Origin of the sequence: Rhodococcus sp. SORGH_AS_0301 (genome assembly GCF_030818285.1) — a bacterium.
Lineage (GTDB): Bacteria > Actinomycetota > Actinomycetes > Mycobacteriales > Mycobacteriaceae > Rhodococcoides.
The window spans coordinates 795,001-852,671 of sequence record NZ_JAUTAC010000002.1 but is presented as its reverse complement, the minus strand read 5'-3'; the positions used below and the strand labels follow the sequence as shown (position 1 = coordinate 852,671).

47 protein-coding genes, 2 tRNA genes and 2 rRNA genes (2 of these 51 only partly in view) are annotated in these 57,671 nt (G+C 68.3%); 22 read left to right on the top strand and 29 right to left on the bottom strand.

The window, feature by feature from the left end; translation table 11 throughout:
* Positions 1-377: the 3' portion of an SDR family oxidoreductase gene (locus tag QE397_RS04590; protein WP_027505515.1), read on the top strand. Its footprint begins 466 nt before the window's first position; 377 of the gene's 843 nt are visible here — the last part of the coding sequence; the start codon falls outside the window, past its left edge; it ends in the stop codon at positions 375-377.
* Positions 378-404: 27 nt separating this feature from the next.
* Here QE397_RS04590 and QE397_RS04585 read toward each other — a convergent pair whose 3' ends face one another.
* Positions 405-1,640, bottom strand: coding sequence for a serine/threonine protein kinase (locus tag QE397_RS04585; protein WP_027505514.1), 1,236 nt, complete (start codon positions 1,638-1,640; stop codon positions 405-407).
* A gap of 252 nt (positions 1,641-1,892) precedes the next feature.
* On the opposite strand from QE397_RS04585, the gene QE397_RS04580 reads away from it, so the two are divergent.
* Complete coding sequence (locus QE397_RS04580) at positions 1,893-2,039, top strand: hypothetical protein (RefSeq protein ID WP_155957001.1); 147 nt, start codon at positions 1,893-1,895, stop codon at positions 2,037-2,039.
* 233 nt (positions 2,040-2,272) lie between these two features.
* On the opposite strand, the gene QE397_RS04575 is transcribed toward QE397_RS04580, so the two are convergent.
* A complete protein-coding gene (locus tag QE397_RS04575; RefSeq protein WP_027505513.1) occupies positions 2,273-2,722 on the bottom strand; it encodes a hypothetical protein in 450 nt (149 codons plus the stop codon).
* Between the two features lie 21 nt (positions 2,723-2,743).
* Positions 2,744-3,163: a MarR family winged helix-turn-helix transcriptional regulator gene (locus QE397_RS04570; RefSeq protein ID WP_027505512.1), complete on the bottom strand. Its 420-nt coding sequence runs from the start codon at positions 3,161-3,163 to the stop codon at positions 2,744-2,746.
* A 206-nt stretch (positions 3,164-3,369) separates the two neighbouring features.
* On the opposite strand from QE397_RS04570, the gene QE397_RS04565 reads away from it, so the two are divergent.
* Positions 3,370-3,891 (top strand): hypothetical protein, encoded by a 522-nt coding sequence (locus QE397_RS04565; protein ID WP_037185741.1) that lies wholly within the window; start codon positions 3,370-3,372, stop codon positions 3,889-3,891.
* A gap of 125 nt (positions 3,892-4,016) precedes the next feature.
* Entirely contained in the window at positions 4,017-5,450 is a 1,434-nt protein-coding gene (locus QE397_RS04560; protein WP_307092015.1) for a PepSY domain-containing protein, read from the top strand.
* Positions 5,451-5,604: 154 nt separating this feature from the next.
* Here the strand turns inward: QE397_RS04560 and QE397_RS04555 are convergent, their stop codons facing one another.
* From QE397_RS04555 to QE397_RS04540, 4 genes are all read right to left on the bottom strand, one after another.
* The gene (locus QE397_RS04555) at positions 5,605-7,023 is read right to left on the bottom strand and encodes a HAMP domain-containing sensor histidine kinase (protein WP_307092013.1); all 1,419 of its coding nucleotides are present in this window, start codon (positions 7,021-7,023) and stop codon (positions 5,605-5,607) included.
* A complete protein-coding gene (locus QE397_RS04550) occupies positions 7,023-7,682 on the bottom strand; it encodes a response regulator transcription factor (protein ID WP_027505508.1) in 660 nt (219 codons plus the stop codon). Before QE397_RS04550 ends, QE397_RS04555 begins: the two co-directional genes overlap by 1 nt.
* 43 nt (positions 7,683-7,725) lie before the next feature.
* Entirely contained in the window at positions 7,726-8,259 is a 534-nt protein-coding gene (locus tag QE397_RS04545; protein WP_307092010.1) for a DUF4440 domain-containing protein, read from the bottom strand.
* Between the two features lie 339 nt (positions 8,260-8,598).
* Complete coding sequence (locus QE397_RS04540) at positions 8,599-9,684, bottom strand: LLM class flavin-dependent oxidoreductase (protein ID WP_027505507.1); 1,086 nt, start codon at positions 9,682-9,684, stop codon at positions 8,599-8,601.
* 58 nt (positions 9,685-9,742) lie between these two features.
* Here QE397_RS04540 and QE397_RS04535 point away from each other — a divergent pair, with 58 nt between their 5' ends.
* Entirely contained in the window at positions 9,743-10,381 is a 639-nt protein-coding gene (locus QE397_RS04535) for a CGNR zinc finger domain-containing protein (protein ID WP_307092007.1), read from the top strand.
* Positions 10,382-10,406: 25 nt separating this feature from the next.
* Here QE397_RS04535 and QE397_RS04530 read toward each other — a convergent pair whose 3' ends face one another.
* On the bottom strand, positions 10,407-13,025 hold the full coding sequence (locus QE397_RS04530) for an excinuclease ABC subunit UvrA (RefSeq protein ID WP_307092005.1): 2,619 nt from the start codon (positions 13,023-13,025) through the stop codon (positions 10,407-10,409).
* A gap of 196 nt (positions 13,026-13,221) precedes the next feature.
* Here QE397_RS04530 and QE397_RS04525 point away from each other — a divergent pair, with 196 nt between their 5' ends.
* The 3 genes from QE397_RS04525 to QE397_RS04515 all read left to right on the top strand — a co-directional run bounded on the left by QE397_RS04525 (position 13,222) and on the right by QE397_RS04515 (position 14,614).
* Positions 13,222-13,614 (top strand): nuclear transport factor 2 family protein, encoded by a 393-nt coding sequence (locus QE397_RS04525; RefSeq protein WP_307092003.1) that lies wholly within the window; start codon positions 13,222-13,224, stop codon positions 13,612-13,614.
* Positions 13,496-14,098: a PPOX class F420-dependent oxidoreductase gene (locus tag QE397_RS04520; RefSeq protein ID WP_373425207.1), complete on the top strand. Its 603-nt coding sequence runs from the start codon at positions 13,496-13,498 to the stop codon at positions 14,096-14,098. Before QE397_RS04525 ends, QE397_RS04520 begins: the two co-directional genes overlap by 119 nt.
* 66 nt (positions 14,099-14,164) lie before the next feature.
* The gene (locus QE397_RS04515) at positions 14,165-14,614 is read left to right on the top strand and encodes a MarR family winged helix-turn-helix transcriptional regulator (protein WP_027505505.1); all 450 of its coding nucleotides are present in this window, start codon (positions 14,165-14,167) and stop codon (positions 14,612-14,614) included.
* Between the two features lie 913 nt (positions 14,615-15,527).
* Here the strand turns inward: QE397_RS04515 and QE397_RS04510 are convergent.
* Positions 15,528-15,603, bottom strand: a tRNA-Lys gene (locus tag QE397_RS04510).
* A gap of 92 nt (positions 15,604-15,695) precedes the next feature.
* On the bottom strand, positions 15,696-15,917 hold the full coding sequence (locus QE397_RS04505; protein ID WP_027505503.1) for a DUF3618 domain-containing protein: 222 nt from the start codon (positions 15,915-15,917) through the stop codon (positions 15,696-15,698).
* A gap of 112 nt (positions 15,918-16,029) precedes the next feature.
* On the opposite strand from QE397_RS04505, the gene bcp reads away from it, so the two are divergent.
* Complete coding sequence (bcp, locus tag QE397_RS04500) at positions 16,030-16,503, top strand: thioredoxin-dependent thiol peroxidase (RefSeq protein ID WP_307091999.1); 474 nt, start codon at positions 16,030-16,032, stop codon at positions 16,501-16,503.
* Here bcp and QE397_RS04495 read toward each other — a convergent pair.
* Both QE397_RS04495 and QE397_RS04490 read right to left on the bottom strand, forming a co-directional pair.
* Positions 16,481-17,872 (bottom strand): dipeptidase, encoded by a 1,392-nt coding sequence (locus QE397_RS04495; RefSeq protein WP_056448912.1) that lies wholly within the window; start codon positions 17,870-17,872, stop codon positions 16,481-16,483. The two genes, bcp and QE397_RS04495, sit on opposite strands and share 23 nt — an antisense overlap.
* Positions 17,873-17,903: 31 nt before the next feature.
* On the bottom strand, positions 17,904-19,244 hold the full coding sequence (locus tag QE397_RS04490; RefSeq protein ID WP_307091997.1) for a hypothetical protein: 1,341 nt from the start codon (positions 19,242-19,244) through the stop codon (positions 17,904-17,906).
* A gap of 207 nt (positions 19,245-19,451) precedes the next feature.
* Between QE397_RS04490 and QE397_RS04485 the strand changes: the two genes are divergently transcribed.
* Positions 19,452-20,204 carry a TetR/AcrR family transcriptional regulator gene (locus tag QE397_RS04485; protein ID WP_373425206.1) on the top strand — a complete coding sequence of 251 codons (753 nt, stop codon included), beginning with the start codon at positions 19,452-19,454 and terminating at the stop codon, positions 20,202-20,204.
* A 39-nt stretch (positions 20,205-20,243) separates the two neighbouring features.
* Here the strand turns inward: QE397_RS04485 and QE397_RS04480 are convergent, their stop codons facing one another.
* The gene (locus QE397_RS04480; protein ID WP_027505498.1) at positions 20,244-20,636 is read right to left on the bottom strand and encodes a holo-ACP synthase; all 393 of its coding nucleotides are present in this window, start codon (positions 20,634-20,636) and stop codon (positions 20,244-20,246) included.
* A complete protein-coding gene (locus tag QE397_RS04475; RefSeq protein WP_307091996.1) occupies positions 20,633-29,833 on the bottom strand; it encodes a polyketide synthase in 9,201 nt (3,066 codons plus the stop codon). Before QE397_RS04475 ends, QE397_RS04480 begins: the two co-directional genes overlap by 4 nt.
* Positions 29,834-30,284: 451 nt before the next feature.
* Here QE397_RS04475 and QE397_RS04470 point away from each other — a divergent pair, with 451 nt between their 5' ends.
* The 4 genes from QE397_RS04470 to QE397_RS04455 all read left to right on the top strand — a co-directional run bounded on the left by QE397_RS04470 (position 30,285) and on the right by QE397_RS04455 (position 31,923).
* A complete protein-coding gene (locus QE397_RS04470; protein WP_307091994.1) occupies positions 30,285-30,968 on the top strand; it encodes a hypothetical protein in 684 nt (227 codons plus the stop codon).
* Positions 30,969-30,980: 12 nt separating this feature from the next.
* Positions 30,981-31,065, top strand: a tRNA-Leu gene (locus QE397_RS04465).
* A gap of 70 nt (positions 31,066-31,135) precedes the next feature.
* On the top strand, positions 31,136-31,549 hold the full coding sequence (locus QE397_RS04460; protein WP_027505496.1) for a hypothetical protein: 414 nt from the start codon (positions 31,136-31,138) through the stop codon (positions 31,547-31,549).
* Positions 31,550-31,608: 59 nt separating this feature from the next.
* Positions 31,609-31,923 (top strand): DUF3817 domain-containing protein, encoded by a 315-nt coding sequence (locus QE397_RS04455; RefSeq protein ID WP_373425275.1) that lies wholly within the window; start codon positions 31,609-31,611, stop codon positions 31,921-31,923.
* Here QE397_RS04455 and rdgB read toward each other — a convergent pair.
* The 7 genes from rdgB to clpS all read right to left on the bottom strand — a co-directional run bounded on the left by rdgB (position 31,913) and on the right by clpS (position 36,900).
* Positions 31,913-32,524 (bottom strand): RdgB/HAM1 family non-canonical purine NTP pyrophosphatase, encoded by a 612-nt coding sequence (gene rdgB / locus QE397_RS04450; RefSeq protein ID WP_307091992.1) that lies wholly within the window; start codon positions 32,522-32,524, stop codon positions 31,913-31,915. The genes QE397_RS04455 and rdgB overlap by 11 nt on opposite strands.
* Positions 32,517-33,269, bottom strand: coding sequence for a ribonuclease PH (gene rph / locus QE397_RS04445; protein WP_027505493.1), 753 nt, complete (start codon positions 33,267-33,269; stop codon positions 32,517-32,519). Before rph ends, rdgB begins: the two co-directional genes overlap by 8 nt.
* Before the next feature lie 72 nt (positions 33,270-33,341).
* Positions 33,342-34,100: a cyclic nucleotide-degrading phosphodiesterase gene (locus QE397_RS04440; RefSeq protein ID WP_037185729.1), complete on the bottom strand. Its 759-nt coding sequence runs from the start codon at positions 34,098-34,100 to the stop codon at positions 33,342-33,344.
* A 91-nt stretch (positions 34,101-34,191) separates the two neighbouring features.
* Positions 34,192-34,836 carry a rhomboid family intramembrane serine protease gene (locus QE397_RS04435; RefSeq protein ID WP_056448929.1) on the bottom strand — a complete coding sequence of 215 codons (645 nt, stop codon included), beginning with the start codon at positions 34,834-34,836 and terminating at the stop codon, positions 34,192-34,194.
* A 67-nt stretch (positions 34,837-34,903) separates the two neighbouring features.
* On the bottom strand, positions 34,904-35,962 hold the full coding sequence (locus QE397_RS04430; protein WP_307091987.1) for a P1 family peptidase: 1,059 nt from the start codon (positions 35,960-35,962) through the stop codon (positions 34,904-34,906).
* Entirely contained in the window at positions 35,962-36,546 is a 585-nt protein-coding gene (locus tag QE397_RS04425; RefSeq protein WP_056448931.1) for a DUF2017 domain-containing protein, read from the bottom strand. The genes QE397_RS04430 and QE397_RS04425 overlap by 1 nt, the downstream gene beginning before the upstream one ends.
* Before the next feature lie 42 nt (positions 36,547-36,588).
* Positions 36,589-36,900 carry an ATP-dependent Clp protease adapter ClpS gene (gene clpS / locus QE397_RS04420; protein WP_027505488.1) on the bottom strand — a complete coding sequence of 104 codons (312 nt, stop codon included), beginning with the start codon at positions 36,898-36,900 and terminating at the stop codon, positions 36,589-36,591.
* A 60-nt stretch (positions 36,901-36,960) separates the two neighbouring features.
* Here clpS and QE397_RS04415 point away from each other — a divergent pair, with 60 nt between their 5' ends.
* Genes QE397_RS04415 through QE397_RS04405 form a run of 3 tightly spaced genes read left to right on the top strand, consistent with a single transcriptional unit; the run spans position 36,961 to position 40,907 of the window.
* Positions 36,961-38,250: a nicotinate phosphoribosyltransferase gene (locus tag QE397_RS04415; protein ID WP_285185968.1), complete on the top strand. Its 1,290-nt coding sequence runs from the start codon at positions 36,961-36,963 to the stop codon at positions 38,248-38,250.
* 2 nt (positions 38,251-38,252) lie between these two features.
* Entirely contained in the window at positions 38,253-38,807 is a 555-nt protein-coding gene (locus QE397_RS04410) for an isochorismatase family protein (protein ID WP_027505486.1), read from the top strand.
* A gap of 42 nt (positions 38,808-38,849) precedes the next feature.
* Complete coding sequence (locus tag QE397_RS04405) at positions 38,850-40,907, top strand: ATP-dependent DNA helicase (protein WP_307091981.1); 2,058 nt, start codon at positions 38,850-38,852, stop codon at positions 40,905-40,907.
* Between the two features lie 12 nt (positions 40,908-40,919).
* On the opposite strand, the gene glgP is transcribed toward QE397_RS04405, so the two are convergent.
* On the bottom strand, positions 40,920-43,499 hold the full coding sequence (gene glgP / locus QE397_RS04400; protein WP_307091978.1) for an alpha-glucan family phosphorylase: 2,580 nt from the start codon (positions 43,497-43,499) through the stop codon (positions 40,920-40,922).
* Between the two features lie 238 nt (positions 43,500-43,737).
* Between glgP and QE397_RS04395 the strand changes: the two genes are divergently transcribed.
* From QE397_RS04395 to QE397_RS04385, 3 genes are read left to right on the top strand one after another with little or no spacing between them, the layout of a single operon-like run.
* Positions 43,738-45,744: a maltotransferase domain-containing protein gene (locus tag QE397_RS04395; RefSeq protein WP_307091976.1), complete on the top strand. Its 2,007-nt coding sequence runs from the start codon at positions 43,738-43,740 to the stop codon at positions 45,742-45,744.
* Positions 45,741-47,957 (top strand): 1,4-alpha-glucan branching protein GlgB, encoded by a 2,217-nt coding sequence (glgB, locus tag QE397_RS04390; protein WP_307091974.1) that lies wholly within the window; start codon positions 45,741-45,743, stop codon positions 47,955-47,957. The genes QE397_RS04395 and glgB overlap by 4 nt, the downstream gene beginning before the upstream one ends.
* Positions 47,954-49,417, top strand: coding sequence for a metallopeptidase (locus QE397_RS04385; protein WP_307091972.1), 1,464 nt, complete (start codon positions 47,954-47,956; stop codon positions 49,415-49,417). Before glgB ends, QE397_RS04385 begins: the two co-directional genes overlap by 4 nt.
* Here the strand turns inward: QE397_RS04385 and QE397_RS04380 are convergent.
* Together QE397_RS04380 and QE397_RS04375 are read right to left on the bottom strand one after the other, a co-directional pair.
* On the bottom strand, positions 49,414-50,295 hold the full coding sequence (locus tag QE397_RS04380) for a tetratricopeptide repeat protein (RefSeq protein WP_056448951.1): 882 nt from the start codon (positions 50,293-50,295) through the stop codon (positions 49,414-49,416). The genes QE397_RS04385 and QE397_RS04380 overlap by 4 nt on opposite strands.
* A gap of 69 nt (positions 50,296-50,364) precedes the next feature.
* On the bottom strand, positions 50,365-50,757 hold the full coding sequence (locus tag QE397_RS04375) for a DUF3817 domain-containing protein (RefSeq protein ID WP_082544701.1): 393 nt from the start codon (positions 50,755-50,757) through the stop codon (positions 50,365-50,367).
* Between the two features lie 150 nt (positions 50,758-50,907).
* On the opposite strand from QE397_RS04375, the gene mce reads away from it, so the two are divergent.
* Both mce and QE397_RS04365 read left to right on the top strand, forming a co-directional pair.
* Positions 50,908-51,384, top strand: coding sequence for a methylmalonyl-CoA epimerase (gene mce / locus QE397_RS04370; protein WP_027505478.1), 477 nt, complete (start codon positions 50,908-50,910; stop codon positions 51,382-51,384).
* Positions 51,385-51,454: 70 nt separating this feature from the next.
* Positions 51,455-52,423, top strand: coding sequence for a hypothetical protein (locus tag QE397_RS04365; protein ID WP_027505477.1), 969 nt, complete (start codon positions 51,455-51,457; stop codon positions 52,421-52,423).
* Positions 52,424-52,426: 3 nt separating this feature from the next.
* Here the strand turns inward: QE397_RS04365 and QE397_RS04360 are convergent, their stop codons facing one another.
* The 5 genes from QE397_RS04360 to QE397_RS04340 all read right to left on the bottom strand — a co-directional run.
* The gene (locus QE397_RS04360; RefSeq protein ID WP_082544702.1) at positions 52,427-52,747 is read right to left on the bottom strand and encodes an ATP/GTP-binding protein; all 321 of its coding nucleotides are present in this window, start codon (positions 52,745-52,747) and stop codon (positions 52,427-52,429) included.
* A 23-nt stretch (positions 52,748-52,770) separates the two neighbouring features.
* Positions 52,771-53,475 (bottom strand): endonuclease NucS, encoded by a 705-nt coding sequence (gene nucS, locus QE397_RS04355; protein ID WP_027505475.1) that lies wholly within the window; start codon positions 53,473-53,475, stop codon positions 52,771-52,773.
* 31 nt (positions 53,476-53,506) lie between these two features.
* Positions 53,507-55,057 (bottom strand): adenylate/guanylate cyclase domain-containing protein, encoded by a 1,551-nt coding sequence (locus tag QE397_RS04350; protein WP_027505474.1) that lies wholly within the window; start codon positions 55,055-55,057, stop codon positions 53,507-53,509.
* A 128-nt stretch (positions 55,058-55,185) separates the two neighbouring features.
* Positions 55,186-55,302, bottom strand: a 5S ribosomal RNA gene (rrf, locus tag QE397_RS04345).
* A gap of 143 nt (positions 55,303-55,445) precedes the next feature.
* Positions 55,446-57,671: ribosomal RNA gene (locus tag QE397_RS04340) — 23S ribosomal RNA — on the bottom strand; it runs 909 nt beyond the window's last position.

The window sequence follows — 57,671 nt, the reverse complement described above, 5'->3', positions numbered from 1 at the left end:
CGATCCGGGACGACTACGCCGTGTCCTGGAGCTCACACCTCGACATCGCGGACGTCGCCGTTCGTCTGCTCACCGACCACACCGTCACCGGCGTCGTGTCGGTCGGTGCACTGCCAGGCCTCGTCGGTGCCGACGTCGCCGCAGGATTTGCCGCCTACCTCGACCGGCCCGTGACCTTCCGCGCCATCACCCCCGACCACTACGGAGACCTCATCACTCCCCTGTTCGGCGCTGGAGCCGCCGGGCCCGTCGTGGAGTCCTACCACCACCGACACACGATGTCCGGTGAGGTCATCACCCCGGACAGGTCCGCGCAGCACCTGCTCGGCATCACCCCGCGCACCGTGCAGCAATGGCTGACGGACCTGGACGTCTGACGCACTGCGTGCGCGTCCAGCGAAGCTTCAGCCGATGATCGAGCTGCTGACGACGCCGGTACGCATCCGCTGCGGATGGTCGCCGACCACGGCGCTGCCCACTTCCAGACCGGTGTCGAACGAGATGGACGAGACCTTGTCACTTCCCGCCCACGACACGAAGCAGTACTGACCGTCGGCACTGCGCGTGGACCAGTAGGGCTTCTCACCGGACGTCACCAGCGGCCCCGCCGTCAGGGTGTCCCGCGAGACCACGGTGGCGTAGTCCGACATCGTTCCCGCGACGCACATCTTGGTGCCGGCGGTGTTCATCGCGATGCCGTGATGGGCCGAGTCGAGCAAGTACGACTCGCGCGGAAGTGCCGCCGCCGCAGGAGTGACGGGGAGATCGGCCACCCGGGTCACCCGGTCCTGCTGCAGGTCGTACTCCACGATCCCGTGGAAGAAAGAGACCTGCAGGTAGAGGAAACGTTCGTCCGGCGAGAGCGTCATCGGGCGGACGGACGAACTCATGTCGGGGTGCCCGGCCTCGGCCAGTTTGCGCCCGATGTCTATCTGGCGCGTGACGGCCCCGGTGGTCCTGTCGTAGAAGGCGATCCAGCGCGGGAACTTGGTCACGCCGAGAGCGGGCGCGTCGAGGGGTGACTCGACGCGGCCGATGCTCGCGTTGATGATGTAGCGGCCGTCTTTCGTGTACACGTTCTCGTGCGGGGAGGTGCCGGTGGGGAATCTGCCGATCTCGCGGCCGTTCGCCGTATCCAGGATGTGCACCGTGTTGGCCGTCGACGCCGAGACAGCGACCTGGGTGCCGTCGTCCGAGATCGCCATGTGATCGGCGCGCTGGCCGTCGACGGCGAACCGCCAATCGATCGCACCGGTTGCGATGTCGAGGGAGACGACATCGGCGAAGCTGGGCCGCGAGACGATCAGCTTCCTGCCGTCCTTCGATGTGTACATGTCGTCGGCGTACTGGTCGTGCCCTTCGCCCACCAGCTGCCGGATTCCGAAGTAGAACGCGGCACGCACTGGATTCCGGTAGACCTCCGCGAGGCGCTGTTCCTTGTCCGGCACGACGTTCAACCGACCCAGTCTGGTCAGGTTGCCGTCGGGGGTGAGGTAGTCCGCGGTCCCGTCCCAGTTGTTGGCCACGAACAGCACGTCGGTCAGGTCGGGTGCAGCAGCGGCCGGCGTCGCGACCGCGACGGTGCCCATCGCCGTGAGTGCCGCGGTGGCGATGGCGAAAAGTGTGGTGCGAACGGTCATGTGCGGCCCCCGAGAATGTCGTCGAGGTGCCCCGTGCCCCCCGGCGCGTTCAGGGTATCCACCGAGGTTCTCACGGCCACGCGAACTTCGCGGAATACGTGCCAGCAGACAAGCTCAGCGTAATTCTTGAGGTGGAGTACCGACTTCTCGGCGAAGCCGCGGGACACTGTTCGAAGCTTCGACATACAGACATTTCGGTGTCGGCCTCACGGGCATCTGCACGGCACCGCACCACTCGACGAAGGGGGAGCGATGACACGCGACGAGAAGGCCGGCGGGCACATCGTCGCCACCGGCACACCCGACGACGTCGCCGCCGACCCCTCGAGCATCACCGGCCACTATCTCCACGACCACCTACGAGCAGGACTGGTCGCTGGAGACAACTCTCGCGGGTGAATCGCGGCTCTACCGCAACGCTCACGTGTCGCGCGGCGCAGCGTTGTGGCGCCGACGCTCACGTGCAACATTGCGGTACGTCAAAGGTCCGCTGAGGACGGGAATCAGAGCCTGCACTCGTGTACGCAGCGAGAACCCTCTGCCGTCGAACGTCACCACATTGACGAGAAGTACTACGACGGTGACTGTTTCGATCACCGAGAGTATCGACAACGCACGCAGCAGCCCGGGAGTTACGCGGTCTCACCGGGCCGTACGACCATCAACACCACGACGACGACCCACACCAGGTTGAAAACACCGGTCGACATCCCGATTCGGCGCAGACGCGCACCCGTGTCCGGTGAGGTCAGCGCCTCTCGCTGCAGCGGAGCGATCCGGAAGGCCAGCAAGCCACCGGCTACTGCAGTGAGAGCCATCGCCGCAATCACCCACGTATCGGTCGTTCTTCCCTGGACGAGCGCCAGCGTCAGACCCGTGACGGGCACGGCCAGCGCGAGCGTGCCGTACACGCGAGTCACGCGATGCAGCACACGAGCAACGTCGGTACTGCGCTCGCCGGACTCGCGGACGGACGGGATCGACACCGGGGCGTACCGGGGGAACAGGCTCGTCACCACCGCCACGGGTCCCACGAACACAATGCCCACCACGACGTGAGCGGACAGCATGAGGTCTTCCACACCTTCAATATAGCTGAAGGTCTACCGATCGCGGGCGGCCCATCGCTCCGCATGCACGCGCAGCGCATCGGCCAGATCGGGCGCAGCCGCGGAGAATTTCTCGTCCACCGTTCTCATCACGTCGGAGGCACGAGCCAGTAGCTTCTCGCCGTCACTCGAAATACTGAGGTGCGCTGCAGATCCCGAATGCGCCGTGTGATCATCGACCAATCCGGACGAGATGAAACCGGCGACCGTGACGTGCACACTTTGCACCGTGATGGACGATCGACGGGCGAGTTCACTGAACGAGATGCCGGGCGCGGATCCGATGTGAGCGAGCATCCCGTACTTGCGAGCAGTCAACCCCATGGCCTTGAGCGCCTCGTTCAGCGTGGATTCCCACGCCTTGGCCATTGCCAGCAGTGCCGTCGTGGGGCTCAGGGGAACTCGGTCGACCATGTGGTCACACTATCGGCCGTGACTCGTCGCCTGTACCGAGACGACGGTGCGGATCAGCGGTGCGACAGGGGTTGCACCGCGAGCAGTGCGAGCGCGTGGAAATTGGCGTCCGGCCGGCAGCACCGCGGTCCGCAGACGCAGAACAGGAGTGCCGATCCGACCGCGAGAACTACTACGTTGCGTAGCAGCCGGGTAGGGTGTCGGCGATGAGCACCCCGGCGACCAGTGCGCCTCTGCGCGGCGTCGTCGTCGGCGCTCTGTCCGTGCTCGTCGTCGCCGCCGCTCATGATCTCGGTGGAGCGGCACTGCCCTCTCAGTCCGCCGCGGTCGCGCTGCTCGCGGTCTGCGCCGGCGTCGGGTGGATGGTCTCGACAGTGCCGGCCGGCAGGAGCCGCCTCGTCGTCGCCCTCGTCGCAGCGCAGGTGCTCGGACACCTCACCCTGACCGTCGTGGACGGCCATCACCACGGTCCGCTCCTCGACCCCCGCATGGCCGCAGCCCACCTCGGCGCCGTCGGTATCGGCGCCGTCGCCGTCCACGGCGCCGAACGCGGCATCATCGCCGCCGCACGAGCGATGCGCCGCATCCTCCCGATCGTCCGTGCCGTGGCGGCCGTCGACACCGACACGGTCCGCCCAGCCCGACCCGTCATCCGTGTCGACGCACCCGCGCGTCTGCTCGACCTCTCCGGGCGCGGCACCCGCGGCCCACCCGCCCGACTCCGGTAACCCTTCCTCGACAGCCGCCCGACGCAGCACGCCGTCGGGTGATGCATCCTGCCTCGCCGACCGCCGATCTCGTGTGTCGAGACTCGGCGCTCTCGCGCGCGCCACCACCGGAATCGAGCACAACCATGTCCACACCCGAGAAGACCGAGCCCACCGCGGCTTCCCCAGCGCCGCCCACGTCAGCGTGGCGACCACTGATCCTGCGCCTGCACTTCTACGCCGGCATCTTCATCGCACCGTTCATCCTCGTCGCCGCGGTGACCGGCGGCCTCTACGCGATCGCACCCACACTCGAGAGCGTCGTGTACCGCGACCTGCTCCACACCGACAGCACCGGACCTGCACTACCGGTGTCCGACCAGATCGTCGCAGCACAGCAGGAGCGACCCGATCTCACCGTCGCTGCCGTTCGACCTGCCACCGAGCCGGGCGCCACCACCCGCGTCATGTTCACCGATCCGAGCCTCGGCGAGTCCGAGCGCGCGGCCGTGTTCATCGATCCCGCCACCGCCGCCCCCGTCGGGCGCTCGACGGTCTACGGCTCGTCCGGCTCGCTTCCGCTGCGCACCTGGCTCAGCGAGCTGCACCGCACCCTGCACCTCGGCGACACCGGCCGCCTTTACAGCGAACTCGCCGCGTCCTGGCTCGGCGTCGTCGCGCTGGGCGGGGTATTCCTCTGGGTGGAGCGCTACCGACGCCAGCGCAGTCGGAACTCCGACAATGCACGCCTGTTCACCGTCGACCGCACCGCCCGCGGTCGACGGCGCACGCTCGGCCTGCACGGGGCGAGCGGAGCGTGGATCGTCGTCGGGCTGGTATTCCTGTCCGCGACCGGATTGACGTGGTCGAACCACGCCGGATCCAACATCGACGACCTACGATCCGCGTTGAGCTGGACAACCCCCGCCGTCGACACCGATCTCACCGGTCACGCCGGCCATTCCGACGACCAGCACGCAGGCCACACCGGACACGGCACGTCCGATGCCGCGACGACAGCCGAGCCGGTGGATGTCCGGCAGATCGACGGTGTCCTCGCCGTCGCTCGTGCGAACGACGTCACCGGCTCCGTCGAAGCATCGATCCCCACCTCGAGCGACACCGCATTCAGGGTGGTGCAACTGCGTGATCAGTGGGTGTTCTCCACCGACTCGATCGCCGTCGACGGGGCATCCGAGAGAGTCGTCGACGTGCAGCGCTTCTCCGACTGGCCCCTCGCCGCCAAACTCACCACCTGGGGCATCAGCCTGCACATGGGGGTGCTGTTCGGGCTCGTCAGCCAACTCGCCCTGCTGGCGTTGGCGGCCGTCCTGGTGACCATGATCGTCGCCGGGTATCGAATGTGGTTCCAGCGCAGACCTGTTCGTAGTGGCGCATCCCCGGTGGGCCGGCCGCCGCAGCGGGGAGCCCTCTGGCGCATCCCGCCCGTCGCTGCGGTCGGACTCGTCGTCGCCACCGTGGCCGTGGGGTGGTTCGTGCCGCTCCTGGGTCTGTCCCTGCTCGCCTTCCTCGCCGTCGACCTCGTCGCCGGCTTCCGCTCGCGTAGTGCACGCGTGTGAGAAGCGCGATGGAGTTTCGACGCAACCTCGATCTCCGTCACCTTCGAGGAGGCAGGTGATGTGACCGTCGACGCACCATTCGACATCAGCGAACCCGGCCGACTCGGCGATACCGAGCGCCCGCTACCTCCCACGGTGGCAGCGTCGGCCCGGGTCACGACGTGCTGCCGCTCGAACCGGACGGTCGCGGACGAGTGCGGAGCGGGGTCGATGTCGGTAGCGTGATCACCACGATCAGTCCCCCGTCCGGGTTCGGTTCGAGCGAAAGACTCCCCCTGTTCTCGCGGGCGAGCAGATCGACGATGGACAATCCGAGGCCGGATCCACCCGGGCGTCGGGTCCAGAAACGGTCGAGCGCACGGCGCCGGTCCTCCGCCGAGAGTCCCGGCCCTCTATCGGTGATCGTCAGGCGCAAGGACTCACCCCCGACCGCGGCGTCGACGACGATGTCGGTGCCCGGTGGGGCGACGTCGACCGCGTTGGCCAGAACATTGTCCAGGAATTGTTCGAGGTGACCGTCGCCGAGGACCGCCCGAGTACCGGCGGGAACGCACGAGACCAGTTCCACGCCATGCGCACTCGCCGCAGCGGACCAGGTGGCGAGGCGCTCGTCGACGACGGCCTGAACGTCGACCGTTGTCGGACGGTCGATCGGCTTCTGGGCGCGCGCAAGGGTCAACAGGTCATGCACCAGTCGCGTCATCCTCACGGTGTCCGCGATCGACCGGTCCACGGCCGCCCGTGCGTCGGGGTCGCTCACCTCGTCCTGGAGGTTGTCGAGACTCAATCGCAGAGCGGTCAACGGTGTGCGGAGTTGGTGCGACGCGTCGGCCACGAACTGCCTCTTCGCGTCGATCAGGTCGCTGATGCGCCGAGCGGCATCGTTCATGGATTCGGCGACCCGACGTGTCTCTTCCGGCCCTGCGTCCAACGGATCCGTGCGGGCGGCGAAGTCCCCGCGTGACAGGGACCGAGCCATACCGTCGAGAAGCCGCAACGGACGCGTCATCGACCGGGCGAGCCACCACGCCGCGGCCGCCGCGATACCCAGCGTCGCCAACGCCACGATCAGCTGGAACCCGAACAGCTCCTTGATCTGCGCGGTGACGGGAGCGGACGGATACGTCAGACGCACCGCTCCGACCGTCGTACCGTTCGGATCGTTCGACGGCACGGTGACCTGCAGACCGGGCTCACCGAGCACGGAATCGTCCGTACGCGTCACGGTTTCCCGCCCCTGCAGCGCCGCGCCGATGTCGACTCCGAGAGGGTTCGACACCGGACGTCCCAGTGCGGGACGCCCGTCCGCGGAGAGCAACTCCACCCGGCCACCCGTCTGCTCCTCGAGGTTGCTGCGCAGGGTGAGCAGCGCCAGGTCCGCTCCCGCCGCCGAGTCGGGGTCGGCAGCATCGGCGGTCGCGAGCAGGACCGCGACGGTACGCGCTTCACGCAGTCCCACCTCCGCCTGGTTGCCGCGCAGGGCGTTCACCAGTCCGATGCCCTCGGGAACGGTGAACAGCGCCAACGCGAGTGCCACCAGTGCGAGATACGACGCGACGAGACGGCGGACCATCAGACCTCCAGGCGGAAACCGACGCCGCGCACGGTCGTCAGAGCGAGCGCGTCGCCGAACTTCTGCCGGAGCGCAGCGACGTGGACGTCCAGCGTTCTCGTGGGGCCGAACCAGTGCTCGTCCCACACCGCCTCCATCAGCTGTTCGCGGGTGAACACCGCGCCCGGCGACTCGGCGAGGTGAGCGAGGAGGTCGAACTCCTTCGGCGCCAGCAGAACCTCGACGCCGTCCACACTCACTCGGCGGGCAGCACGGTCGAGCAGGATCAGCCCGAGCGACTGGGGCGCCGCCACCGACGTCGCGGAGTCGGACCCGGTGCGCCGCATCACCGCTCGAATACGGGCGATGATCTCGCGCACCCCGAACGGCTTGCTGACGTAGTCGTCCGCACCCACCTCGAGACCGGCCACGGTGTCGATCTCGTCGTCTCGTGCGGTGATGACCACGATGGGTACCGCCGAGTTCCGCCGCATTTCACGACACACGTCCAAGCCGTCCATGTCGGGTAGCCCGAGGTCGAGCAGAACCACGTCGGGCAGCGGAGCCGCGAGTGCGTCCGCCCCCGTCGTCACCTGCTGCACCTCGTAGCCGTATCGCCGCAGACCCGCGGTCAGAGGGTCGGAGATCGACGGGTCGTCTTCGACCAGGAGTACACGCACGGGTCATGGTCCCATCCCGGCGGTGTGCGCCGTGTCAGGTGGTTCAGGCCGGCAGCTTCGAGGAGTGGTGGTCGACGATCACGACGTCCCCGTCATCCTCGAGCTCGAAGACGAAGGTGAAGCGCGCCGGCACCTTGTCCCCGGACTCGCCCATGGTGAACGTGTAGAGGCCCGACAGCGACCCCGACGTGGGACTGAGCAGCTGCGGCACGGACTCGTCGATCTCGCCGGTCGGCTTCTTGGTGACGAAGTCGGTGAAATAGGCCAGTCGCTCGTCGGAGCTGTTGTACACCCCTGCCCACAACGTCGGAAGAAGTACCGCGTCCTCTCGGTAGAGAGCGTTGATCGCCTGGGGGTCGCCCTGCGCGACGGTATCGAGCCAGGTATCGAACTGGTCCTCGATGCGGTCGAGGGTGAGTTCGCCGACCGCGTCGGCGGAGGCGTTGGTGCCTGCGGCGGTGTCGGTGTCGGCTGCGGCGGGCGTGGATGCCTGCCCGGTGCCGCATGCCGCCAGAACGATGGCGGCTGAGGCGACGGCAGCGACGGAGGTGGCGCGGACGACGGTCTTGGTGCGCATGGTCTTACCTCTCGATCTGTTGTCACCGAACCACTTTCGGTGACAGATCAAGCATCGCGATGCGATTGCCAGCGCAGCGTCAGGGAAGTGTCAGCGGACGGACAACTTTCCACCCGGAGTGGTGTGGGCTGTGCACTCGATCCGATGCTGTGTGACCGCCCCCACCTCACACGTGTTGCGCCGGGTGGTCGCGACCGTCCATGCTCTCCCCCGGCGCCCGACCGGATCCATCACCGGGTGAACTCACCACCGTCAGTACCATCTCGAGTACCTCGACTGCCGAGACCACCTCACCGCCGCCGGTGCCTGACGGGGTCGAGGTCGGGCCGCCGCGTCAGATCACCGAGCGGCCGCGGCGAGGGTCGACTCGGCCATGTCGTAGTGGTCGGCGATCAGTTCGACGGTGCGGGACATGGCGCTGCGCGAATGTCCCTGAACGGCGAGCATGACCTCGTCGACACCGGTTCTACTCTGTAGCTGTTCGAGGGTGTCGACGACGGTGTCGACGGTGCCGTGCACGTACTGCTGCCGGTAGTGGTCGAGAACGTTCCGCTCCTGAGCGGTCGCAGGGTAGGCCTCGGCTTCGGCCGGTGGGATCAGTGCGAACGGTTTGCGTTGGAGCATGCGGAGCATGGCCATGGCAGCGGATGTGGTCTGGCGGCTCGCTTCTTCCGCATCGTCGTGGGCGACGACTCCGACGCTGACGAGGCTGTACGGCTCGTCCAGGACGTCGGACGGTCGGAAAGTGCTCCTGTACAACGACATGGCACCGTCGACGTCTGCGTCCCCGAACTGCAACGCGAACGCGTACGGACGGCCCAGTCGGCCCGCCAACTGGGCGGAGTACGGGGAGGAGCCGAGGATCCACACCTGTGGCGCTGTGGCCGGTCGAGGAACCCTGTTCTGATCCGCCTGCCACGGGCCCGGGACGGCGTGCACGTTCGCATAACGATGGCCGCGGGGGAAGTCGTCGCCCAGAAATCCGATCACTTCGGCAACCCGAGAGGGGAAGTCGTCGCCGTTCGTGGTCCGCCGCAGCGCTTCCGCCGTCGCCGGATCGGTACCCGGTGCGCGCCCGAGTCCCAGATCGACTCGTCCCGGCGCGAGGGTGTCCAGCATCCCGAACTGTTCGGCGATCACCAGTGGTGAGTGGTTGGGCAGCATGACCCCGCCTGCCCCCAGGCGGATGCGTTCGGTTTCGCCGGTCAGTCTGGACAGCATCATTTGCGGCGAGGAGGCGGTCGCGCCGGGCATGGCGTGGTGCTCGGACATCCAGAACCGCTGATACCCGCTCCGTTCCGACGTCTTCGCCAGCTCGATGATCTCTGCGTAGGCCTGCTGAGCCGTCTGGCCGACCCCGGTGAGGGCGTTGTCGAGGACCGAGAGGGTGAACGGCGCGGTGCCGGAGTGTGGTGCGACGGTCATGGTCATGCTCATTTCTCACGTCTGAAATCGGATTGTGCCATGAGGTCCAGGCTACCGCATGCTCACGGTAAATAATTTCCGTTACCATGAGCATGTGCCTTCACCTGCGCTGCCGCCAGCCCCCGGTACCGATGATCACGCGAGTCTCGCGCTGGTCGACACTGTGGTCGTTCTTCCGGGAGGTCACCGGGTCGACGACCTCGGTGACCCCGGCGCTGCCACGGGGTGGCTCATCGAGCGGGGACTGGTGTCCGACGATGTGATGTTGCTCGAGCACTGCCAAGGCAAGTTGACGAGCCTGCGCCAGGATCTGCGAACACTGTTCGACCGGTTCGTGGAAGGCGAGGATCCAGACCCGAGCGCTCTCGACCGCATCAACGCGGCGATCACGACAGTGCCCGCCGCACCGTTGCTGCACCATGTGCCCGGTCGAGGCCTACAGCGTGTTCAGCAGCACCCGGTCACTAAGCTCGTCGAGTACGCGATGGCTCATATCGCAGAGGACGCAGCCGAACTCGTCACCGGCCCTCTTGCAGGATCGATCGCCCGGTGCGAGGCACTGCCGTGCGACCGCCTGATGATCCGCACCCACGCCCGTCGGCGGTGGTGCTCCGTTCGGTGCGGGGACCGAGTGAGAGCGGCCCGGTCTTATTCACGAGGTAGGCAGTCGGAGGATGCGGAAGCCGAAAGAACTTGAGAGCCCGTTAGTTTCGACGAATGTGTCACCGGTCCCGACCGCGGGGGCCGTTGTTCGCTACTCCGGCTCGTAGGTGCTCGTGGAGATAGCGGCCTGTGATGCTGGAGGGGTCGGCGGCGACGTCGTCGGGTGTGCCGGTGGCGACGATGCGTCCGCCGGCGTCACCGCCGCCGGGGCCCATGTCGATGATGTGGTCGGCGTTGGCGATCATGTCGAGGTCGTGTTCGATGACGACGATGGTGGCGCCGTTGTGGTTGAGGCGGTCGATGACGGTGAGCAGTGTGCGGACGTCGAGTGGGTGCAGTCCGACGCTGGGTTCGTCGAAAACGAAGAGGGTGTCGGCTTGGTCGCGACGTAGTTCGGTTGCCAGTTTGAGGCGCTGCGCCTCGCCGCCGGAGAGAGCGGGTGTGGCTTCGCCGAGGGTGAGGTAGCCCAATCCGAGGTCGACGAGGGTCTGCAGGCGGGTGTGGACGCGCCGGAGGTCGGTGGTGAGCTCGAGCGCCTCGGTCACCGTGCAGGAGAGCAGGTCCGGGAGCGAGATGTCCGGTGGACCGGAGGCATTCTGGACAGGTCGGCGGATCTCGTGGGCGGCCGGGGAGTAACGCGTGCCGGAGCAGTCGGGGCAGTCGATGTCGACGTCCGGCAGGAACTGCACATCGAGTGAGATCTGGCCGGTTCCCTCGCACCGGGGGCAGCGCAGGGACCCTGTGTTGTACGAGAAGTCGGCGGCCGTGAGACCGCGCTCTGCGGCTGCCGGTGTCGATGCGAAGGCGCGGCGCAGGTCGTCGAGGATCCCGCTGTACGTGGCGACGGTGGAGCGCACGTTGATTCCGATGGGGGTGGCGTCGACCACGTTGACGCGCGTGATGCCCGGTGCGTCGAATGCTGTGACGTGTGCGGGTGGACGTCCGCCGGCGCCGCGAGCGATCAGTGCGGGCACCAGGCTGTCGAGAACCATCGTCGTCTTGCCGGACCCGGAGACGCCGGTCACCGCGGTGATACGCCCCGACGGGATGTCGACTGCGAGAGCGTGAACGGTGTGCAGGGGACGGGTGGTCAGGTGAATCCGTCCGCGGGCGAACATCTGATCGGACGGTGCGCGATCGCGCACGACGATGCCTTCGCGACCGACGAGGAAGCCGCCGAGCAGGGAGGCCGGATCGTCCCCCAGGTCGGCGGGAGTGCCGGTCGCCACCACGTGTCCGCCGTCTCTGCCCGCGCCGGGCCCCATCTCGACGATCCAGTCGGCGTCGCGTAGGACCTGGACGTCGTGGTCGACACACACCACGGAGTTCCCGTCCCGCAGGAGGTCTCGCATGATGTCGAGGAGGGCGTCGACGTTGGACGGGTGGAGTCCGATGGACGGTTCGTCCAACACGTAGAGCACTCCGGTGGTTCTGTTTCGCACCGCGCGCGCGAGTTGGACGCGTTGCCGTTCGCCCGTGGAGAGGGTGGCACTGCCGCGGTCGAGTGTCAGATAGCCCAGGCCGAGCCCGACGAGCCGCAGGGCCATCTCGAGGAGTGTGTCGACGAGGTTGCGCGCCATCTGCGTCATGTCCGCGGGCAGGGACGTCTCGATGGTGGTGACCCAGCCGGTGAGGTCGTCGAGAGTCTTGGCGGTGGCCTGGCCGAGATCGATGCCGCCGATGTGCGATCGGAGGGCCGAGTCGCTGAGACGGACGCCGTGGCAACTGGGGCAGGTGTGGGTGCTGATGTAACGGTCGACCCGGCTCAGCCCCTTCTCGCTCGTCGCCTTGTTCAGCGCTTCCTCCACCGCGCGTACGGCGTTGCGGTAGGTGAAGTCCATCTCGAACAGCTTGCCGTTCTGGGTGGGGACGGTGATGTGCCGCTTCTCCGCCGGGCCGTGCATGACGACGTCGCGTTCCTCGGCGCGCAGTTCTTCATATGGCACATCGGTGCGTACACCCATCTCGGCGACGACGCGAGGCATCACCGTGAGACCGAACATCGACCAGGGAGCCACCGCACCGGCGTCGATGCTCAGGCTCGGATCGGGCACCAACAAACTCTGGTCCACCTCGCGCACAACGCCGTTGCCCGAACACCGAGGGCAGGCGCCGTCGGAGTTGAAGGCGAGCGACTCGGCGCCCGGAGGGCGGAAGGTGGTTCCGCAGACCGGGCACGTCAGGTCGTGGTCGAGGGCGACCTCGACCGTGGGGTCGAGTCGGTGACCGTTCGGACAACAATGGGAACCCAAACGCGAGAACATCAATCGCAGGACATTGAGTAGCTCGGTCGACGTGCCGAAGGTGCTGCGCACGCCGGGCACGCCGGGTCTCTGGCGCAGGGCCAGTGCGGCCGGCACGTGCTCGACACTGTCGACGTCGGCGCGAGCGGACTGCGACATGCGGCGGCGGGTGTAGGTCGAGAGTGCCTCGATGTAGCGGCGCGAGCCCTCCGCGTACAGAACCCCCATTGCCAACGACGACTTTCCCGACCCCGACACCCCCGCGACCGCGACAAGCGTGTGCAGGGGTATCGACGCATCGATGTCGGCGAGATTGTGAACCTTCGCGCCGCGCACCTCGATCGCTGCCGGCTGCTCGTGCGCCGCGGCGGGCTGCCGCCAAGCGAGCACTCCGCCGCTCTCGCGCACGGTGGTGGGGGTCTCGTCGTGCGTCATCGGTTCTCCTCGATCGGGTGATGCAGTGCGGTGGCGCGCCCGGACGGCTCCATGAAGAACGAATCGCGATTGGGCCTCCGACGTGATTCAAGAATATACGTACTTGGAAGTTGCTTCCATGGAATACATATGCCACGGTTGTTCCACGGCCCCGACACGAGGGCTGTCCCGACACACGAACGAAGGACACTCACTCATGAGCACCACCACCGACCTCGCCCGTACCTACTTCACCGCCGTCCAGACCGGCGACATGACCACGCTCGGCGAGTTGCTGGCCGAGGACATCGTCTGGCACCAGCCGGGCTCGCACCGATTCTCCGGCGACCACACCGGCCGTGATGCCGTCTTCGCGCTCCTCGGGGCGATGATGGAGACCAGCGCCGGCACGTTCGCCATCGACGCCGTCAACTCGTACATGGACAACGGCGACCTGGTTGCCGCGTCGATCCACTTCTCCGGCCGCCGCGGTGAGCAGAGCATGGCCATGGACGGGGTGGACCTCCTGCGCGTGGCCGACGGCAAGATCGTCGAGATGTGGTTGTTCTCCGCCGACGCCGCCGCCGAGGACGCATTCTGGGGTCGCTGACCACCTCACCGGGGCACAACACCCAGCCCCCTTCGTGCGACGACAGGATCACCACCATGCCCATCATGACCGAGGACCAGTGGCGCGCGTTCGTCTCGGCTGGAACGCGCACCGGGAAACTGGCCACCGTCCGAGCAGACGGCAGACCCATGCCGCACCGCTGTGGTTCCTCCTCGACGATAAGGATCTGGTTTTCCAGACCGAGACGACCTCGGTGAAGGGCCGCAACCTCGCCCGCGACCCACGGTTCGCGCTCGTCGTCGACGACGACCGACCGCCGTATTCGTTCGTCATGTTCCAGGGCACCGCCTGCATCGACCACGACCCGACCGAAGCTCGACGCTGGGCCGGCAGGCTGGGCGCCCGGTACATGGGCGACGATCGCGTCGACGAGTACTCCGAGCGCAACGGCGGACCCGGCATCGTCACCGTGCACGGACGCATCGACAAGGTCAGCGCCTTCGACGGTGTAGCCGCCGACTGACCTGATCCACCTCGGGTGCGCTCGCACATCGCGAGCGCACCCGCCCACAATCAACACGGAACGGCCATGACGAACGACAACACCGCCCTTTTCGACAACCTCGTCCGGTACGAGATCGACCTGTGGATCGCGATCGACAAGGCACTGCAGGGCGAGTGCGACCTGCACCTGACCTGGTTCGAGATCCTGCGCTTGCTCGATGCCCATGACGGTGGTGTCCGGGTGCAGGACATCGCCGCCGAGTTTGCCATCACTGTCGGGGGAACCAGCAAGGTCGTCGACCGCATCGAAGCGGCGGGCTACTGCGCCCGCCGAGCGAACCCGGACGACCGCCGGTCCTCACTCGTCGCACTGACACCGGCCGGCCGCGAGATTCTCGCGGCAGGAACTGTCGTGTTCGACCGCGAACTCGACCGGCGCATCGGCGCGGTTCTCGACGACGACACCATTCGCGCAGTGGGCTCCGCTCTCGAGATGCTGCGGGCTGCAGGCAGATCGGCCGACAGTAGCCGGTGACCGCACGTCGATCTGTCACGTCCTCCGGATGCTCGGACCCGATCACAGCAAATTCGTGCGGCGAACGTAGATCGCGAGCTGGCCACAGTCCTGCAGGTCGAGTTCGCCGAGCGGCTCGAACACGTGGGTCCTGACTCTGGGCCGGGTCGATCGTGGGTGCGGTGCCGGGCGAGGAGGCGACGGGTCGCCGGAGCGGGAACGACCTGGGATCCGGTGTGCACCGCTCGCGACAAGGAGAAACTCGGTCTCCGCGTCCTCGAGGACGAGCCAGTCGGCGCGGCTCGATGCCGGACCAGGCTGCTTCCTCGATGTCGAAGTCGTCAGCACCAGCGCCGCGGGTCCGTCCGCCTCGAGGTTGCGGCGCAGGTCGGAGGTCGCGGCGACGCGGTCGACCCACGGCATCGCACGTCCATCACCACCACGTCAGGGGTGTGCTCACGGGCCATGGCCGTCACGGCGTCGCCCTGCAACTGAGCAGAGCAATGCCCGACGACCGGTGACCGCGCGCGGCAGCGACCAGTTTCGGGCGAGCCAGACCAGGTAACCCACCATCACGTCACCGCGCTCGGAACTTCGCGCCCGGGTGCGGCACACGAGTGGGGAGCTCGGTGGTGAACGCCAAAGGGTAATGGTCGCTGGCGGCACGACTACCGGCCGCCCCATGTCAGATGGCGGGCGACAGCCCTCAGCGCGGCCCGTGGTGGACGTCCGTTGCTACATGACTCTTGATTACCGTCCATTGGACCCAGTACAGACCAGATGGCGACGCCCTGACCAGCGGTAATGCACCGTCAGTCTCTGCCCGGAGAGCCCGAACACGCGAGTTTCGAGTTGAAAGTCATGAATAAGTAGTGAGTGACACCGAAACCAGAAGAACCCCTGATCAGCATAACCACTGATCAGGGGCCCTTTTTGGTGCGCCCACAGGGACTCGAACCCCGGACCCAGTGATTAAGAGTCACTTGCTCTACCAACTGAGCTATAGGCGCATGGTCGGAGCGGCTCGCGCTCCTCGGTGCGTGAAAGACATTAACACCTGGCGCGCATGGAGTGAAATCGAGTCACTGACCTGCGCAGATGCTCAGCTGACGATCTTGCGGATCACCAGGATGGCGACGACGGCGCCGACGCCGATGAGCGAGAACTTCACGGCGGGCTCGTTGAGGGTGCCCACGACGCTGCGCTTGGTGTTCTCGACCAGCCGCTTCGGGTTGGCGCGCACGCTGAGCTCGTCCAGGGTCGACGCGAGCTGGTCGCGTGCGGCCTCGATGTCGCGCTCGATGTTGTCGGTGTTGCGTGCCACGAAAGCCCTCCCGGCTGGACGAAGATGCAGAACTTCTGCGGTCGCCTCAAAGCCTAGAGCACGACGCCCGGCGCGCCTGCCCGGCTCGGACGAGTCGGCTAAGTTTGGCATCGTGACCACGACCTCGAGACTGTCCGCAGGCGACGCTGCTCCCGCCCTGTCCCTCCCCGACGCCGACGGCAACACCGTGTCGCTGGCGGACTACGCCGGCCGACGCGTGGTCGTCTACTTCTACCCCGCCGCGGCGACGCCGGGGTGCACGAAGCAGGCGTGCGACTTCCGCGACAGCCTGGCGCAGCTCAACGATGCGGGCCTCGAGGTGATCGGGGTGTCGCCGGACAAGCCCGCCAAGCTGGCGAAGTTCCGCGACGACGAGGGCCTCACGTTCCCGCTGCTCTCCGATCCGGAGAAGTCGACCTTGCAGGCGTGGGGCGCGTTCGGCGAGAAGTCGATGTACGGCAAGACCATCACGGGCGTCATCCGCTCGACGTTCGTCATCGACGCCGACGGCAAGGTCGAGGTGGCTCAGTACAACGTGAAGGCCACCGGCCACGTCGCCAAGCTCATCCGCGATCTGAAGCTCTGAGCCGCCACTGCTCGGGCAGGCGGCTCAGGAACGCTGCTTCGGCCACCGCGATGGTCTCGATCTCGCTGGGGTCGACGCTCTCGTTCGGTGCGTGAATGGTCGACAGCGGCTCCTCGACGCCCATGAGGACGATCTCCGCGTCCGGAACCGCGCGCTGCAGCGCGGTGCACAGCGGAATGGAACCGCCCTGCCCGGCGAACTGCACGGGCTCGCCGTAGGCGTCGCTCAGCGCGGTCATCAGCGTGCCGTACGCGGGGCCGTCCGTACGGGCGGCGAAGGGTGATCCGACGGCATCCGGCGTGACCGTCACCCGCGCGGACCACGGCGCCGCATTCGTCAGGTGAGTGACGAGCAGATCACGCGTCTTCTCGGCGTCCATGCCGGGCGGTACGCGCAGTCCGATGCGCGCGGACGCGCGAGGCACCACGGCGGCGGCGCTTCCCACCACGGGTGGGCAGTCGATGCCCATGACGGTGACGGACGGCCGGGCCCAGAGATGGTCGGCGATAGACCCGCTCCCGGTGAGCTCCACACCGTCCAGCACGCCCGCATCCGTCCGGAAACGCTCGACCGGATACTCGGCACCGCCCCACACGCCGGAACCGTCGACCCCGTCGATGGTGGTGTCGCCGTTGACGTCGTGCAGCGTGGCGAGCATCGCCACGAGGGCCACCAGTGCGTCGGGCGCAGGACCGCCGTACATGCCGGAATGCACTGCGCCGCGGAGTGTCTCGACGTCGACCCGCACGATCGCCATGCCGCGCAGCGACGTCGTCAGCGTCGGCGTTCCGACGGCGATGTTGCCCGTGTCGCCGATGACGATCACATCGGCCGCGAACAGTTCGGGACGATCGTGCACCAGGTCCTCGAGGCCACCGGTCCCGGTCTCCTCCGAGCCCTCGCACACCACCACGATGCCCACCTCCGAGTCGGAGCCGAGCGCACGGAGCGCCGCGAGGTGCATCAGCACGTTGCCCTTGCAATCGGCCGAACCGCGGCCGAACCAGCGACCGTCCCGATCGGTCAATTCGAAAGGCGCGCTGTTCCACAGCGACTCGTCGCCCGCAGGCTGGACGTCGTAGTGCGAGTACAGCAGGACCGTCGGAGCACCGTCCGCGGCGCGGCGCCGACCGATGACGGCCGCCGATCCGTCGGACGTCTCGTGCAACTCCGTGTCTTTCACGCCGGCGTCGCGGAACGCGTCCCGCACCCACTCCGCGGCGGAGCGGCACTCGGACGGCGGCGCCTGCTCGGGATCGGCGATGGAGCGAAAGGCGACGAGGTCGGCCAGTTCGGCGCGCACTCGCGGCATGCTCGCACGCACGCGGTCTCGGAGCTCGGACAACTGCGCATCGGTACCAGAGGTCATGGAAAACAGTCTGGCACCTCGACGCGTCGACCTACTGCGGGAACTCCTGGTTGAGCCACTGCCCGGTCTGCTGCCAGTGCTTCGCCCACGCCTCGTCCTGCAGCTGCTGCGGGGACTTGTTCGGATCCTGCTCGGGCACCGGGACGGTGAACTGCGGAGCGGGTACCGCACTGGGAGAGGACGACTGCTGCTGTGGCGGCGTGGTGGTCCACGGCGTGGGCGCCGGCGCAGCGGCGGTCGGCGACCAGGGTGCTGCCGACGGCGCGGTCCAGTCGGAGGCCGCGGCGTCTGCTGCGGCGCCCTCTGTCGGAACCGGCGCTGCCGGAGCAGCGGGGGCCGGCGACGCGGCCGGAGCAGCGGGAACCACCGGTGCCGCGGCTGCGGGAGCATCTGCCACCGGGGACGCGGAGCCACCGTTCGGGGCCTGCTGCTCAGCGGCGGTGTTCTGGGGCACGCTGTCCGATCCACCGGACATCACGGCAGCGGTACCGATGCCCGCCGCGACCAGCGCTGCTGCTGCAGCAGCGCCGGCGAACCCGACGAAACGGCGCGAGCGGCGACCGGTGGGAGCGACGGACGCGGCCGTCACCACCGGGATGGCCTCGGTCCGAGCATCGTCGATCGGATCGACGACAGCAGGCGCCACGACGGCGGGGAACACCTCGGTGTCGGTGTCGGACGACGTCGTGGGAGGAACGGCCTTGTCGACGGGCGTGACCTCGTCGGCGGACGCGACTCGGGGGCGAGCAGCCGCGGCGGCGGCACCTGCCACACCGGCACGTGCCGCTGCGGACTTCGAGATCGGCGACGCGGACGCGGCCGACTTCACGACGCCGGACTTCCCCGCACCGGTCGCGGACCGGCGTACCGGCTTGGCCGGGACGGGACGCGTCGGGCGCAGAGGTGGGCGGGCTGCCGCTGCGGCGGCGGCGACAGCGGAGGGTGTGGTCCGCTGCCAGGGCGCGACATCGTCGGCAGGAGGAGTGACGTCGTCGTCGAGTGTCGCGCCGTCGGCGGGCGTGTCCGCGACGACCGGGGTGGGAGAGTCGAAGACGGGAACACCGAACGCGAGTTCGAGGATGGGCGGAGCCACGTCGATGTCAGCGGCAGCGCCCGAGGTCACGACGGACATGACACAGGCGTCGGCGACGTCCACCAGGTCCCACAGCATTGGCACCGTCAGCCCGATCTGCTCGGGCGAGAAGTCCTCGAGGTCGATCGACTCGGCGACGCCGAGGTCCGACCCGTCGATGGGAGACAGCAGGGACGCCGTCACCGTGGACCCGTCCAGGTGATACAGCAGAACGGCGGAGACCACGGTGGTGTCACCACGGGTCTCGGGTGCGCTGCTGTTGCGGGGGGTGTCGTTCATGATGTGCCTCCTCTTCTCGAAGACGAACCGGAAGCCGACACAGCCGTCGTGACTCCCCCGAGACCGGCCTGAACGATCGACTACATGCTCCGTCAGTGAACGATGCGTCTTGTAACAGTCTCTAAACATACCGTAAGTTCATATTGAATGCGGCCGAACGGTAGCTCACTGTTCGAGAACGGTGGGTCGACCGATACTGTTGGTGACGTGGAGTCGACCGACGGAGCACCGGGGCGCAGCACCCCGATCACCGAGGAGACGGCGCACGATCAGGGCCTTCACGACGAGACCGATGTCCGCGACGGGGCCGACACCAGCGAGAACGCGGACGAGAACGAGCCCGTCGAGCTGCTCCCCCGCCGCCGCCCCACCCAGGAGCGCAGCAAACGGAAGTTCGACGCATTGTTGACGGCGTCGCGCGAACTGTTGACCGACGTGGGGTTCGAGTCGTTCACGTGCGAGGAGGTCGCGGCCCGCGCCGGACTGCCCATCGGCACGCTGTACCAGTTCTTCGCCAACAAGTACGTCATCGTGTGCGAACTGGGTCGCCAGGATCTCGCAGGCGTGCGCCAGGAGTTCGCCGACTTCGACGGCGAGGTTCCGTCACTCGACTGGCTACGCTTCCTCGACGACTTCCTGGACCATCTCTCCAGCCTGTGGACGTCGGATCCGTCCCGACGCGAGGTGTGGTTGGCGATGCAGTCCACCCCGGCCACACGCGCCACCGGCATGATCCACGAGAAGGCGTTCGCCGCCCAGGTGGAGCGGGTGCTCGCACCGCTCACACCCCGCACCCCACGTGCCCGCCGCAACCTCATGGCCGAGGTGCTCGTGCACGTCGTCTACTCCATGCTCAACTTCTCGGTGCAGGACGGTCAGAGTCACGCCGACGCCGTCGCCGAGCTGAAGCGCCTGATGGGCGCCTACCTGTTGGTGGCAGAAAAGGAGAGCCGACGCTGATCGCGTCGGCTCTCCTCTTCTCCGTCATTCGTCTGACGATCACTCCTCGAGGATCGCCACCGCTCCCGCCATGTCGCCGTCGTGGGTCAGCGACAGGTGGATCTTGACCGTCGGCAGGAACTCCGCGGCCATGCCGTGCAGCTTGATCGACGGACGTCCCCACGCGTCGTTGACGACCTCGATCAGCGGGTACGGGTTGTCGCCGATCTGGGGCGCACGAGCGAAACGTGATGCGGCCCAAGCCTTCAGCACCGCTTCCTTCGCGGCCCACCGCGCGGCGTAGTGCCGCGCGGGATCCGCACTGCGCGTGGCGGCGTGGCGGCGCTCGCCGGCAGTGAAGCTGTCGCGGACCATGGTGGTCCCGACCTTCTCCATCTGCTCGGCGAACTCCGAGACCGACACCAGATCCAGACCGACTCCCAGGATGCTCACTCGGCCACCGTACGGTAGACGTCGTCCGCGCCGAGGCGAGAATCTTCGCTCAGCAGCAGATCGATCTCGAGCTCGTGCTTCGCATCGCTCGACGTGCCGTCGTGGCCCAGTCGGCGATCCTCCGGACGCTCGTACAGCGAGGATCCGCCGCACATCGCCTCCATCAGCCGCCGCTTGCCGGCCACCACACGTGCCTGCGCCTTCGCCGTGTACTCCTCGCGCTGCGCGGCCGGAACCGCCTCGAGGAACGCCTGCGGGTGCACCACGGCGATGATGCCGGACACGTGGCCGAAGCCGAGGCTGGTCAGCAGTCCGGCCTTGAACGGCAGCCGCTCCCCGAAGCGCAGCGGTTCGCGTACCCAGACCAGGTTCTCGAACTCGGTCATCGTGTCGTCGACGCAGTCGAGACTGCGGTTCGGCGGCACGACGCCCTCGGCCAGCACCTGGCACAGACCGATCAGCTGGAAGGCAGCGGCGCCGCCCTTGCTGTGTCCGGTCAGCGACTTCTGCGAGACCACGAAGAGGGGGTTGCCCTCCGTGCGGCCCAGTGCTCGGGCCAGACGCGTGTGCATCTCCGCCTCGTTGGGATCGTTCGCGTTGGTCGACGTGTCGTGCTTGGAGACGATCGCGATGTCGTCCGCGGAGACGCCGAGTGCGCTGAGCGACAACGCCATCGCCGAGTCTTGACCGCCGCGGGCAGCGCCGAGGGCGCCGAGACCGGGAGCCGGGATCGACGTGTGCACGCCGTCACCGAAGGACTGCGCCCATCCGACGACACCGAGGACGGGCAGGCCCATCTCCAGAGCGAGGTCACCGCGGGCCAGCAGAATCGTTCCGCCGCCGTGCGACTCGACGAAGCCACCGCGTCGACGGTCGTTGGCTCGGGAGAACCGGCGATCCGAGATGCCCTTGGCGTGCATCGCCGAGGCCTCCGCCGTCGCCGACATGTCGCCGAAGCCGATGATGCCCTCGGTGCTGAGGTCGTCGAACCCGCCGGCCACGACGAACGTCGCCTTGCCGAGCCGGATCTTGTCCACGCCCTCCTCGACCGAGACCGCCGCCGTGGCGCAGGCCGCGACCGGGTGGATCATCGCGCCGTAGGACCCGACGTACGACTGCACCACGTGCGCCGCAACGACGTTCGGCAGCGCTTCCTGCAGGATGTCGTTCGCACGAGCGTCACCCAGAAGGGTGTCGATGTACAGCGAGCGCATCGACTCCATGCCGCCCATACCGGTGCCCTGCGTATTGGCGACCAGCGAGGGGTGCGTCCAGCGCATGAGCTCGGACGGGGTGAAGCCGCTGGTGATGAACGCGTCGACCGTGCAGACGATGTTCCACAGCGCGACCCGGTCGATGGAGCTCGCCATGTCCGGCGAGATGCCCCACTTGGTGGCGTCGAATCCCGTGGGGATCTGACCACCGACCGTGCGCGTCAGCTTCATCTGACGCGGTACGCGGATCTCGGTGCCCGCCTTGCGCGTGACCTGCCAGTCACCCTCCGCGTTCTGGTTCACGACCGTCCGCTCGGGATCGGCACCGACGAAGGCGCGTGCCTCCGCCTCGCTGCCGACGACGAACGTCAGATCGTTGTCCAGGAACACCGAGGTGAGCAGCGGCGCGGTGTTGTTCACCATCGCGCCGTCGTCCTCGTACTGCCGGATACCGCAGCGTTCGACGACCGTGTCGTGGTACCGGTCGGCGATCTCCGCCTCGGGCACCAGATCGCCCGACTCGGCGTCGTACCACCCCGGCTTGGGATCGTTCTCCCAGACCACCAGACCGGTGTTCCACGCGAGTTCGAGAACGCCTGCCGCCGAGAGCTTCTCGTCGACCTCCATCTCGAAGCGGGTGCGTGCGCTGCCGTACGGCCCGAGCTCGCCCGTACCGACGATGACGACCATCTCGGACGGCTCGATGTCCAGAGCGGTCCACGCGGGTGCTGCGGGCTGCTCGTCGAGCCGCGGCGGCGCGGGAAGCGCGTCGACGGTGGCGAGTGCCTCGGCGACGGCGTCGTCCGCGACGGCCTCGTCGGCCGCCTGCTTGGCGAGTGCGGCCAGATCGAGGCCCGCCTCGGCGAGGCCGCCGGTGAGATCGACCTCGAGCGGTGCCTGCGCGGCGGCGGTCCGGGACTCCTCGTCGCAGGTGGCGAGCAGCTGCTCGGCCATCTCCGCCGTGGACCAGGTGCGCACACCGGCCGCCTCGGCAGCGTTGGCCACCGGGTCGTTGTGACCCATGAGGCCGGTGCCGCGAACCCAACCGATACGGGCGTGCACCAACGTGACTCGCTCGGCCCAGGTGCGCTCCGCCTTCCAGCGGTTCACCACGGCGTCGAGCGCTGCCTTGGACTCGCCGTAGGCACCGTCGCCACCGAACAGTCCACGGTTCGGCGAACCGGGAAGTGTCACGTGCAGTCGGGTGTCGACGTCGCGGTCGTGACCGATCTTCGACAGACCACCGATGAGACGCTCGACCGACCAGAGCAGGACGCGCATCTCCATCTCGGCGCGGGCACCGGCGTCGGACAGCTCGCCGGCGACCCGCGGTGCCGCGAAGGGGAACAGCATCGTCGGGGTGACGGCGGGCTTGACCAGCTTCTTCGCGCCACCGGCCGAATCGATCTGGTCGCTGCCGATCCACTCGATCAGGGCATCGACGTCGGCGTACGAGGCCATGTTCGCCGGGACCACCCAGAGGGCTGCTCCCGCAGTGGCATTCGTGCGGTAGAGCTCACGGTAGAACCCGACTCGGCTCTCGTCGAGACGCGAGGTGGTGAGGAACACGGTCGCACCGCCGGCGAGCAGTTCCCCGGTCACCGCAGCGGCGATCGAGTTCTTGCTGGCGCCGGTGACGACCGCGACCTGTCCGGTCCAGCGGGTCGACGCCTCGGTCGACTGCGCCGCAGCCGACGCGATGGCGCCGTAGGTGGCCGCCAGGTCGCCGCGCCCCTGGGCGTCAGCCTTCTGCTGCCACCAGCTCGCCTGGGACGCGACCGCCGTACCGGTTCCGGCGAAAGTGTCGACAGCGAGTGCCTGAGCCTTCTCGTCCCCCAGCCACAGCCGGGCGAGATCCTCACGCGCACTGGCCCAGCGGTCGTCGATCAGCACCGCCTTGCGGGCGTCGAACGACGGAGCGACCAGACGCGGCCAGTCGGTGCCGAGCTCGGTGGACACCAGGTCGACCAGCTCGGCCTCGCTCGCGTCCGCCTCGGGCAGAGTGAGGTTCTCGGCGAATCCGAGCTGTTCGAGGACGAGTCGGGCCGCCGAGGCCAGCACTCCGCTGCGCCCGGTGATGTTCTCGGTGAACTCGCCCAGGGCGGCCGCGTCGACGGTGCCACCGCCGCCGCTGCCCCCACTGGAGGGCATGGACACCTGGATGCCGCGTCGCTGACCGACCGCAGTCACGGCTGCGTCGATGACCGCGTCGACCGCGGCACCGTCGGCGACGGCACCGTCTGCGAGACCACCGAGGTCGCCGCCGCGGATCGATGCGCCGTCCCTGGTGCCGAGAGCGACCTCGGCGGTGACGTGGTGGGCCCACCCGTCACCGAGCTGCCACACCTTGGCGACGCGCTCCGCGATGGAGCCGGGACGACGTCCCGACGGTCCGAACACCTTGCGCAGGTGATCGTTCACCGAGTCGCTGAGCACCGGCCCGAACGGACGGTAGGTACGTGCCAGCTTGTTGACGGTGCCGGCGAGGGCACCCATGTCGGCGTCGGCCGCGCCGTCGATCGCACCGAGCGACAGCTCGGAACCGAGATCGACGAGCAGCTGGTTACGCCGGGACGAGACGCCGTCGCACAGTGCCTCGATGGTGTCGGCGGGGCCGATCTGATCGATGCGGAGCTTGGTCCACAGGGCGATCAGCACGGTCGTGGCGTCCGACGCCGTGAACGCGATGTCGTCGGGACGCGGCCCACCGGCCGGTGCCGCGGGAGCAGCGACCGGGGCGGCGACGGCTGCCGGGGCAGCCGCCGGATCTGCAGCGGGAGTCTCGGACTCGGGCTCGTCCACCATCTCCGGATCGGTGTCCGTGGAGAAGACGACGGCCGCGTCGCGCTCGATGTTGAGCACCTCGACGGGGTGGCCGATGCGACCGGGCAGCTTCAGCGTGTTGGTCGCCAGGTTGGCCACCGTGGGAACGGATCCCAGACCCACCTCGACGAAACGCTCGATGCCCAGTCCGCCGTCCGACTCGTCGGCGAACAGCAGGTCCTGCGTCTCGATCCACCGGACGGGGCTGGCGAACTGCCATGCCAGCAGCTCGGTCAGGATCACGCGGCACAGATCGGCCGGGCGGGCGGCCCAGTCGTCCCACCGACCCAGGACGTCGGCCAGCGGCTCGGACGGCACCAGGTCGGCGATCTCCTGCACGAAGTCACGATCGAGCGTGAACAGACGCGGAACCAGGTTGGGGATGTAGCGGCCGACGAGGATCGACGGGTCGATCGTCTCCGGGAGCAGCTCGAGGAGACGAGCCCGGAAGTCGTCCACACCGCCGCGAAGAACGGTGGAGTGGAACGGGACGTCGATGCCGGGGACCAGGATGAAGGCCCGCTTGCCGCCGAACTCGGCACGGCGACGGTCGATCTCGCGCTCGAGCTCCTCGAGACCCGCGACGGTGCCGGCGATGGCGTACTGGGAGCCGCGCAGGTTGAGGTTGACCACCTGCAGGAACTCGCCGGTGCGCTCACCGATGGACTCGACGAATCCGATGACGTCGTCGTCGGCGAGGCCGACCTGGGACGGACGGATGGCGGCCATGCGGTACTGGCTGCGGCCCTTCGCATCACGCGGGACCAGCTGGTGCATGGCGGAGCCGCGCTGGAAGACCACTTCGAGGACGGCCTCGAGCGGCAGGACCCCGGCGACGGCGGCGAGAGCGTTGTACTCACCGACGGAGTGCCCGGCGAGGAACGAGTCCTCGACGAACGCGCCGGACTCGCGGAGCTCAGCCACCTGGGCGACACCGAGCACGGCCATCGCGGCCTGGGTGAACTGGGTCAGGTGCAGGACGCCGTCAGGATGACGGTGGGTCACTCCCCTGGCCCGCAGTTCGGTCGGGTTGTCCCGCACGACAGCGAGAATCGAGAAGCCGAGGGCAGCGCGGGTGTGCTTGTCCGCTCGCTCCCAGATCTCACGGGCGGCCTTCGAGCGAGCCCGTGCGTCGAGTCCCATGCCGGGCTGCTGGATGCCCTGGCCCGGGAACGCGTAGACCGTCTTCGGTGCGGCGATGCGGCCGGTGGCCATCATGACCATGTCGCCGTCGACCTTGCAGGAGACCTCGACGATCTCGGAACCGGCCTCGTAGCCGACGCGATCCACGCGGACGTCGATCGAGGCGCCGGGACGCACCATGCCGAGGAAGCGCGTGGTCCACGCCGTGAGGCGACGCGGCGGAGTCGTCGCGGCCGGATCGACGGCGGTGACCACCTGCTGCGCGGCAGCCGAGAGCCACATGCCGTGCACGATGGGATCGCCGAGACCGGCGAGACGTGCTGCGGCGTCCGAGGTGTGGATCGGGTTGTGGTCGCCGGAGACCTGAGCGAACGCACCCATGTGACGCGGAGCCGTGATGGTGGTGTCGCGGCGACGGCGGCGCGGGGTCTCGACCAGCGCGTCGGTGACCGACCCGCCGGCGCGCGGCGGATCCGACAGCGTGCCGGTGCCGGTGCGGCCACGGATGGCGAACCGCTCGACGAGGGTGGCGACGACGGGAGCGTCGAGGCCCTCGCCCAGCATGGCGCCGATCTCGACGGAGACCTCGACCACGCGGCCGAGATCGGTGTCGACGACCTCGCCCGACTGCGCCTTCACCACCAGGATGCTGTGGTGGTCCGGCAGCGTGCCCATGAGATCGATGCGGTGGTCGAGGTGCACCAGGTCGAGCATGCCCTCGATGACGGAGCCGGCGTCGGCGGTACGCGCCGAGCCGAGCACGGCGAACACGGCGGGCCAGCACGCTCCGACGAGGACGTCGGGCACGGCCGAGTGGCCGACGCCGTAGTCCGCGGGGAGGCCGGAGCCGGTGACACCCGCATGGTCGGCGACGAGGTCGGGCGACCAGGCGATGTTGAGGCGAGCAGCGCCGCCCTTGACCGTCGGGAGTTCCTGTCCCGCAGCGACTCCGAGCAGTGCGGACATCGACGACTCGGCGTCCGCGTCGGTGACGAGCGGCGCTCCGCCGTCGACCGCCGAGGCGGGGACGGTGATGCGGATGTCGACGCTCTTGCCGGGCGAGAGCGGAACCGAGAGGAGCACCTGGTCCGAGCCGGCGACGGTCAGCGTGGCGCCGGTACGGGCGTGGGTGGCGGCCTCGTCGGACACGACGTCCCACTCGGACAGTGCACCGAGTCGACGAACGGGGTTGGGCGCGAGGCGCGATGCCCAGGTGATGTCCGGAGCGGCGAGCACCATGCCCACGAGACCGCCCGCGATGTCGGGATGACGGCGGGTGGCGACGGCGACGGAGTCCGCGCCGGAGCCGAGCAGGCGATCCGCGGTGGCCTTCTCGAAGCGGTTCAGCAGATCGCCGACCGGCTCGTTCAGCCGGTCGATGCCGGCGACGGCCACGGTGCCTGGGATGACGCAGACCTGGTCTGCCGAGTACCGCGCGTCGTGGGCCTGCCACAGCGAGTCACTGCGCCACCAGCGGCGGACGTCCTTGTCCACGACGGGAACGAAGTTGACCGGCTTGCCGGGGATGCGGCACAGCGAGATGAAGAACGGCACGTCGGCCGGGTGCAGCTCGACCGTCGAGGCGTCGGGGTAGGCCGCGACGAGTGCCCGCAGGGCATCGGCGGGGCGATCGAGGATGTCGTCCTCGGCGAAGAGGGTGGGAACGGGGCCACGGTCGACGGGGTGCAGGCGGGCCTCGGCGCGCTGGAGCATGTCGCGGAAGCGGACGCGCCACGTGACGTCGAGCCACGGAGTGTCGGTGTCGATGTCGTGCCCGACGGCGAGCTCGAGGTAACGCTCGAGCCAGCGCAGGTACGTCATGGACGCGACGTCGCCGAAGTACGGCTTCGCGGTGGCGTCGAGAGCGGCGATGATCTCGTCGCGGCGGGCGGCCACGGCCTCGTCGTCGCCGGCGACCTCGTCGAGCAGACGACCGGTCCGCGAGGCGGCGTTGTCGATCTCGTGGATGTCCGCGCCGAGCTGGCTGCGGCCGGAAGCCATGCCGCCGATCGCGGTGCCGGCACCGACCCAGTCGGGCGTTCCGGGGGTGTCGACGAGGAGCTGCTTGACCTCGGGGGACGTTGTCGCCTCGAGCGTGGCCATCGCGGCGGTGCCGACGAGGATGCCGTCGAGCGGCATGGCCGGGAAGCCGGCGGCCTCCGACCAGCGTCCGGTGAGGTAGTCGGCTGCGCGCTCGGGAGTTCCGATGCCGCCGCCGACGCAGATGACGATGTTGTCGTGCGACCGCAGCTCCGCGTAGGTGGCTACCAGCAGGTCGTCGAGGTCCTCCCACGAATGGTGGCCACCGGCGCGGCCACCTTCGATGTGGACGATGACCGGGTAGTCCGGAACCTCGTTGGCGATACGGATCACCGCGCGGATCTGCGCCACCGTGCCCGGCTTGAAGCAGACGTGGCTGATGCCGACCTCGGTCAGCTCCTCGATGAGCGCGACGGCCTCGTCGAGCTCGGGGATGCCCGCGGTGACGACGACGCCGTCGAACGGCGCACCCGCCGTGCGGGCCTTCTGCACGAGGCGCTTCCCGCCGAGCTGCAGCTTCCACAGGTAGGGGTCGAGGAAGAGCGAGTTGAACTGCACGGACCGGCCGGGCTCGAGGAGCTCCTGCAGCTCGGCGACGTGGCCGGCGAAGATCTCCTCGGTGACCTGTCCGCCACCGGCGAGCTCGGCCCAGTGGCCGGCGTTGGTCGCGGCGGCGACGATCTTCGGGTCGACGGTGGTCGGGGTCATGCCCGCGAGCAGGATCGGCGACCGACCCGTCAGCTTGGTGAAGGACGTCTCGACGGCGGTGTACCCGTTCGGGAGGGTGACCACGGACGGGGCGAAGTCGCTCCACGGGCGGTCCACCTCGGGTGCGGCGCCGGGAGTGAGGAGGTTGCGGTGCCCGGTGCGGGTCGACGCGGCGACGACGCCCACGCCGTGGCCACTGATGTTCGATGCGGTCAGGCGGGTGAGGGCGTCACCGGGACCGAGGTCGAGGATCCACGACGCGCCCGCGGTGACCACGGACTCGGTCGCGGCGACCCAGTCGACGGGATCGACCAGGATGGCCTGCGCGAGTGCGCGGGCACGGGAGACGTCGACGCCACAGCGCTCGGCCCACTGGCCGACGACGTCGACGGCCTCACCCATCTGCGGGTGGTGGAAGCCGACCTCGATGTCGAGGGGTTCGAAGACGGGAGCGAAGATCGCGCCGCCACGTTTCTTGGCGTCACGCTCGCGGGTCTCGGTGGCCGAGATCTCCTCGCAGCGCTGCTGCACGCGGACGAGCTTGGTGTACGGACCGCTGAGGACGACGCGGCGGCGACCGTTGCGGATGGCGACGACGGCGGACGTCGTGGCGTCGTCGCCCGCGACCTCGTCGACGATGGCCTGCAGACGGACGGGGTCGACGGCGGAGACGGCGATCATGGGAGCCCGCTCGCCCGAGCCGATGAGGGCACGGCGGCGGCCGACGAGACCGGCTGCGGCACCGATGAGCTGCGCGACGGCCAGCAGTTCGGCGTCACTGCGTCCGAGATCGGCGACAGCCGCCTCGGCGAGGACACCCTGCGAGTGGCCGATGACGGCGGAGGGCGGAGTGGCGGTCCAGTCCAGTCCCTGCACCGACAGCGCGCGCAGTGCGGCGATCTGGGTGAGGAGGACGCCGGGGACGGAGACGGCCGCGGAGGCGAGGGCTGCGGTGGACGGACCGGCCGACGGATCGTCGGCGAGCTCCTGCTCCAGCATCCAGGCGATGGGATCGAAGCCGAGGGGCCGCACGACCAGGAGCTCCTGCGCCACGGGCGCGAGGATGTCGGCCGCGGTGTTGACGAGATCGGTGATCTGCGGCTCGAGTGCACAGTCCCGGGTCAGCTCGTCGAGGGTGGGCAACCAGGGCGCACCCTGGCCACCGAAGGCGAACGCGTACGGCTCACCCGCGACGAACCGCTCCGCGAGCGACTCCGCCCGATCGGTGGAGCGCTGGCGGTTGGGGGGAGTGCTCTCGTTGATGGTCACGCGTGCGTGTCCTCTCCTACCTCGGATCGCGAGGTGCTGGGTACTTCTGACGCTGGGCTCGTTCGACGTGGCTGGGTTGTTCGACGTTGCTGGGCCACCGGCGACACGAGACTCCGGGAGCCCGAGACGGTGGGCAGTCGTCATCGACGGACCACTCGCATCTCGTGGGCTCAAGGATGACACGGAATCATGAGGAATTCCTCACGTTCTGTTTGACGTCCTAGTGCTACCCGCGGGTACGTCGTGATCGTGGCCAGAAACGGCGGCTCAACTGACCCGAAAGTAGGGTCGATCGCTGCAGACCAGGGCGGTTTCCGCGGGCGAGGAACCTGAGGGATTCCTCGTGTTCATCGTTACCAATTCGTTATACGAGCGGACGGTCGGTTCCTGTCGGACCGTCCGTCTACCTTCCTGATCGCACACGTCGTGCACCGAGACCGGGGGGACTCACATGACCGACACCATCGCAGCGATCATCGACCGTTCGACGCAGACTGCCACCGCTACCGCCGTCGACGCGGTGATTCCACGGGAGACCTGGCCGTTCTGGTTTCCGGGGTGGGCCGGGGACGTCGAGGCCGCTCTCCTCGACGCCGTGTTCTCGTCGAGAGCGACGTATGGCGGTCCCACCACGGGAGTGCGCCGGGTGATCGCCGCGTGGCGGCGCTCGCGATGCGGCGCGGTGGACGATCTCCGCGCTCTCACCACGCTCGATGCCGACGTCGTGGACAACCGGCAGCGGGTTCCGGGGAATCACTCGACCAAGGCCGACGCCGCGCGGGCCGTCGCCGCCGCACTGCTCGCAGTCGGGGTGACCAGGGCGACGGACGTGGACGGGTCCGAGACGCAACACGACGCGTTCGTCTCCGTCGCAGGTGTCGGCGAGCTGTCATGGGAGTGCTTTCTCGGCGCCCTCGGCGTCGCGTCACCGCTGAGCGACGCCGGGGTCGACGACTTCCTGCGCGTGACACTCGCCGTGACCGTCGACGGAGTCGAGGACCGGAACGCCGTCCTGGACGCGGTCGCAGGTGACCTCGACACCGACCGCGCGACGCTGCGGCACGCGGTGTGGCGCTACCAGCGTTCGCTCGTCCGCAGGCCGCGGACCCGCGAGGTGCCGGCCGAGGTCGTCTAGACTCACCTGCACGCGCGAGTGGCGGAATGGCAGACGCGCCACACTTAGGATGTGGTGTCCGACGGACGTGGGGGTTCAAGTCCCCCCTCGCGCACCAGCAGGTGAGTCCCACCACGACCCCTACGACGCGGTGTCGTTGACCGTGCGCGGTCCGGTACCGTCGTGGTGTGGATCAGAGCCGGGACACCACCCCCAGGACGCGCCGCCCAGCACTCATCGTGCTGGTCATCGTCGCCGCCTGCGGATGCCTGGCGCTCGGGTACTGGCAGTGGGAACGATTCGAATCGTCGTCCGGCACGGGTCAGAATCTCGGCTACGCCTTCCAGTGGCCCCTTTTCGCCGCCTTCGTCGTGTTCGCCTACCGACGGTTCGTCCAACTCGAGGACACCGTGGACGAACCGGTGGAGTCCACGGTGATCACCGAGATCCCCACCGATCTCCTCCCGCAGCGCCCGACAGCTCGGACGACCCGCCTGCCCGACGACACTGCCGACGACGAGGAGACTCGTCAACTGCGGGAGTACAACAGCTATCTCGCGGAGTTGGACGCCGGCCGCGAGAACGACAGGAGCACTTCGTGAGCACCGCAGAACCTCGTCCCGCCGCTCGAAGCACCGGGGGTCGGCCGACCGACCGGCGGATCGAGCCCGCGCTTCTGCGCTATCGCGTTCTCGCCTACGCCACCGGCGTATGGCTGCTGGTGCTGACCGCGGAGATGGTGGCCAAGTACGTCTTCGGCGTCGAGAACCTGCCCGGGTGGATCGCGATCGTGCACGGCTGGGTCTACTTCGCGTACCTGATCGTCACGCTCGACCTCGCCGTGAAGGTGCGCTGGCCCGTCGGCCGCACCATCGGCACGCTCCTCGCCGGCACCGTGCCGTTCCTGTCGTTCGTCATCGAGCACCGCCGCACCCAGCAGGTGAAGCGGGACTTCGCCGTCCGACCTACTGCGTGAACGCGGTGATCTCCGGGAGCAACCGGCGCAGCGCGACGCCGCGATGGGACAACGCGTCCTTCTCCGCAGGCGTCATCTCGGCAGCGGACTGCCCGGCACCGTCCGGAACGAAGATCGGGTCGTAACCGAATCCACCGCTTCCGGCACGGGTTCTCGACACACTCCCCCGCCACTCGCCGCGGACCACGTGCTCACGTCCGTCCGGCAGCACCAGCGCGCAGGCGGAGACGAACGCCGCACCGCGCCGCTCGTCCGGCACGTCGGCCAGCTGCGCCAGCACCAGCGCGGTGTTCGCCTCGTCCTGGCCGTGCTGCCCCGACCATCGCGCCGACAGCACTCCGGGCATATCGTTCAGTGCGTCGATCGCGATCCCCGAATCATCTGCCACACAAGGCATCCCGGTCGCGGCAGCGCCGTCCCGAGCCTTGATCAGAGCGTTCTCCTCGAAGGTCGCCCCGGTCTCGGGAGTCTCCGGGTACTCGGCGACCTCGTCGAGCCCCACCAGTTCCACGCCGCCGACCTGCGCGGCATCGAGCACCCGCCGCAGTTCGGCGAGCTTCTTCGCGTTGCGGCTGGCGACGAGGAGCCGTACGTCAGGCACCGGGCAACTCACCGGGGTAAGGGGCCGCGAGAGCCTCCTTCTGGATCGCGAAGATGCGCTCGCAGCCGGCGAGGGCATTGTCGAGCATGGCGTCGAGGGTGGACCGCGGGAAGGTCGCGCCCTCGCCGGTGCCCTGGATCTCGACGAGTGTTCCGGTGTCGGTGGCCACGACGTTCATGTCCACCTCGGCGCGGGAGTCCTCCTCGTACGGCAGGTCCAACCGGACGCGGCCGTCCACCACGCCGACCGACACGGCAGCGATGGCGCAGGAGATGGGCTGCGGATCGGCGAGCTTGCCGTGAGCCGCGAGATAGGTGACTGCATCGGACAGTGCCACGAAGGCACCCGTGATCGCCGCGGTGCGCGTCCCGCCGTCGGCCTGCAGCACGTCGCAGTCGAGGGCGATGGTGTTCTCACCGAGAGCGGCGAGATCGATGCAGGCCCGCAGCGAGCGCCCGATGAGTCGGCTGATCTCGGACGTGCGTCCGCTGACCTTGCCCTTCACCGATTCCCGGCTGTTGCGGGTGTGCGTCGCGCCGGGAAGCATGGCGTACTCGGCGGTGAGCCAGCCAAGCCCGGATCCCTTGCGCCACCGCGGCACCCCCTCCTCCACGCTGGCGGTGCACATCACCCGGGTGTTGCCGAACTCGACCAGCACCGATCCTGCCGGGTGCGAGGTGAAACCGCGGGTGATGGTGATGGTGCGGAGTTCGTCGTCTGCTCTGCCGTCTTCACGTGTGGACACGCCTGCCACCCTAGTCGGGTCGCCGACACGGCCCGGGGACGGACTGCCGCGCCCCGAGGGACGTGCGAGCGGTCAGACCTCGACGACGTAGCCGGGTGAGACGGCATGCACCGGACCACCGAACTCGGCCTTCGCCTCCGCGACGACGTCCTCGCGTGACGTCCACGGCGGGATGTGGGTGAGCAGCAGTTCCGAGACCTCCGCCATGGCCGCCAGCCGGCCGGCCTCGGTACCCGAGAGGTGTACGCCCTGAGGGCGATCCGCGGCGTGTGTCCACGACGCCTCGGCCAGGAGCACGTCGGCCCCGGTCGACAGTTCGACCACCGCGTCGCACATTCCGGTGTCCCCGGTGTAGGCCAGGACGGTTCCACTCTCGGTGGTGATGCGCATGCCGTAGGACTCCGGCGGGTGGTACACGCGTCGCGGCTCGATGGTCAGCGCACCGAACGTCACCACGGAACCGTCTCGGAGGTACCGCAGATCGAGGGTGTCCGACATGTCGTCGATCCGGCCACCGCTCTCCGCGGACGCCACGCCCAGACGGAACGCCATGTCCGACGGCCCGAGGACCACGGCACGGCCCTCCACCGCAGTGGGGCCGTACCGGCGCCAGACCAGCAGTCCGGGGACGTCGAGGCAGTGATCGGCGTGCAGGTGCGACAGCAGCACGTGCACGTCGGCGGGGTTCACGTACTTCTGCAGGGCACCGAGAACACCGGGCCCGAAGTCCATGACGAGCGGAGCGGTGTCGGGCGCCTCGATGAGATATCCCGATGCCGGCGAGTCCGGACCCGAGACACTGCCCGAACAACCCAGAACCGTGAGACGCATGGGTGTCATGCTGCCACGCGCGGTGAGAGGTCCGAGAGAGTTCGGCGACACACCGTGTCGTGAGATGTCCGAAGGGTGCGCACGGCTCCTGTCACCGGTGCAGGGTGGGCGACGGCGGGAGCGTGCGCGCGGCGCGTTGCCGACGTGCGGCACCGGCGAACATCCAGGCCGCCAGTACTCCCGCGAGTGCGCCGAACAGGTGGCCCTGCCACGACACGTCCTCCTGCGTCGGGAGCACCCCCCACAACGCGCTGCCGTAGACGAGCAGCACCAGGACCCCGACGAGCAACTGCCCGAGATCGCGGGCGAAGACGCCGCGCACGATGAGGTAGGACAACCACCCGAACACGATGATCGAGGCGCCGACGTGCAGGGACGCGGTCTCGCCCGTCAGCCAGGTGCCCAGCCCACCCACGATCCACACCACCGCGGTGACGGCCAGACCGCGCGCGATGCCCGAGAGCATCAGCACGAATCCCAACACCAGCAGCGGAACGGTGTTGGCGAACAGGTGGTCCCACCCGTGGTGGAGCAGAGGGGCGAAGGCGACGCCCTGGAGACCGTCGACCGATCGGGGGCCGATGCCGTGCCGGTCGAGGGCGAGACCGGACGCCACGTCCACCGCCTCGATGACGTACAGAACGGCGACGAAGCCACCGATCACCATGGCGGCGCTCGCCCAGCGCGAGCGTCGCGGCTGCGTGGCCGGCTGCGCGCCGGAGGTTCCGAGGGTCATGGCGTTCCCGATCGTGAGGCGAGAGGTGATATCCGGTTTCGACGATACTCGAGAGTGCGGGTCGGGCTCACGCGCCGGAACTCGGGAACACGTCCCGATAGGCGGGAAACCCGGCCACCGCCGTCGCGGCGAGGATCGCCCGCGCGATGGCGCGCTCGACCACCGGGGCGACCGCCGCGCACACTCCGTCGAGCACGGCCAGATGGGGCATCATCATCGGCATGTCCACCTCGGCGGGGCGGGCGGCCGCCCGTCCCGTCGCGACGGCGAAGATCGTGTCGCCGTCCAGCGGCGAGTGGGCCGGTCGGATCGCGCGTGCGAGCCCGTCGTGTGCGGCGACGGCCACCCGCCGGCACTCCGACTCGGTGAGCTGCGCGTCCGTGGCGACGACGCCGATGGTCGTGTTGAGGGAGGTGTCCTTCGGCGCGAGCTCGGCGGCCGCCCGCACGTCGTCCGCACTCGGGGTTCGCAGGCCCACCTCCGGGACGGACGCCGCACTCCACAGGACACCCGTCGCGGGGTCGAAGACCGATCCGACGGGATTGACGACCATCAACGCGCTGACCACCAGACCCGCCGCGGCGCCGGTCTCGATCCGTGTCGACGCGCTGCCGACGCCGCCTTTCAGGAGCCCTGCGCGTGCGCCCGTCCCCGCGCCGACGCATCCGAGCGCGAAGTCGGCGGACGCGGTTGCCGCAGCTGCTCGTCCGAACTCCGCGTCCGGTCGCACGGACCAGTCCCCCATCGGTAGATCGAAGATCACGGCGCCCGGCACGATCGGGACGACACGGTCGTCTCGGCCCATCCGCACGCCGCGCCGATGCTCCTCGAGGTGGCGCATGACTCCGTCCGCCGCCGCGAGACCGTAGGCGGAACCGCCTGTCAGCAGCACCGCGTCGATCTGCTGCACGGCGTGGGACGGATCCAGCAGGTCGGTCTCGCGGGTACCCGGCCCGCCGCCGCGGACATCGACGGCCGCGGTGACCGGCGCGTCCGTCATGACGACGGTGCAGCCGGTCGCGCGTCCGACGCCGTCGTGGTGCTCGTCGGACAGCGTGACCTCGGGATCCAGCACGTGGTGGTGTCCGACGGTCAGTCCGGCGACGTCCGACAGCAGGTCGCGCATCACGGCATGAGTACCTGGACCAGCGAGTCCTGCATCCAGGTGAGCCAGTGGTAGACGTCCAGGTGCGGTGCTCGCGGATCGTCCTCCTCGAGTTGGTCGGGGGTGTCCGCATCGATGCCGAGGGTGGTGCCGAGGGCCAGCCGGACGTCGTTCAGCCCGGTCAGCCAGGAGTCGGCCTGCTCGCGGGTGAGAACGATCTTGCCGCCGCCGTTCGGCAGCGTCGACAGGATGGTCGCGCCTGCGGCGCGCTTGATGTCGATGATGTCCGGCTCGTACAGGCTGCGGAGGGCGCCGTTGAGGTCGGCCTGCTCGGCGAGCGCGTCGGACTCGGCCGTGTCTGCGCCCTCGGGCCGGTGGAAATCGGGAAGCAACCGCGCGAGCGTGGGGTCCTCGGGAGCGGAGGTGTTGCCGGATCGCATGCCGGTGAGCTCGGCCAGGTCGTCGGTCGGCGCCTCGGCGCCCCGTCGCTCCAGCAGCCCCACCACCGACTCGACGAGCGACCGCAGGACGGCCACCTCGCGGCCGTCCATCTCCGACTTGAACTTGACGCCGCCCAGCGCGTTCTTCCGGGTCCACATGCGCACGACGACGGTCCTTCCAGAGTGGGTGAGACGAGTGTTCGAGAGTCAGACGTCGTGCTGCATGGTGGCCCACAGGCCCGCCGCGTGCAGCTTCTGCACGTCGATCTCCATCTTGTCGCGGGGCCCGCTCGAGACGACCGCCTTGCCTTCCGAGTGCACCTGCATCATCAGCTCCGTCGCCTTGTCCTTGCTGTAGCCGAACAGCTTCTGGAAGACGTAGGTGACGTAGTGCATCAGGTTGACCGGGTCGTCCCAGACGATGGTGACCCAGGGTGTATCCGTCGCGGTGTCCTCGGACACCTCCACAGCCTCGTCGGGCGTGGCCTGCGGAAGTGTCGCGGTGAGATCCGAAGCCATGGCGCCCAGGATACGGCGTACATCGGTCGCCCCGTGACACGGTGACCGCTCTAGGGTGCAGTGGTGACCTCCACTGCGCTGTTCACCGATCAGTACGAGCTGACCATGCTGTCGGCCGCCCTCCGCGACGGTTCGGCGCATCGCGCCTGCACCTTCGAGGTGTTCGCCCGGCGGCTTCCCGACGGGCGGCGGTACGGCGTCGTCGCCGGCACGGGCCGCTTCCTCGATGCTCTGCGCGACTTCCGCTTCGGCGAGGACGAACTCGCGTCGTTGTCGTTCCTCGAGGCGGACACTCTCGACTGGCTCCGGAACTACCGGTTCGGCGGAGACATCGACGGTTACCGCGAGGGCGAACTGTTCTTCCCCGGCTCCCCCGTTCTGTCCGTGCGCGGCACCTTCGCCGAGTGCGTGATCCTCGAGACGCTCGCACTGTCGATCTACAACCACGACAGCGCCATCGCCGCCGCGGCCACCCGCATGGTCTCCGCGTCCGACGGCCGGCCGCTCATCGAGATGGGCTCTCGACGCGCCCACGAGGAAGCGGCGGTGGCCTCGTCGCGCGTCGCGTACATCTGCGGTTTCGCGGCCACGTCCAACCTCGAAGCGGTCCGCCGCCACGGCATTCCGGGCGCCGGAACCAGTGCGCACGCCTTCACGCTGCTGCACACGGGCGTCGACGGGCCGGACGAGGCCGCGGCGTTCCGCTCGCAGATCGCCGCCCTCGGTGTGGGCACCACGCTGTTGGTGGACACGTACGACATCACCGCCGGCGTCGCGACGGCCATCGAGGTGGCCGGGCCCGAGCTCGGCGGCGTGCGGATCGACTCGGGCGATCTCGGTGTCCTGGCGCGGCAGGTCCGTCGGCAGCTCGACGACCTCGGCGCCACGCGCACCCGCATCGTCGTCTCGGGCGATCTGGACGAGTACGCCATCGCCTCGCTGCGGGCCGAGCCCGTGGACACCTACGGCGTCGGCACGTCCGTCGTCACGGGATCGGGCGCACCGACCGCCGGCATGGTCTACAAACTGGTCGAGGTCGACGGCATCCCCGTGGCCAAGCGCAGTTCGCACAAGGAGTCGCGCGGTGGACGCAAGCGCGCCGTCCGCCTGGCCCGCAGCACGGGCACCGTCGTCGAGGAGCTGGTGACGAAGGCCGGCGCGCCGTTGCCCGCGACCGATCCGTACACGGTGCGGGAGCTGTCCGTACCCATGGTGCGCGGCGGCGAGATCGTGCACACCGCCACGGTCGAGGACGCACGCACGCTGGTCGCGGAGGGCCTGCGATCACTGCCCTGGGAGGGACTCGGTCTGTCACAGGGAGATCCGGCCGTGCCGACGGTATTCTCCTGACCGTGGCCACCGCACTCGTCGTCGTCGACGTCCAGAACGATTTCTGTGAGGGCGGCTCGCTGGCCGTCGAGGGCGGGGCGCGAGTCGCCGCCGCCGTCAGCACGCTCGTCGCCGGCGCGAGCTACGACGCCGTCGTCGCGACACGTGATCACCACGTCGACCCCGGCGCCCACTTCTCCGAGACCCCGGACTACGTCGACAGCTGGCCGCGGCACTGCGTCGTCGGCACACCCGGCTGCGACTTCCACCCCGATCTCGACCTCACCCCGATCGAGGCAGTCTTCTCGAAGGGCGAGTACGACGCGGCCTACTCCGGTTTCGAGGGTGCCGACGAGTCCGGCACAGGCCTCGCGGAGTGGCTCCGCGCTCGGAACATCGACGCCGTCCACGTCGTCGGCCTGGCCACCGATCACTGCGTCCGCGCCACGGCCCGCGACGCCGCGCGCGCCGGCTTCGAGACGACGGTGCTGCTGGACTACTGCGCCGCAGTGAGCCCCACGACGGTGCCGGCAGTTCTCGCCGAACTCGCCGACGAGGGTGTACACGCCGACCGCTGACCGAGAGCCCGACGCGTCGGCACACCGGCGTAACCTCGCACGGTGCCGCCGAAGTCGAAGTCCGAGTTACCCACCGTTCCGAGTCTGCTCAGCACCGCGGTGACGGCGCTCGGCGGCACCGAGCGCACGGCCCAGCTCACCATGGCCTCGGCCGTCGCGCACAGCATCGACACCGGCGAGCACCTCGCGGTGCAGGCGGGCACCGGCACCGGCAAGTCGCTCGCCTACCTGGTTCCGTCGCTGCGGCACGCCGTGACGTCGGGGAGGACCGTCGTCGTGTCCACGGCGACCATCGCGCTGCAGCGTCAGCTGGTCGACCGCGACCTGCCGCGTCTGTCGAAGGCTCTCACCACGGCCCTCGCGCACGAACCGACATTCGCGATCCTCAAGGGCCGCGGCAACTACCTGTGCCTCAACAAACTGCACGGCGCACCGTCCGACGCCCCGGAGGAGGAGCTGTTCGACGCCTTCGCCGTGTCGCGGCTCGGCCGTGAGGTCAAGCGCATCACCGAGTGGTCCTCGGACACCGAGACCGGTGACCGCGACGAGCTGAACCCGGGCGTGTCCGATCAGGCCTGGCGGCAGATGAGCGTGACCTCCCGCGAGTGTCTGGGGAAGTCGCGCTGCCCCTACGGCGAGGACTGCTTCGCCGAGCTCGCTCGGGTGGACGCGGCGCGCGCCGACGTCGTCGTCACCAATCACGCGATGCTCGCCATCGACGCGATCACCGGCATCTCGGTGCTGCCCGAACACGACGTCGTCGTGGTGGACGAGGCGCACGAGCTCGTGGACCGGGTGACGTCCGCGGCGACGGCGGAGATGTCCGCGACCGCGGTCGGCGCCGCCATGCGTCGCTGCGGGAAGCTCGTGGAGGACGAGATTCTCGACCGACTGGCCGGCGCCGCAGAGGGTTTCGCCGCGTTGCTCGACGAACTCGAGGGCGGACGCTGGGAGGAGTTGCCCCCCGGCGCGTCCCAGACGATCGCGAGCATCCGCGACGCCGCGTGGGCCGTGCGCACGGCCATCGGGCCGGCCAAGCAGGGCGGCGCCGCCGCGGACCCCGACGCGGCGGCCGCGCGGACCGCGGCTCTCGCCGCCATCGACGACGTGCACGACACCGCGGTGCGCATTCTCGAGACGTACGAGGAGAGCGATCCCGCGAAGCGGCGGGACGTGGTGTGGTTGGCCGTCGACGAGTTCCGCGGCGTCGTGAAGCGGGTGGTTCGGGTGGCACCGCTGTCCGTCGGCGGACTGCTCCGGACCCGGCTGTTCGCGGAGTCGACCGTGGTCCTCACCTCCGCGACGCTCACCGTGGGCGGCTCGTTCGACGGTCTCGCCGTCAACTGGGGTCTGCCGGCCGCCAACCCCACCCGCGTCGACGCGGCCCTCGCGACCGGCACCGAGGCACCGTCCAACGCGGACACGTTCCGGTGGAACTCGCTCGACGTCGGATCGCCGTTCGACCACGGCAGGGCCGGCATCCTCTACATCGCCAAGCACCTCACCGCACCGGGGCGCGACGGTACGTCGCCGAGTCAGCTCGACGAGATCGCGGGGCTCGTGCGCGCCGCGGGTGGCCGCACTCTGGGACTGTTCTCGTCGATGCGGGCGGCGAAGGCCGCGGCGGCCGAGATGCGCGAACGGCTGGACACCCCCGTGCTGTGCCAGGGCGACGATGCCACCGGCGCCCTGGTCGAGCGCTTCGCGCAGGACGAGGCCACGTCACTGTTCGGCACGCTCTCCCTGTGGCAGGGCGTCGACGTCCCCGGTCGGTCACTGACCCTCGTGATCGTCGACCGCATCCCGTTCCCGCGACCCGACGATCCGCTGCTGGTGGCGCGGCAGCGCGCCGTCGAGTCGCGCGGAGGCAACGGGTTCCTCGCCGTCGCCGCGAACCACGCGGCGCTACTGCTGGCCCAGGGTGTCGGCCGACTGCTCCGCAGCGTCGACGACAAGGGCGTCGTCGCGGTGCTCGACTCCCGACTGGCCACGGCGCGATACGGCGGCTACCTCCGGGCGTCGCTCCCACCGTTCTGGGAGACGACGGACCCGGAGATCGTGCGCAAGGCGCTGACGCGCCTCACCGCCACCCAGACCTGAACCTGGAGGGACCTACATCGGGGACGGACCCGCGACCCGACCGAGCTCGGCGTCTCCCGCGAGCAGCGGATGGTGCGGCAGGACCCGCACCGTGTATCCGACCGACCCGGAGAGCGGCAGCGTCGTGTCGGCGAGGAACCGCTCGCCGCCCGCGGCCGATCCCTGGTGCAGCATCGGGACCGTCACGACGTCGCCGAGCTGCTCGTCCTGATCGACGTGGCCGAACACGGCCTGCACGGACACGTCCGACGGGCCGAGTCCGCCGAGCCCCACCGTCGCGGACAGGGTGAGTGTCGAACCCAGCACCGGGGTGTCCGGCAGCCCGTCCGCCTCGACGTCGGTCACCGTGACCGCGGGCCACGCCGAATCGACGCGGCGCCGATAGTCGGCCATGGCCTTCGCACCGGCGTAGTCGTCGGAGATCGCCGCCGCACCCGCCCGGGTGGCGGGACCGTAGTACTGCTGCGTGTAGTCGCGAACCATCCTGGACGCCAACACCTTCGGGCCCGTGACCGTGAGGGTGTGCCGCACCATCTCGACCCAGCGCGCCGGCAACCCGTCGTCGCCCCGGTCGTAGAACTTGGGGAGCACCGACTTCTCGAGCAACTCGTACAGCGCCGCGGCCTCGAGATCGTCGCGGCGGTTCTCGTCGACGACGCCGTCGGCGGTGGGGATGGCCCAGCCGTTCTCCCCGTCGTACATCTCGTCCCACCATCCGTCCCGGATGGAGAGGTTCAGTCCACCGTTGAGAGCGGACTTCATGCCCGAGGTGCCGCACGCCTCGAGCGGCCGCAACGGGTTGTTGAGCCAGACGTCGCATCCCCAGTAGAGGTAGCGGGCCATCGACATGTCGTAGTCGGGCAGGAAGACGATACGGTGCCGAACGTCGTGCTGATCGGCGAATCGCACGATCTGCTGGATCAGGGCCTTGCCACCGTCGTCCGCGGGGTGCGACTTGCCGGCCACCACCAGCTGTACCGGGCGGACCGGATCGAGCAGCATGGCGCGCAGGCGCTCCGGTTGCCGCAGCATCAACGTCAGTCGCTTGTAGGTGGGGACACGGCGCGCGAATCCGACCGTGAGCACCGACGGGTCGAACACGTCGTCCGTCCACGCGAGTTCGGCGTCGGTGGACCCGCGCTCGAGGGCCGAGTGGCGCACGCGGCGGCGCACTTCCGCGACCAGATCGGACCGCAGCGCCGAACGCGTCTCCCACAGGTCCGATGCGGAGACCTCGGCCAGCTGCTCCCAGCCCTGCGCCTCCTCCATCGTGCGGGTTCCCACCGTGCGCGCCGCGAGGTCGAGCCACCGCTGCGACGCCCACGTCGGTGCGTGCACGCCGTTGGTGACCGAGCCGATGGGGACGTCGGACGCGTCGAATCCGGGCCAGAGTTCGTCGAACATGCCGCGACTGACGATGCCGTGGAGCTTGGAGACTCCGTTCGCGCGCTGCGCCGACCGCAGCCCCATGTGGGCCATGTTGAACACCGCGGGGTCGCTCTCGCGGCCGAGTTCGAGGATGCGTTCCATCTCGATGCCGGGCAGCAGCGACGACTCCGCCGTGCCGTCGCCGAAGTAGAGGCGCACCAGATCCGCGGGGAAGCGGTCGATACCGGCGGGCACGGGAGTGTGCGTCGTGAAGACGGTGGACGCTCGCACCGCGGCGAGCGCGGAATCGAAGTCCAGCCCGCCCGCGTGCAGTTCACGGATGCGCTCGAGACCGAGGAAGCCGGCGTGGCCCTCGTTCATGTGGAAGACGCTGGGCGCGGGAAGCGAGTGGTACTCGGTGTAGGCGCGCACGGCGCGGACGCCGCCGACCCCGGCCAGGATCTCCTGCTTCACCCGGTGGTCCTGATCGCCGCCGTAGAGGCGATCGGTCACGCCGCGCAGCTCGGGATCGTTGTCGGCGATGTCGGAGTCCAGCAGCAGCAGCGGGATGCGTCCGACCTGGGCGATCCAGATACGCGCGCGCAGCACGCGGTCGCCCGGCATCGCGACGTGGACGAGCACCGGGGAATCGGACTCGTCGGTGAGCAGTCGCAGCGGCAGACCCTGCGGGTCGAGGGACGGATACCGCTCGGCCTGCCAGCCGTCGGCCGTCAGCGACTGGCGGAAGTACCCGGAGCGGTACAGCAGGCCCACGCCGATGAGGGGCAACCCCAGATCGGACGCGGCCTTGAGGTGATCGCCGGCGAGGATGCCGAGACCACCGGAGTAGTTGGGCAGCACCTCGGAGACGCCGAACTCCATCGAGAAGTACGCGATGCCCACCGGCAGATCCGCACCGGAGTCGACCTGCTGCTGGAACCATCGGGGTTGCGCCAGGTAGAGGTGCAGATCGGCGACGAGATCATCCACGCGCTGCACGAACGCGTCGTCGTTCGCCAGGTCCTCGAGGCGGGACGAGCGCACCTCGCCGAGGATGCGCACCGGATCGCGGTCACCACTGACCCACAGGTCCGGATCGATGCTCTCGAACAGCTCCAGGGTCGGCGGATGCCACGACCATCGCAGGTTGACGGACAGTTCGGCGAGTCCGGAGAGTCGGGCCGGGAGCTGCGCGCGGACGGTGAATCTGCGGAGTGCTTTCACGATTCCGAAGACTACTGCGGGCGACCGCCGCGCACCGTGGTTCCGCGTTTGCCGAGGAGCCGTTCGGGTACTTCTCCCGGTGGCGTCCGAGACTGCCGCGTGCCTCGTCCGCAGGTCGCGTCGGTGCTCTCGGTCGGTTTCGAGAAAGACCGGGGCATCTCGTCTACGGTTGACCTCGAGCTCAGCCCGACAACCCGACATCGACAGAACTGCGACAACCAGCAGAAAAGGGGCTTCGGTGACAGGCCGTATCGGCATCGACGACGTACTACCCAACACATCGTCCGGTAAGTATCCCGCCAAGGCCGTTGTGGGAGAGACATTCCCGATCACGGCCGCGGTGTGGCGCGAGGGGCACGACGCCGTCAACGCGACGTTGGCGGTTCGCGGGCCCGGCCAGGGCAAGTCGGTCCACATCCCGATGGTCCCCGGCGAGCAGCCGGACATCTTCCACGGTGTGTTCACTCCCGACGCCGAAGGCTTCTGGATCGCCCGTATCGAGGGCTGGGGTGATCCAATCGCCACCTGGATGCATGCGGTCGAGGCGAAACTCGGCGTGGGCCAGGGGCCGGCCGAACTGGCCAACGATCTCGAGACCGGCGCACGCCTGTTCGAACGCGCCGCGAAGAACGTCGGTCGCTCGGAGAAGCCACTGCTCGAGAACGTCGTGACGGCGCTGCGGAGCGACGCACCGCTGCCGTCACGCGTCGCACCGGCGTTCACGCCCGAGGTGCGCGAGATCCTGCACGAGACGCCGCTGCGCGAGCTGGTGACGCGCGGCGAGGCGATCAACGTCTGGGTCGACCGCCGCGAGGCACTCGTCGGATCGTGGTACGAGCTCTTCCCCCGCTCCACGGGCGGCTGGAACGAGGACGGCACTCCTCGCCACGGCACGTTCGAGACCACCATCGGCGCGCTCCCCCGCGTGGCGGCCATGGGCTTCGACGTCGTCTACTTCCCGCCGATCCATCCGATCGGCAAGGTGAATCGCAAGGGCCGCAACAACACTCTGACCCCGGGACCCACCGACGTGGGCTCGCCGTGGGCCATCGGCTCGTCCGAGGGCGGCCACGACGCGGTGCATCCCGAGCTGGGGACGGTCAAGGAGTTCCGCGCACTCGTCACGGCCGCGCGCAAGCTCGACCTCGAGATCGCCCTGGACCTCGCCCTGCAGTGCGCCCCGGACCACCCCTGGGCCGCCGCACATCCCGACTGGTTCACCGTGCTCCCCGACGGCACCATCGCCTACGCGGAGAACCCACCCAAGAAGTACCAGGACATCTACCCGGTCAACTTCGACAACGATCGCAAGGGCATCTACGCGGAGGTGCTGCGCGTCGTCAAGTTCTGGATCAGCCAGGGAGTCAAGATCTTCCGGGTCGACAATCCGCACACCAAGCCACCGGACTTCTGGGAGTGGCTCATCGCCGAGGTCAAGAAGACGCACCCCGACGTGCTCTTCCTCGCCGAGGCGTTCACGCGTCCCGCGCGGCTCTACGGTCTTGCGCGACGCGGTTTCACGCAGTCCTACACGTACTTCACGTGGCGCACGGCCAAGTGGGAGCTCACGGAGTTCGGACAGGAGATCGCCGCCAAGGCCGATCTGGGTCGACCCAACCTGTTCGTCAACACGCCGGACATCCTCCACGAGAGCCTGCAGAAGGGCGGCCCCGGCATGTTCGCGCTGCGTGCCGCTCTCGCCGCCACCCTGTCCCCCACGTGGGGCGTGTACTCGGGATACGAACTCTACGAACACGTTCCGGTGCGCGAGGGCAGCGAGGAGTACCTCGACACAGAGAAATTCGAGTTGCGCCCCCGCGACTTCGAGGGCGCACGGGCTCGCGGCGAATCGCTCGAGCCGTGGTTGACCATGCTCAACGCCGTCCGCAAGGCGCACCCGGCGTTGCAGCAGTTGCGCAACATCCACTTCCACCACGTCGACAACGACGCGATCATCGCCTACTCGAAGTTCGACGCGGTGACCGGTGACGCGGTGCTGGTCGTGATCAACCTGAACCCGTTCGGCGCCGAGGAAGGCACCGTCTGGCTCGACATGCCGCAGATCGGCCGCGACTGGCAGGAGCACCTGACGGTCACCGACGAGGTGAGCGGTCAGCAGTTCCAGTGGGGCCAGGCCAACTACGTCAAGCTCGAGCCGTGGCGGTCGGTCGCCCACATCCTGGCGCTGCCGCCCGTCCCGTTCCCCGCCCGCACCGAACTCGCCTTCCGGAAGGAGATCTCATGACGGAACGCACTACCCCCGGCGCGAGCACGGACACCCTCGCCGCTCCCGGTGATCACGACCTCTCGCTGCTCGCCCGCGGGCAGCACCACGACCCCCACTCCGTTCTCGGCGCGCACCCCATACCGGGCGGCACCGCCATCCGGGCATTGCGTCCCAACGCTCTCAGCGTCACCGCGGTCATCGGCGGGAAGGACCACGAGCTCACGCACGTCGCGCACGGCGTGTTCTCGGCCCTGGTGCCGGTGGAGGACCTCGCGGACTACCGGCTCCGCGTTGAATACCCGGGCGGTCACCAGGTGACCGTCGCCGACGGCTACCGCTTCCTGCCGACCCTCGGCGAGCTCGATCTCCATCTCTTCGGAGAGGGGCGCCACGAACGACTCTGGGACATCCTCGGAGCGCATCTGCAGGGCTACACCACGCCCGACGGGCCCGTGAACGGCACCTCGTTCGCGGTGTGGGCCCCGGGCGCCGTCGGCGTCACCGTCGTCGGCGAGTTCGACGGCTGGGGAGGACAGACCTGGCCGATGCGCGTGCTCGGCACCACCGGTGTGTGGGAGCTGTTCGTCCCCGACATCGGCGCCGGCACGCTGTACAAGTTCCGGGTGCACGGCAAGGACGGCTCGGTGAAGGACAAGGCCGACCCGATGGCCTTCGCCACCGAGGTCCCGCCGTCGACGGCGTCGGTCGTGAACCAGTCGTCGTACGAGTGGTCGGACGGTGACTGGATCACCGCCCGCGCCGAGCTGGAACCGCACCGGGCGCCGATGAGCGTGTACGAGGTGCATCTCGCCTCCTGGCGCCCCGGACTGAACTATCGCGAACTGGCGGAACAGCTCTCGGCTCACGTACGCGAGACCGGCTTCACCCACGTCGAGCTGCTGCCCGTCGCCGAACACCCCTTCGGTGGATCGTGGGGATACCAGGTCACCTCGTACTACGCACCGACGTCGCGCTTCGGCACCCCCGACGACTTCCGCGCCTTCGTCGACCTCCTGCACCGTGACGGCATCGGTGTCATCGTCGACTGGGTCCCGGCGCACTTCCCCAAGGACGACTGGGCCCTCGCGCGGTTCGACGGCTCCCCGCTCTACGAGCACGGCGACCCGCAGCGAGGCGAGCAGTTGGACTGGGGCACCTACGTCTTCGACTTCGGTCGTACCGAGGTGCGCAACTTCCTCGTCGCCAACGCGCTGTACTGGATCGAGGAGTTCCACATCGACGGGCTCCGCGTCGACGCGGTCGCGTCGATGCTCTACCTGGACTACTCGCGCCCCGAGGGTGGGTGGAGCCCCAACATCTACGGCGGTCGCGAGAATCTCGAGGCCGTGGCGTTCCTGCAGGAGATGAACGCGACCGTGCACAAGCTGCACCGCGGCGTCGTCACCGTGGCCGAGGAGTCGACCTCGTGGCCCGGCGTCACGCGTCCCACCAGCGTGGGCGGCCTCGGCTTCTCCATGAAGTGGAACATGGGCTGGATGCACGACACGCTCGGGTACATCGGGCGCGATCCGATCCACCGCGCGTACCACCACCACGAGGTCACGTTCTCCCTGGTCTACGCCTGGAGCGAGAACTTCGTGCTGCCCATCAGCCACGACGAGGTCGTGCACGGGAAGGGCACGCTCTGGTCCCGCATGCCGGGTGACGACTGGGCGAAGGCCGCGGGTCTGCGCGGCATGCTCGCCTACATGTGGGCGCATCCCGGCAAGCAACTGCTGTTCATGGGCCAGGAGTTCGGCCAGACCGCCGAGTGGTCCGACGAGCGCGGTCTCGACTGGTGGGAGATCGGCGAGGAAGGAAGCGGCTCGCTGCACCGCGGTGTGCAGCAACTGGTCGGCGACCTCAACCGCACCTACGTCGCAGGCCCGGAGTTCTGGACACAGGACGGCTCGCCCAGTGGCTTCTCGTGGATCGACGCCAACGACACCGCGAACAACGTGCTGAGCTTCCTGCGCTTCGGCGACGACGGCTCCGTCACGGCCTGCCTGTTCAACTTCTCCGGTTCCCCGCACGGCGACTATCGTGTTGGATTACCCGAGCCGGGCCGATGGGTCGAGATCCTCAACACCGACGCGGAGGTCTACGGCGGTTCGGGAGTGGGCAACCTCGGTGAGGTCACCGCGACCGAGCACTCGTGGCACGGTCGTCCGGCATCCGCTCGGGTCGCCCTTCCGCCCTACGGAGCGATCTGGCTCAGACTGGAGAGATGATGCGCGGGGCTCGCGTCCGGTTCGGCTGGTCCGCGAGCCTCCTCGCACTCGCCGTCACCACCGTGCTCACATCATGTGGCGCGGTGGTGACGGGCTCCCCCGTCTCCATCTACGACGATCCCTTCACCGTCGCCGGTCTCCCCGTCACGGACGGCCCGTCCGGCCCCAGACCCGGTGTCTCCCATGCCCAGCTCGACGTCGACGGCGCCGCCGGAACCGACGTCGACCTGCTGGCGACGGACGCCGTGGACGACATCCAGAAGTTCTGGCGCACCACGTACTCGACGCTGTTCCGCGGGTCCTTCCAGCCCGTCCGGTCCTTGGTGTCCTGGGATGCCACCGCCGACGCCGGCGAGGGTCCGCTCTTCTGCAGCGAACCGACGGACGGACTCGCCAACGCCGGATACTGCTCACTCGACGACAGCATCGGCTGGGACCGTGGTCTGCTCATGCCGGCCATGATCGACGCCTTCGGACCCATGTCGGTGGTCATGGTGCTCGCCCACGAGTACGGCCACGCCGTGCAGACGCAGTCCGGCCTCGTCGGGGACGACGACCCGACCATCGTCGCCGAGCAACAGGCAGACTGCTTCGCGGGCGCCTTCATGCGCCATGTCGCCGAGGGCGACTCGACCCACTTCACGCTCGACACCTCGGACGGGTTGAACGACGTCCTCGCGGCCACCGTGGCCGTCCGCGACGTCGACCCCGGTGATCCCGACTCGGTGCACGGCTCCGCGTTCGAACGGGTCACCGCCGCCCAGATCGGCTTCACCGACGGCGCCGGGGCCTGCACGCGCATCGACGAGAAGGAGGTCGAGTCGCGGCGCTCGACCCTTCCCCAACAGTTCGACAGCCCTCTCGACACCGGCGAGCTCCCCGTCACGCAGGACTCGCTCGAGCAGTTCGCCGCGACGTTCGAACAGGTGATGCCCACCACGGATCCCCCGACGGTCGACTACTCCGGCGCCGACACCGGGTGCGCGGACGCGCTCACCACGGAACCGGTCTCCTACTGCCCCTCCACCAACACGATCGGTATCTCGGTCGACGCGCTGGCCGATCGCGGACGTCCCACCGAGGTGAGCGAGGACGACATCGTGCCGCTCGACGTCACCGGTGACTACGGCGCCTATGTCCTCTTCGTCTCCCGGTACGTGCTGGCCGTGCAGAACGAGGCCGGCCAGGGCCTGACGGACGCCCGAGCCGCGCTCCGGTCGGCGTGCCTGTCGGGAGTGGTCACCGCAGCACTGAGTCCCTCCGACACGGACGCGGCGCAGAGGTCGACGGTGACACTGTCACCGGGCGACCTCGACGAGGCGGTGTCGGGTCTGTTGTCGGACGGGCTCGCCGCGAGTGACGTGGACGGTCGCACGGTCCCCAGCGGCTTCGCGCGCGTCGACGCGTTCCGCTGGGGCGTGCTGGGTGGCCGGGAGGCGTGCGACGGCCGCTACTCCTAGTAGAGGGCGGACGCCAGCTTGCGTCGAGCGGTGACCACCAGCGGATCCGCCGGGTCGAAGAGCTCGAACAACTCCAGCAACCGGGCGCGAGCACGGGCGCGATCGTCCTCACGCGTGCGCCGGACCAGCTCCACGACACGAGCGAACGAGTCCTCGGTCCGCTGCTGATACAGCAACGCGTCGGCCGCCTGGAGACCGAGATCGACGTCGTCCGGCGCCGCGTCGGCCTGCTCGACGATGTCGTCCGGCAGCCCCTGGACGCGTGCCAGGAATCGGACCTGACGCACGCCGTTCAATGCCTGCTTGTTGGCCGGCTCGGCGTCGACGATCTCCTGGAAGGCCGCCTCGGCACCCGCGAGGTCACCCTCGGCGAGCGCGGCCTCGGCTGCGTCGAAGCGCGGGTCCTCGGGCTCGGGGGCCGGTTCGTCGGCGTTCGGGACACCGGTCAGCTTCCCCTCGACGGCGCGGGCGATGGCCGCCAACCACTCACGCAGGCTCTCCTCGGGCTGCAGGCCCTGCAGATCCGCGAGGGGCTGGCCTGCTGCGACGGCGACCAGCGTGGGAACGGCCTGCACGCCGAAGGCCTGCGCGATGCGCGGATTGACGTCGACGTCGACGTTGGCGAGCACCCAGGCGCCGTCACCCTCGACCGCGAGGGCCTCGAGGGACTGCGTCAGCTGCAGCGACTGCGGGGAGCGCGGCGACAGCAGATTGACGATCACGGGGACCTGGCTCGAGCGCACCAACACCTCGGCCTCGAAGTCCACCTCCGTCACCGTGACGGAGACCGCGAGACCGTTGGCGGCGGTGGGAGACGGCGGCGCGGACGCGGCCTGCGCCTTGGCCTTGAGCGCCGAGAGGTCGACCGCGCCGGACATGGCGGCGGCTGCCGCGGCCGACGGACGTACTGGTGGGCGAGATCCGGGTCGAGTCACGAGGTTATTTTGTCACTCCGCCGCGGCCCGCGGCGATGCGGCTCCGGCCGATCGAACCAGACGTCCGGTCCTCGACGCCCACACCTCGAAGACGATGGTGCCGAAGGGCGGGATGCTCGCGAGGAGTGCGAGCACCGTGACGCCCTTGCTCCACCGCAACGCGAGGGCGGTCAGCACGGTGATCACGAGGTACAGGACGAAGACCGCGCCGTGCAGCATGCCCGGGATCCGGACACCACTGTCGATGTTGGGGTCGGGGACGTACTTGACAGCCATGCCGATGAGCAGCGCGACCCAAGTGACGGCTTCCGCGACCGCCACGACGCGGAACCACCGCACGATCGGCGGCTGCGAGACCGTGGAGGACGCGGCAGGTGCGGTGCTGGAGAGCTGGTTGTCGGCCATGTGTCCATTCTGCCGCAGTCGGTGAACGGTCCTCGACCATCGGCGGCGTCGCCTTGGCCACACAGAGTTGGCGGTCGTCCAGAGATGCCGACGATCGATTGTGACCCAGACCACGCCCGAACTGCCGGAAAAAAGGTCTAACGTCAAAGTATGACGACCACCGACGAGCACACGACGGCGACCGCGGACGCGGTGACGGCAGGCCTCGTGACGGCCATCGACCACGTGGGGATCGCAGTGGCCGACCTCGACGTCGCCCTCGAGTTCTACCGGGACCACTTCGGGATGACGGTGACCCACCGCGAGGTCAACGAGAGCCAGGGTGTCGTCGAGGCGATGATCTCTGTTCCCGGTGCCGCCGACGGCGCCGCGCAGATCCAGCTCCTCGCTCCCCTCGACGAGACGTCGACCATCGCCAAGTTCCTCGACCGGAACGGTCCCGGCCTGCAGCAGCTCGCCTTCCGCGTCCGCGACGTCGAGGAGACCGCGGCGTTCCTCCGCGAGCGTGGTGCCCGGTTGCTGTACGACGCTCCCCGCCGCGGTACCGCCGATTCCCGGATCAATTTCGTGCACCCCAAGGACGCCGGCGGCGTCCTCGTCGAGCTGGTGGAGCCCGCCGCGAGCTGACCCTTCCCCGGAACCCGTCGTGATCAGCACCCGACGGCCGAAACGGGGCGCGTGACGGTAGGTTGTCCGCATGGCACCAGAGAACGTCAGCGGTAGCAGCTCCCTGCCCTTCAGCGTGGTCCGCAAGGGGTACGACAAGGACGAGGTCCAGCGGTACTTCGAGCGGTTCGATGCCGAGCTCCGCGTCATCGCGACCGATCGCGACGCGGCGGCCGCGCAGGCCCGCGATCTCGCGGTCCAGCTCGAGGACGCCCGCGACGAGATCGACGATCTCCGTAAGGACATCGATCGGCTGTCGGTCCCCCCGACCACCGCCGAGGGCATGAGCGATCGCATCTCTCGCATGCTGCGACTCGCCTCGGACGAGGCGTCCGAGGTGCGCGCCAAGGCCGAGGCCGACGCTGCCGAACTCGTGTCCGTGGCCGAGCAGGACGCCACCCGCATGCGCGGCGAGTACGAGGGCCTGGTCGCCGAGCTGAAGGACCGACGGTCCGCACTCGAGACCGAGCACGAGCAGACCATGGCCGAGGCGCGCACAGCCGCCGCCCGCATCGTCGAGGAGGCGCAGGCCGAGCGTGATCGCCTCGCCGCCGAGGCCGAGAAGAAGCGCGCCGCGGTGCAGGAGGACTTCGAGATCACGATGGCCGATCGCCGCACCAAGGTGATGAACGCCGTCGACGAGCTCGAAGCCGACTCCAAGGCCGAGGCGGATCGTCGGCTCGCCGATGCCACCGCCGAGGCGAAGCGTCGCCTCCAGGCTGCCACCGAGCAGTCGGAGCGCCGCATCGCTCACGCCAAGGAGCTCGCCGAGGAATTGCGAGTCCTGCGTGGCCGGGTGCTCGCTCAGCTGCTCGGCATCCGCGGCCAACTCGATTCCGTGCCGGCCATGCTCGCCTCGGTCAACCGGGAGAGCGAACTGCTCGACGCACCGTTGGCGCCGGACGATCTCGAGATCGACGAGTCACTCCTCGACGAGGCACCGGCCGAGACGTCGACCGAGCGCTCCTCGAACGGCCAGTCGAGCTCGACCCAGTCCTGAGAGTCAGGACCACCTGCGGGTGAGCCCGCGCGTACCGCGGCCGGACCAGCATCCGGTGTGCCAGTGCCGCCTGTCGTCGGGTCCGCCGAGTTTCTCGGCGGGCCAGACGACCACGTGCGCCACACCGGGCATGATCTCGTGGTCGCAGCCGGGGCACCGGTAGGTCTTGGTCGCGCGAGCGCCGGGAATCGGGCGCACGACGTACTCCTCGTCGCCGTCGAAGGACGGGCCGCGCTCCACTCGCGCCGTGGCGTCACCGAACGTCGGCGCGGGTCGCCCCGGTCGGCCCGACCGGCCGGCTCGTTGGTTGTTGCGTCTCGGCACTCGACCGATGGTAGGCGACCGCGTCAGAAGAGCGTGAACGCGGACGATTCGATTCCGCGGAGCGAGTCGTAGTCCAGTGTGAGGCAACGAATCCCGCGATCCTCCGCGAGCGTCTTCGCCTGCGGCTTGATCTGCTGGGCCGCGAACACGCCCCGCACCGGAGCCAGCAGTGGATCACGGTTCAGGAGTTCGAGATAGCGAGTCAGCTGCTCGACACCGTCGATGTCTCCTCGACGCTTGATCTCCACCGCGACCGTCGCACCGTCCTCGGCGCGGCACAGAAGGTCCACGGGTCCGATCGCCGTCGGGTACTCCCGGCGTACCAGGGTGTACCCGTCACCGAGCGTGTGCACGTGCTCGGCGAGCAGTTCCTGCAGATGGGACTCGACGCCGTCCTTGGTCAGACCCGGATCGACACCCAGTTCGTGGCTGCTGTCGAGTTCGATGTCCTCGATCGTGATGCGCAGTTCCTCGCCGGCCTTGTTGGTCACGACCCACAGCTGTCGGTCCGCGGGCACGACGTCGCCGTCGGCAGGGAGAGCCTCTGCAGGGTTCTCGACCAGCCAGCAAGGCGGCGTCATCCAGTTGAGCGGCTTGTACGCCCGATCGTCCGCGTGGACGCTCACCGATCCGTCGGACTTGACGAGCAGTAGACGCTTCGCCCACGGCAGATGGGCCGTCAACCGACCGACGTAGTCGACCTGACACCGAGCAATGACCAGACGCACCGGGCCACCCTATCGACCGTGTGGGCCGCCGTCAGGCAGGGGTCGCGAGCTGCGTCTCCTCCGACCGCCCCCGCAACGTCACGCTCTTGCCGAACGACCACTCGTCACTCGACTGATTGTGGGCGTGCTCCACCGTGCGTGCCGACGCCACCAGACGCCCGTCCGCAGACTTGGCGAGCTCGGACAACCGGGCCGCCTCGTTCACCGGATCACCGATGACCGTGTACTCGAATCGTTGCTTCGCACCGATGTTGCCCGCGACGGCTCGCCCGGACGCGATACCGATGGCTGCCTGGCAGTCCGGGACCTCGTTCTCGAGTCGCCGCATGATGGCGCGAGCCGCGCTGAGGGCCTCCCCGCAGTGATCGTCGAGATCGCCGGGAGCACCGAAGATGGCGAGCGCCGCATCGCCCTCGAACTTGTTGACGAAACCGTGATGCTTGTCCACCTCGTCGACCACCACGTCGAAGAAGCGGTTCAACAGATCCACCACCTGCGCCGGGGGCTGGGAGGCCGCCAGCTCCGTGGATCCGATCAGGTCGATGAAGAAGACGGCGATGTCGCGCTCCTCGCCGCCGAGCTCGGGATTGCTCTTCAGCGCGGCCTCGGCGACCTCCATGCCGACGTGGCGACCGAACAGGTCCCGGATCTTGTCCCGCTCGGCGAGGCCCTCGGCCATGCGGTTGAAGCCGCTCTGCAGTTCGCCGAGCTCGGTGCCGTCGTAGACGGACACCCGTGCGTCGAGGTTGCCGCGTTCGATCTCGACCATCGCCGAGCGCACGTTGTCGATGGGCGCCGTCGTCGCCAGACCGCCGAGCAGCGTCAGCGCGAAGCCGAACAGGAACGTGATGCCGCCGAGCGCGAGGATGGCGACCGCGAACTGGTCGGCGGTGGTGTCATCGCGGATGAACGAGGCGATGGCGATGACCATGAGTCCCGCCACGGGGACGCCGGTACCGAGGAGCCACGAGAGGATGGAGCGCCCCATCACCCCGGCGATACGGATACGGCGGAGATCGCCGGCCTCGAGAGCACGCGCCGCCGCCGGGCGCAGAGCGAACTCCGTCAGCAGGTAGCTGAACGCGCAGACGGTCGCACCACCGAACGCGATGGTGAACGCGACCTTGGGGATGGAGTTGGGATCGATGATGCCGTCGGCCGTCGTGACGATGACGAGCCCGCCGATCCAGAGGCCGATCTGCAACCGGGTGAGCCGCCACGGCATCGCCAGCGTGCGCTTCTGTTCCTTGCGGGTGGGCACGCGGTCCTCGATGGCCCAGCGCAGTCCCTTGACGGTGCGCTTGGTTCCCCACCCCACTCCGATGAGGAACGCGACCACGAGGTAGCACGGGATGAGGATGAAGTTCACCCACCAGTACTCACGGGGCGTGACGACGTCCGGCCCCGGCACGACCACGCTGATGAGTGCACCCACGATCACGGCGCCGATCGCGTTGGCGCCCAGCAGGAAGACGGTGAGCAGAATCTGCACCCGGATACGCCGGCGACGCGGTGATTCCTCGGTGTGCCCGAGCAGCGGGGAGCCCAGAGGCGATATCGAGCGTCGTGGTTTCTGCGGCATGGTGGATACGAGACTATCCCGGCGCGCGTAGGACGGGACTCTGCTTGATCGGACTGTGTCCGGACACCGATACCCGTGAATGCAGAAAGCCCCCCGACCGGTGGTCGGGGGGCTTTCTGGGAAGGGTTGTTCGGCGGTGTCCTACTCTCCCACACCCTGTCGGGTGCAGTACCATCGGCGCTGGAGGGCTTAGCTTCCGGGTTCGGAATGGGTCCGGGCGTTTCCCCTCCGCTATGGCCACCGAAACTCTGTGAAACAACAGAGCACGAGGCACACACGTTCCCTGTCACCGGTGCTGCTGGTGATGGATCGGTGGTGCGGGTTTCAGTTATCTGCTGACCAACTCGTGTGTTGTCTCAGATACTGCACAGTGGACGCGTAGCTTCTTTGTGGTAAGTCCTCGGCCTATTAGTACCAGTCACCTGCACCCATTGCTGGGCTTCCAGTTCTGGCCTATCAACCCGGTGGTCTGCCGGGGGCCTTACCCCCTCGAGGGGGTGAGAAACCTCATCTTGGAACAGGCTTCCCGCTTAGATGCTTTCAGCGGTTATCCCTTCCGAACGTAGCTAACCAGCGGTGCTCCTGGTGGAACAACTGGCACACCAGAGGTTCGTCCGTCCCGGTCCTCTCGTACTAGGGACAGCCTTCCTCAAGTTTCTGACGCGCGCGGCGGATAGAGACCGAACTGTCTCACGACGTTCTAAACCCAGCTCGCGTGCCGCTTTAATGGGCGAACAGCCCAACCCTTGGGACCTACTCCAGCCCCAGGATGCGACGAGCCGACATCGAGGTGCCAAACCATCCCGTCGATATGGACTCTTGGGGAAGATCAGCCTGTTATCCCCGGGGTACCTTTTATCCGTTGAGCGACACCGCTTCCACTTGCCGGTGCCGGATCACTAGTCCCGACTTTCGTCCCTGCTCGACTTGTCAGTCTCACAGTCAAGCTCCCTTGTGCACTTGCACTCGACACCTGATTGCCAACCAGGCTGAGGGAACCTTTGGGCGCCTCCGTTACATTTTGGGAGGCAACCGCCCCAGTTAAACTACCCACCAGGCACTGTCCCTGAACCAGATCATGGTCCGAGGTTGAGGTATCCAATACGATCAGAGTGGTATTTCAACAACGACTCCACACACACTGGCGTGCATGCTTCACAGTCTCCCACCTATCCTACACAAACCGAACCGAACACCAATACCAAGCTGTAGTGAAGGTCCCGGGGTCTTTTCGTCCTGCCGCGCGTAACGAGCATCTTTACTCGTAATGCAATTTCGCCGAGTCTATGGTTGAGACAGCTGAGAAGTCGTTACGCCATTCGTGCAGGTCGGAACTTACCCGACAAGGAATTTCGCTACCTTAGGATGGTTATAGTTACCACCGCCGTTTACTGGGGCTTAAATTCTCAGCTTCGCTCCCGAAGGAACTAACCGGTCCTCTTAACCTTCCAGCACCGGGCAGGCGTCAGTCCGTATACATCGTCTTACGACTTCGCACGGACCTGTGTTTTTAGTAAACAGTCGCTTCTCACTGGTCTCTGCGACCCACACCAGCTCAGGAAGCAAGTTCCATCACCAGCAGGGGTCCCCCTTCTCCCGAAGTTACGGGGGCATTTTGCCGAGTTCCTTAACCATAGTTATCTCGATCGCCTTGGTATTCTCTACCTGATCACCTGTGTCGGTTTGGGGTACGGGCCGTGTACCAGCTCGCTAGAGGCTTTTCTCGGCAGCATAGGATCACTGAATTCGCCTCATTCGGCTATGCATCACCTCTCAGGCTGTGTGAGACCCGGATTTGCCTAGGTCTCGCCCTACAGGCTTACACCAGTGTTACCACTGACTGGCTCAGCTACCTTCCTGCGTCACCCCATCGCTTGACTACTACCAGGAAAGGTCCCGTGCATCACCACACCCGGCACCCGAAGGTGCTCCTGGCGGCTCTGGACGGTTAGTACTCCTGATTCATCATGGGCGCGGATACACGGGTACGGGAATATCAACCCGTTGTCCATCGACTACGCCTGTCGGCCTCGCCTTAGGTCCCGACTCACCCTGGGCGGATTAACCTGGCCCAGGAACCCTTGATCATTCGGCGGACGAGTTTCTCACTCGTCTTTCGCTACTCATGCCTGCATTCTCACTCGCGTGGCCTCCACACCTGGATCACTCCGGCGCTTCCCTGGCCACACGACGCTCCCCTACCCACCCACACACCTGCCGGAACCCTCGCAAGGGAACCGGGGGCTGTTGTGTGAGTGCCGCGGCTTCGGCGGTGTACTTGAGCCCCGCTACATTGTCGGCGCAAAATCACTTGACCAGTGAGCTATTACGCACTCTTTCAAGGGTGGCTGCTTCTAAGCCAACCTCCTGGTTGTCTTCGCGACTTCACATCCTTTTCCACTTAGTACACGCTTGGGGGCCTTAGCCGGCGATCTGGGCTGTTTCCCTCTCGACTACGAACCTTATCGCCCGCAGTCTCACTGCCGCGCTCTCACATCCTGGCATTCGGAGTTTGGCTGATTTCGATAAGCTTGTGGGCCCTCTAGACCATCCAGTAGCTCTACCTCCAGGATGAAACACGCGACGCTGCACCTAAATGCATTTCGGGGAGAAC

Coding starts and splice junctions, on each gene's coding strand:
- QE397_RS04365 (WP_027505477.1), top strand. CDS start 51,455: ATGGCACCAGAGAACGTCAGCGGTAGCAGCTCCCTGCCCTTCAGCGTG.
- QE397_RS04540 (WP_027505507.1), bottom strand. CDS start 9,684: ATGACCGTCGCACCACACTCCGGCACCGCGCCGTTCACCCTCTCGGTC.
- QE397_RS04530 (WP_307092005.1), bottom strand. CDS start 13,025: ATGACGCACGACGAGACCCCCACCACCGTGCGCGAGAGCGGCGGAGTG.
- QE397_RS04435 (WP_056448929.1), bottom strand. CDS start 34,836: ATGACCCTCGGAACCTCCGGCGCGCAGCCGGCCACGCAGCCGCGACGC.
- mce (WP_027505478.1), top strand. CDS start 50,908: ATGACGACCACCGACGAGCACACGACGGCGACCGCGGACGCGGTGACG.
- QE397_RS04375 (WP_082544701.1), bottom strand. CDS start 50,757: ATGGCCGACAACCAGCTCTCCAGCACCGCACCTGCCGCGTCCTCCACG.
- QE397_RS04580 (WP_155957001.1), top strand. CDS start 1,893: ATGACACGCGACGAGAAGGCCGGCGGGCACATCGTCGCCACCGGCACA.
- QE397_RS04535 (WP_307092007.1), top strand. CDS start 9,743: ATGCTCACGGTAAATAATTTCCGTTACCATGAGCATGTGCCTTCACCT.
- QE397_RS04565 (WP_037185741.1), top strand. CDS start 3,370: ATGAGCACCCCGGCGACCAGTGCGCCTCTGCGCGGCGTCGTCGTCGGC.
- QE397_RS04350 (WP_027505474.1), bottom strand. CDS start 55,057: ATGCCGCAGAAACCACGACGCTCGATATCGCCTCTGGGCTCCCCGCTG.
- QE397_RS04555 (WP_307092013.1), bottom strand. CDS start 7,023: ATGGTCCGCCGTCTCGTCGCGTCGTATCTCGCACTGGTGGCACTCGCG.
- QE397_RS04470 (WP_307091994.1), top strand. CDS start 30,285: ATGACCGACACCATCGCAGCGATCATCGACCGTTCGACGCAGACTGCC.
- QE397_RS04430 (WP_307091987.1), bottom strand. CDS start 35,962: ATGCGCGACCTGCTGTCGGACGTCGCCGGACTGACCGTCGGACACCAC.
- clpS (WP_027505488.1), bottom strand. CDS start 36,900: ATGGCTTCGGATCTCACCGCGACACTTCCGCAGGCCACGCCCGACGAG.
- QE397_RS04515 (WP_027505505.1), top strand. CDS start 14,165: ATGACGAACGACAACACCGCCCTTTTCGACAACCTCGTCCGGTACGAG.
- QE397_RS04560 (WP_307092015.1), top strand. CDS start 4,017: ATGTCCACACCCGAGAAGACCGAGCCCACCGCGGCTTCCCCAGCGCCG.
- glgB (WP_307091974.1), top strand. CDS start 45,741: ATGACGGAACGCACTACCCCCGGCGCGAGCACGGACACCCTCGCCGCT.
- QE397_RS04570 (WP_027505512.1), bottom strand. CDS start 3,163: ATGGTCGACCGAGTTCCCCTGAGCCCCACGACGGCACTGCTGGCAATG.
- QE397_RS04385 (WP_307091972.1), top strand. CDS start 47,954: ATGATGCGCGGGGCTCGCGTCCGGTTCGGCTGGTCCGCGAGCCTCCTC.
- QE397_RS04440 (WP_037185729.1), bottom strand. CDS start 34,100: ATGCGTCTCACGGTTCTGGGTTGTTCGGGCAGTGTCTCGGGTCCGGAC.
- QE397_RS04545 (WP_307092010.1), bottom strand. CDS start 8,259: ATGCGCACCAAGACCGTCGTCCGCGCCACCTCCGTCGCTGCCGTCGCC.
- QE397_RS04380 (WP_056448951.1), bottom strand. CDS start 50,295: ATGTCCGGCGCGGTCGACCTCTCGGCGCTCAAGGCCAAGGCGCAGGCC.
- QE397_RS04585 (WP_027505514.1), bottom strand. CDS start 1,640: ATGACCGTTCGCACCACACTTTTCGCCATCGCCACCGCGGCACTCACG.
- QE397_RS04495 (WP_056448912.1), bottom strand. CDS start 17,872: ATGACCTCTGGTACCGATGCGCAGTTGTCCGAGCTCCGAGACCGCGTG.
- QE397_RS04490 (WP_307091997.1), bottom strand. CDS start 19,244: ATGAACGACACCCCCCGCAACAGCAGCGCACCCGAGACCCGTGGTGAC.
- QE397_RS04525 (WP_307092003.1), top strand. CDS start 13,222: ATGAGCACCACCACCGACCTCGCCCGTACCTACTTCACCGCCGTCCAG.